General features: G+C 74.4%; 53 protein-coding genes (2 of these 53 cut by a window edge). 25 read left to right on the forward strand and 28 right to left on the reverse strand.

Translation table 11 applies throughout. The annotated features are described in order from the left end of the window. A protein-coding gene (locus tag LV78_RS34090; RefSeq protein ID WP_253850107.1) for a TetR/AcrR family transcriptional regulator crosses the window boundary here: on the forward strand, positions 1–108 show its 3' end. The gene continues 444 nt to the left of window position 1, outside the view; 108 of the gene's 552 nt are visible here — the last part of the coding sequence; the start codon falls outside the window, past its left edge; it ends in the stop codon at positions 106–108. A gap of 28 nt (positions 109–136) precedes the next feature. On the opposite strand, the gene LV78_RS34095 is transcribed toward LV78_RS34090, so the two are convergent. The 4 genes from LV78_RS34095 to LV78_RS34110 all read right to left on the reverse strand — a co-directional run bounded on the left by LV78_RS34095 (position 137) and on the right by LV78_RS34110 (position 4,677). Next, the gene (locus tag LV78_RS34095) at positions 137–1,369 is read right to left on the reverse strand and encodes a cytochrome P450 (RefSeq protein WP_253850108.1); all 1,233 of its coding nucleotides are present in this window, start codon (positions 1,367–1,369) and stop codon (positions 137–139) included. A gap of 80 nt (positions 1,370–1,449) precedes the next feature. Further along, a complete protein-coding gene (locus tag LV78_RS34100) occupies positions 1,450–2,349 on the reverse strand; it encodes a dihydrodipicolinate synthase family protein (RefSeq protein ID WP_253850109.1) in 900 nt (299 codons plus the stop codon). Then, positions 2,346–3,071: a B3/B4 domain-containing protein gene (locus LV78_RS34105; protein ID WP_253850110.1), complete on the reverse strand. Its 726-nt coding sequence runs from the start codon at positions 3,069–3,071 to the stop codon at positions 2,346–2,348. Before LV78_RS34105 ends, LV78_RS34100 begins: the two co-directional genes overlap by 4 nt. A 100-nt stretch (positions 3,072–3,171) precedes the next feature. Beyond that, entirely contained in the window at positions 3,172–4,677 is a 1,506-nt protein-coding gene (locus LV78_RS34110) for a SulP family inorganic anion transporter (protein WP_253850112.1), read from the reverse strand. Positions 4,678–5,192: 515 nt separating this feature from the next. Between LV78_RS34110 and LV78_RS34115 the strand changes: the two genes are divergently transcribed. Continuing rightward, the gene (locus LV78_RS34115) at positions 5,193–5,831 is read left to right on the forward strand and encodes a TetR family transcriptional regulator (RefSeq protein WP_253850113.1); all 639 of its coding nucleotides are present in this window, start codon (positions 5,193–5,195) and stop codon (positions 5,829–5,831) included. Next, positions 5,828–6,868 carry an NAD(P)-dependent alcohol dehydrogenase gene (locus LV78_RS34120; RefSeq protein ID WP_253850114.1) on the forward strand — a complete coding sequence of 347 codons (1,041 nt, stop codon included), beginning with the start codon at positions 5,828–5,830 and terminating at the stop codon, positions 6,866–6,868. The genes LV78_RS34115 and LV78_RS34120 overlap by 4 nt, the downstream gene beginning before the upstream one ends. 140 nt (positions 6,869–7,008) lie before the next feature. Here the strand turns inward: LV78_RS34120 and LV78_RS34125 are convergent, their stop codons facing one another. Further along, a complete protein-coding gene (locus LV78_RS34125) occupies positions 7,009–7,794 on the reverse strand; it encodes a beta/alpha barrel domain-containing protein (RefSeq protein WP_240438936.1) in 786 nt (261 codons plus the stop codon). 157 nt (positions 7,795–7,951) lie between these two features. Beyond that, positions 7,952–8,644 carry a TetR/AcrR family transcriptional regulator gene (locus LV78_RS34130; RefSeq protein ID WP_253850115.1) on the reverse strand — a complete coding sequence of 231 codons (693 nt, stop codon included), beginning with the start codon at positions 8,642–8,644 and terminating at the stop codon, positions 7,952–7,954. Between the two features lie 144 nt (positions 8,645–8,788). On the opposite strand from LV78_RS34130, the gene LV78_RS34135 reads away from it, so the two are divergent. After that, positions 8,789–9,523: an SDR family oxidoreductase gene (locus LV78_RS34135; protein WP_253850116.1), complete on the forward strand. Its 735-nt coding sequence runs from the start codon at positions 8,789–8,791 to the stop codon at positions 9,521–9,523. A 45-nt stretch (positions 9,524–9,568) separates the two neighbouring features. Here the strand turns inward: LV78_RS34135 and LV78_RS34140 are convergent, their stop codons facing one another. Beyond that, positions 9,569–10,078 carry a hypothetical protein gene (locus tag LV78_RS34140; protein ID WP_253850117.1) on the reverse strand — a complete coding sequence of 170 codons (510 nt, stop codon included), beginning with the start codon at positions 10,076–10,078 and terminating at the stop codon, positions 9,569–9,571. Positions 10,079–10,181: 103 nt separating this feature from the next. Here LV78_RS34140 and LV78_RS34145 point away from each other — a divergent pair, with 103 nt between their 5' ends. Then, a complete protein-coding gene (locus LV78_RS34145; protein WP_253850118.1) occupies positions 10,182–10,937 on the forward strand; it encodes a class I SAM-dependent methyltransferase in 756 nt (251 codons plus the stop codon). Positions 10,938–10,990: 53 nt separating this feature from the next. Further along, positions 10,991–11,356, forward strand: a complete 366-nt coding sequence (locus LV78_RS34150) for an MmcQ/YjbR family DNA-binding protein (protein WP_253850119.1) — start codon at positions 10,991–10,993, stop codon at positions 11,354–11,356. Between the two features lie 7 nt (positions 11,357–11,363). On the opposite strand, the gene LV78_RS34155 is transcribed toward LV78_RS34150, so the two are convergent. The 9 genes from LV78_RS34155 to LV78_RS34190 all read right to left on the reverse strand — a co-directional run bounded on the left by LV78_RS34155 (position 11,364) and on the right by LV78_RS34190 (position 20,505). Next, positions 11,364–12,221, reverse strand: a complete 858-nt coding sequence (locus LV78_RS34155; protein ID WP_253850120.1) for an NAD(P)-binding domain-containing protein — start codon at positions 12,219–12,221, stop codon at positions 11,364–11,366. A 12-nt stretch (positions 12,222–12,233) separates the two neighbouring features. Continuing rightward, a complete protein-coding gene (locus tag LV78_RS34160; protein ID WP_253850121.1) occupies positions 12,234–14,879 on the reverse strand; it encodes an aminotransferase class III-fold pyridoxal phosphate-dependent enzyme in 2,646 nt (881 codons plus the stop codon). After that, positions 14,876–15,919 (reverse strand): 3-oxoacyl-[acyl-carrier-protein] synthase III C-terminal domain-containing protein, encoded by a 1,044-nt coding sequence (locus tag LV78_RS34165; RefSeq protein WP_253850122.1) that lies wholly within the window; start codon positions 15,917–15,919, stop codon positions 14,876–14,878. The genes LV78_RS34160 and LV78_RS34165 overlap by 4 nt, the downstream gene beginning before the upstream one ends. Beyond that, positions 15,916–17,238, reverse strand: coding sequence for a cytochrome P450 (locus tag LV78_RS34170; protein ID WP_253850123.1), 1,323 nt, complete (start codon positions 17,236–17,238; stop codon positions 15,916–15,918). Before LV78_RS34170 ends, LV78_RS34165 begins: the two co-directional genes overlap by 4 nt. A gap of 27 nt (positions 17,239–17,265) precedes the next feature. Further along, positions 17,266–18,240, reverse strand: coding sequence for a ketoacyl-ACP synthase III (locus LV78_RS34175; RefSeq protein ID WP_253850124.1), 975 nt, complete (start codon positions 18,238–18,240; stop codon positions 17,266–17,268). After that, positions 18,237–18,497: an acyl carrier protein gene (locus tag LV78_RS34180; protein WP_253850125.1), complete on the reverse strand. Its 261-nt coding sequence runs from the start codon at positions 18,495–18,497 to the stop codon at positions 18,237–18,239. The genes LV78_RS34175 and LV78_RS34180 overlap by 4 nt, the downstream gene beginning before the upstream one ends. A 313-nt stretch (positions 18,498–18,810) precedes the next feature. Next, positions 18,811–18,942 (reverse strand): hypothetical protein, encoded by a 132-nt coding sequence (locus LV78_RS41245; RefSeq protein WP_301307862.1) that lies wholly within the window; start codon positions 18,940–18,942, stop codon positions 18,811–18,813. Between the two features lie 16 nt (positions 18,943–18,958). Beyond that, positions 18,959–19,627 carry a Rossmann-fold NAD(P)-binding domain-containing protein gene (locus tag LV78_RS34185; RefSeq protein ID WP_253850126.1) on the reverse strand — a complete coding sequence of 223 codons (669 nt, stop codon included), beginning with the start codon at positions 19,625–19,627 and terminating at the stop codon, positions 18,959–18,961. Continuing rightward, positions 19,624–20,505 (reverse strand): oxidoreductase, encoded by an 882-nt coding sequence (locus LV78_RS34190; RefSeq protein WP_253850127.1) that lies wholly within the window; start codon positions 20,503–20,505, stop codon positions 19,624–19,626. Before LV78_RS34190 ends, LV78_RS34185 begins: the two co-directional genes overlap by 4 nt. On the opposite strand from LV78_RS34190, the gene LV78_RS34195 reads away from it, so the two are divergent. Both LV78_RS34195 and LV78_RS34200 read left to right on the forward strand, forming a co-directional pair. Further along, positions 20,483–20,821, forward strand: a complete 339-nt coding sequence (locus LV78_RS34195) for a TetR/AcrR family transcriptional regulator (protein WP_253850128.1) — start codon at positions 20,483–20,485, stop codon at positions 20,819–20,821. The genes LV78_RS34190 and LV78_RS34195 overlap by 23 nt on opposite strands. Then, entirely contained in the window at positions 20,788–21,171 is a 384-nt protein-coding gene (locus LV78_RS34200) for a hypothetical protein (RefSeq protein ID WP_504923070.1), read from the forward strand. Before LV78_RS34195 ends, LV78_RS34200 begins: the two co-directional genes overlap by 34 nt. Here the strand turns inward: LV78_RS34200 and LV78_RS34205 are convergent. After that, positions 21,158–21,898 (reverse strand): siderophore-interacting protein, encoded by a 741-nt coding sequence (locus LV78_RS34205; protein ID WP_253850130.1) that lies wholly within the window; start codon positions 21,896–21,898, stop codon positions 21,158–21,160. The genes LV78_RS34200 and LV78_RS34205 overlap by 14 nt on opposite strands. An 84-nt stretch (positions 21,899–21,982) precedes the next feature. On the opposite strand from LV78_RS34205, the gene LV78_RS34210 reads away from it, so the two are divergent. After that, positions 21,983–22,873, forward strand: coding sequence for a LysR family transcriptional regulator (locus LV78_RS34210; RefSeq protein WP_253850131.1), 891 nt, complete (start codon positions 21,983–21,985; stop codon positions 22,871–22,873). Here the strand turns inward: LV78_RS34210 and LV78_RS34215 are convergent. Then, entirely contained in the window at positions 22,860–23,900 is a 1,041-nt protein-coding gene (locus LV78_RS34215; RefSeq protein WP_308208789.1) for an aldo/keto reductase family protein, read from the reverse strand. The genes LV78_RS34210 and LV78_RS34215 overlap by 14 nt on opposite strands. 14 nt (positions 23,901–23,914) lie before the next feature. On the opposite strand from LV78_RS34215, the gene LV78_RS34220 reads away from it, so the two are divergent. The 4 genes from LV78_RS34220 to LV78_RS34240 all read left to right on the forward strand — a co-directional run bounded on the left by LV78_RS34220 (position 23,915) and on the right by LV78_RS34240 (position 27,305). Continuing rightward, positions 23,915–24,757 carry a helix-turn-helix domain-containing protein gene (locus tag LV78_RS34220; RefSeq protein WP_253850133.1) on the forward strand — a complete coding sequence of 281 codons (843 nt, stop codon included), beginning with the start codon at positions 23,915–23,917 and terminating at the stop codon, positions 24,755–24,757. A 351-nt stretch (positions 24,758–25,108) separates the two neighbouring features. Beyond that, entirely contained in the window at positions 25,109–25,588 is a 480-nt protein-coding gene (locus LV78_RS34225) for a hypothetical protein (protein WP_253850134.1), read from the forward strand. Between the two features lie 729 nt (positions 25,589–26,317). Beyond that, positions 26,318–26,773 carry a hypothetical protein gene (locus LV78_RS34235; RefSeq protein WP_253850135.1) on the forward strand — a complete coding sequence of 152 codons (456 nt, stop codon included), beginning with the start codon at positions 26,318–26,320 and terminating at the stop codon, positions 26,771–26,773. A 91-nt stretch (positions 26,774–26,864) separates the two neighbouring features. Further along, complete coding sequence (locus LV78_RS34240; RefSeq protein WP_253850136.1) at positions 26,865–27,305, forward strand: hypothetical protein; 441 nt, start codon at positions 26,865–26,867, stop codon at positions 27,303–27,305. A 187-nt stretch (positions 27,306–27,492) separates the two neighbouring features. On the opposite strand, the gene LV78_RS34245 is transcribed toward LV78_RS34240, so the two are convergent. Together LV78_RS34245 and LV78_RS34250 are read right to left on the reverse strand one after the other, a co-directional pair. Then, positions 27,493–28,245 carry a class I SAM-dependent methyltransferase gene (locus tag LV78_RS34245; RefSeq protein WP_253850137.1) on the reverse strand — a complete coding sequence of 251 codons (753 nt, stop codon included), beginning with the start codon at positions 28,243–28,245 and terminating at the stop codon, positions 27,493–27,495. 30 nt (positions 28,246–28,275) lie between these two features. Next, complete coding sequence (locus LV78_RS34250) at positions 28,276–29,538, reverse strand: MFS transporter (protein WP_253850138.1); 1,263 nt, start codon at positions 29,536–29,538, stop codon at positions 28,276–28,278. A gap of 124 nt (positions 29,539–29,662) precedes the next feature. Between LV78_RS34250 and LV78_RS34255 the strand changes: the two genes are divergently transcribed. Genes LV78_RS34255 through LV78_RS34270 form a run of 4 tightly spaced genes read left to right on the forward strand, consistent with a single transcriptional unit; the run spans position 29,663 to position 34,403 of the window. Next, positions 29,663–31,198 (forward strand): ABC transporter substrate-binding protein, encoded by a 1,536-nt coding sequence (locus tag LV78_RS34255; RefSeq protein ID WP_253850139.1) that lies wholly within the window; start codon positions 29,663–29,665, stop codon positions 31,196–31,198. Continuing rightward, positions 31,199–32,149: an ABC transporter permease gene (locus LV78_RS34260; protein WP_253850140.1), complete on the forward strand. Its 951-nt coding sequence runs from the start codon at positions 31,199–31,201 to the stop codon at positions 32,147–32,149. After that, entirely contained in the window at positions 32,146–32,919 is a 774-nt protein-coding gene (locus LV78_RS34265; protein WP_253850141.1) for an ABC transporter permease, read from the forward strand. The genes LV78_RS34260 and LV78_RS34265 overlap by 4 nt, the downstream gene beginning before the upstream one ends. Then, on the forward strand, positions 32,892–34,403 hold the full coding sequence (locus LV78_RS34270) for an ABC transporter ATP-binding protein (RefSeq protein ID WP_253850142.1): 1,512 nt from the start codon (positions 32,892–32,894) through the stop codon (positions 34,401–34,403). Before LV78_RS34265 ends, LV78_RS34270 begins: the two co-directional genes overlap by 28 nt. Positions 34,404–34,437: 34 nt before the next feature. Here the strand turns inward: LV78_RS34270 and LV78_RS34275 are convergent, their stop codons facing one another. From LV78_RS34275 to LV78_RS34300, 6 genes are read right to left on the reverse strand one after another with little or no spacing between them, the layout of a single operon-like run. Continuing rightward, positions 34,438–35,868: a hypothetical protein gene (locus tag LV78_RS34275; protein WP_253850143.1), complete on the reverse strand. Its 1,431-nt coding sequence runs from the start codon at positions 35,866–35,868 to the stop codon at positions 34,438–34,440. Positions 35,869–35,878: 10 nt separating this feature from the next. Continuing rightward, positions 35,879–36,322: a hypothetical protein gene (locus tag LV78_RS34280; protein WP_253850144.1), complete on the reverse strand. Its 444-nt coding sequence runs from the start codon at positions 36,320–36,322 to the stop codon at positions 35,879–35,881. Continuing rightward, positions 36,319–39,936, reverse strand: coding sequence for a hypothetical protein (locus LV78_RS34285; protein WP_253850145.1), 3,618 nt, complete (start codon positions 39,934–39,936; stop codon positions 36,319–36,321). Before LV78_RS34285 ends, LV78_RS34280 begins: the two co-directional genes overlap by 4 nt. Beyond that, positions 39,933–42,116: a hypothetical protein gene (locus LV78_RS34290; RefSeq protein ID WP_253850146.1), complete on the reverse strand. Its 2,184-nt coding sequence runs from the start codon at positions 42,114–42,116 to the stop codon at positions 39,933–39,935. Before LV78_RS34290 ends, LV78_RS34285 begins: the two co-directional genes overlap by 4 nt. A 6-nt stretch (positions 42,117–42,122) precedes the next feature. Next, the gene (locus LV78_RS34295) at positions 42,123–46,385 is read right to left on the reverse strand and encodes a DUF6603 domain-containing protein (RefSeq protein WP_253850147.1); all 4,263 of its coding nucleotides are present in this window, start codon (positions 46,383–46,385) and stop codon (positions 42,123–42,125) included. Positions 46,386–46,419: 34 nt separating this feature from the next. Next, the gene (locus LV78_RS34300) at positions 46,420–48,159 is read right to left on the reverse strand and encodes a hypothetical protein (RefSeq protein ID WP_253850148.1); all 1,740 of its coding nucleotides are present in this window, start codon (positions 48,157–48,159) and stop codon (positions 46,420–46,422) included. Positions 48,160–48,499: 340 nt separating this feature from the next. Between LV78_RS34300 and LV78_RS34305 the strand changes: the two genes are divergently transcribed. After that, on the forward strand, positions 48,500–49,030 hold the full coding sequence (locus LV78_RS34305; RefSeq protein ID WP_253850149.1) for a hypothetical protein: 531 nt from the start codon (positions 48,500–48,502) through the stop codon (positions 49,028–49,030). Between the two features lie 49 nt (positions 49,031–49,079). Here the strand turns inward: LV78_RS34305 and LV78_RS34310 are convergent, their stop codons facing one another. Both LV78_RS34310 and LV78_RS34315 read right to left on the reverse strand, forming a co-directional pair. Then, entirely contained in the window at positions 49,080–49,538 is a 459-nt protein-coding gene (locus tag LV78_RS34310) for a hypothetical protein (protein ID WP_253850150.1), read from the reverse strand. Between the two features lie 48 nt (positions 49,539–49,586). Continuing rightward, positions 49,587–50,108, reverse strand: coding sequence for an SMI1/KNR4 family protein (locus tag LV78_RS34315; RefSeq protein ID WP_253850151.1), 522 nt, complete (start codon positions 50,106–50,108; stop codon positions 49,587–49,589). Between the two features lie 49 nt (positions 50,109–50,157). Between LV78_RS34315 and LV78_RS34320 the strand changes: the two genes are divergently transcribed. The 7 genes from LV78_RS34320 to LV78_RS41880 all read left to right on the forward strand — a co-directional run. Next, positions 50,158–50,808 carry a response regulator gene (locus tag LV78_RS34320; RefSeq protein WP_253850152.1) on the forward strand — a complete coding sequence of 217 codons (651 nt, stop codon included), beginning with the start codon at positions 50,158–50,160 and terminating at the stop codon, positions 50,806–50,808. Further along, positions 50,805–51,896: a sensor histidine kinase gene (locus tag LV78_RS34325; RefSeq protein WP_253850153.1), complete on the forward strand. Its 1,092-nt coding sequence runs from the start codon at positions 50,805–50,807 to the stop codon at positions 51,894–51,896. The genes LV78_RS34320 and LV78_RS34325 overlap by 4 nt, the downstream gene beginning before the upstream one ends. A 97-nt stretch (positions 51,897–51,993) precedes the next feature. Continuing rightward, positions 51,994–53,082 carry a heparan-alpha-glucosaminide N-acetyltransferase domain-containing protein gene (locus LV78_RS34330; RefSeq protein ID WP_301307865.1) on the forward strand — a complete coding sequence of 363 codons (1,089 nt, stop codon included), beginning with the start codon at positions 51,994–51,996 and terminating at the stop codon, positions 53,080–53,082. 32 nt (positions 53,083–53,114) lie between these two features. After that, entirely contained in the window at positions 53,115–53,864 is a 750-nt protein-coding gene (locus LV78_RS34335; protein WP_253850155.1) for a sporulation protein, read from the forward strand. Continuing rightward, positions 53,861–55,159: a cation:proton antiporter domain-containing protein gene (locus LV78_RS34340; RefSeq protein WP_253850156.1), complete on the forward strand. Its 1,299-nt coding sequence runs from the start codon at positions 53,861–53,863 to the stop codon at positions 55,157–55,159. The genes LV78_RS34335 and LV78_RS34340 overlap by 4 nt, the downstream gene beginning before the upstream one ends. Before the next feature lie 75 nt (positions 55,160–55,234). Continuing rightward, positions 55,235–56,527 carry an alpha/beta hydrolase gene (locus LV78_RS34345; protein WP_253850157.1) on the forward strand — a complete coding sequence of 431 codons (1,293 nt, stop codon included), beginning with the start codon at positions 55,235–55,237 and terminating at the stop codon, positions 56,525–56,527. Further along, on the forward strand, positions 56,524–57,671 hold the 5' end (the start) of the coding sequence (locus LV78_RS41880; protein ID WP_253850158.1) for a phosphatidylglycerol lysyltransferase domain-containing protein. 1,291 nt of this gene lie beyond the right edge of the window; 1,148 of the gene's 2,439 nt are visible here — the first part of the coding sequence; it begins with the start codon at positions 56,524–56,526; its stop codon lies off the right edge, out of view. Before LV78_RS34345 ends, LV78_RS41880 begins: the two co-directional genes overlap by 4 nt.

Below are 57,671 nucleotides of genomic sequence, written 5' to 3' on the forward strand. Positions count from 1 at the left end.
GGGTGGGCGGTGCTGGAGGCGCAGAACGCGTTCCAGTGGCCGGAGGAGCTGGACGAGAGCTACGAGCTGCTGGTGCGGATGGTGACGGGCGGGTTGCGGGAGGGGTGAGCGCCCCGCCGGGCGAGGCGCTCCCGCCTCACCCGGCCGTCGTCCCCCAGGTCACCGGCAGCGCGTGCACCCCGTAGACGTTCATGTCCGTCTTCAGCGGCACCTCCCCCGCCGGGACCGCCAGCGCCAGGTCCGGGAACCGCCGCAGCAGCCCCGCGAAGCTCGCCCGCATCTCCACCCGCGCCAGCTGCTGCCCCAGGCACTGGTGCACCCCGTGCCCGAACGCCACCAGCCCGCGCGCGTCGCGCCGCACGTCCAGCGCGCCCGCGTCCTCGAACGCCTCGGGGTCGTGGTTGGCCGCCAGCAGCGACAGCACCACCGTCGACCCGGCCGGGATCAGCTCGCCGTGCAGCTCCAGGTCCTCGGTGGCGTACCGGTAGAACAGGTCGCCCACGGACAGGTACCGGGTCAGCTCCTCCACCGCCCCGCCCAGCAGCCCCGGCTCGGCGCGCAGCGCGGCCAGCTGCTCGGGGTGCTCCAGCAGCGCGAACGTGCCCAGCGCGACCATGTTCGCGGTCGTCTCGTGCCCGGCGAGCAGCAGCAGGAACGCGCACCCGGTCAGCTCCTCGACGGTCAGGGCCTCGTGCCGCGCCAGGTCCGACAGCACGTCCTCGCCGGGCTCGGCGCGCTTGCTCGCGACCAGCCCGGCCAGGTACCCGGTGAGCGCCCCGTACGCCGCCGCCTTCTCCGCCAGCTCGACGTCCTTGACCATGAACCGCGCGGTGTTGGCCTGGAACACCTCCCGGTCCGCGTACGGCACGCCGAGCAGCTCGCAGATCACCAGCGACGGCACCGGCAGCGCGAACTCCCGCACCAGGTCGACCGGCGGGGTGAGCGCGGCCATCGCGGTCAGGCGCTCCTCCACGATCTGCGCGACGCGCTCCTCCAGCGCCCGCATCCGCTTGACCGTGAACGCCCCGGTCAGCTTGCGCCTGAGCCGGGTGTGGTCCGGCGGGTCCGTGGCCACGAACAGGCCAGGCACCTGCGGCGACGGCTCGGTCGCGGGCGGCATCCCCGGCGTCGGGTACGGCACGTGCAGCACGCCGAGGTCGAGCCGGGAGCTGAACCGGGTGTCGGCGAGCACCTGCCGGACGGCGGCGTGGCCGGTGACGAGCCAGCCGACGTGGCCGTCGGGGAACACCAGCGGGCACACCGGGCGGCGGGCGCGCAGGTCGGCGACGAACGTGGTCGGGGCGAACGGGCCCGCGTCGCGCTCCTGCGGGAGGCCGTCGGGGATCGGGACGGGCGAGGTTAAGTCCATGACGCCATCGTGGCACGAATCTGGCACCAATACGAGCCACTTTGGCTCAATTCAGGTGCCAGATCCGCGTCGAGGCCTGGTCAGCGGTCCAGGCCGAGGTCCGCCACGACACGGACCACCCGCGCCCGCTGCGCCTCGTCGAGCCCTCGCACCGGCAGCGGCAGGCAGTCGCGCGGCACGAGCCCGAGGTGCTCCGCGATCGCCGCGATCACGCGCACGCTCCCGCCGTGCTCGGCGAACAGCCCCCACAGCGGCGCCAACCGCTCCGACTCCGCCACCGCCTCCTCCGCGCGCCCGGCGAGCGCCGCGCGCGTCACCCGCAGCGCGGGGTCGGGCAGGGTGCCCGCGACGGCCGAGTACCAGGCGTCGCACCCCGCGTTCAGCCCGGCCGCCCCGAAGGCGTCGCCCGAGATCCCGATGGTGACGTGCTCGGGGATCGCGGCGCGGATCTCCCGGACGCGCGCCGGGTGGCCGGAACCGCCGGGGATCTTGATCGAGGCGATCCCCGGCAGTCCGGCGATCCGGCCGTAGAGCGCGGTGGTGAACGCGAAGTGCGTGGTGCCGGGGTTGTCGTAGACCACCACCGGCAGGTCCACCCCCTCGGTGACCAGCCGGAACAGCTCGAACACCTCGTCGTCACCGAGCGGCTGGTAGGTCATCGGGGCCAGCAGCACCCCGGCGGCCCCGGCGTCCTCGGCGGCGCGCGCGTTCGCCAGCGCCCGCGAGGCCCGCAGCGCGCCGACGCCGACGAGCACCGGCACGTCCCCCGCGTGCCGCACGGCCAGGCGCGCGACGCGGGCGCGCTCCTCGGCGGTGAGGTAGGCCCCGGACCCGGTGGAGCCGAGCGCGGTGATCGAGTCCACGCCGGACGCGGCCAGCCGCTCGACCAGGCCGCAGAACGCGCCCTCGTCCACGGCGTCGCCCGCGAACGGGGTCAGCGGGAACGCCCCGAGCCCGGTGAACGCGCTCCCCGGCGTCACGCCGCGCCCACGGTCCGGGTCGCCGAGGTCACGTCCGCGCCCAGCCCGCCGAGCGCCGTCGCGAGGTGGTCGACGGCGGCGTCCAGGGCCGCGTCGTCCACCGGCGCGAGCGCGTCCAGGATGAACAGCGCCGCCGTGGTGCCCCCGGTCAGCGCGGTGCGCCGCCCCTGCCGCCAGTTCCACCGCCTGCACGTCACCCCGGCGTCGTCGCGCCACACCACCTCGCCCGGCTCCGGGTGCTCGACGACCTCCACCCCGCCCGCGACCGCGTCGAACTCCTCCGCGCCGGTCGCCCTGACCAGCCGGGCGCTCCCCCGGTACCGGGTCAGGTCCTCGCCCCCGAGCGGGATCCGGTGCAGCACCGAGATCGCGTTGTAGACGTCGGTGAGCGCGTTCACCCTGGGCAGCCCGGCGTCACCGCCTGCGCGCCGCAGCAGCGCTTCGAGGCTGTTGCGGGTGCGCTGCGGCTTCGCGCCGAACCCCCGGTACGCCTCCCGCCACGCCGCGACGTGCGGCTCCTCCTCCACGGGCCCGGCGGCGAGCAGCTCGCGGGCGCTCGCCTCGGCCTCGGCCACCAGCGCGTCCCCGAGCGCGGTGCTCGCGGCGGGGTCGATCCCGTCCACGACGAGCAGCGCGGCCCGGTAGTCCGGGCGCAGCGCGAGCACCTCGGGGTCGATCCGGGCGTCGGCGAGGAACCGCTTGAGGTCGGGGGCGTCGGTCATTCGTGGTCTCCGTTCGACGGGCCGGTCGCGCGGGTTCGCGGTGACGTTGCGCAAGGTAGTGCACCGCCCCGCGCCACCCGCGCGACCGGCGGGCGGTCCCTCAGTGCCCGGCGCCGAGCGCGCCGCTGAGCCTGCCGTGCAGGTCGGCGCTGCGCGGGTTGAGCCCGGTGATCTCGACGGTCTTGCCGCGCTGGGCGTACTTGGTCTCGATCGCGTCCAGCGCGGCCACCGACGAGGCGTCCCACACGTGCGCGGCGCTCAGGTCGATGACCACCCGGTCGGGGTCGTTCGGGTAGTCGAACTGGCCGACGAGGTCGTTGGAGGAGGCGAAGAACAGCTCCCCGGTGACCCGGTAGACCACCGTCCCGCCGTCCGGGGCGAGGACCGCCTCGACCTCGGCCAGGTGCGCCACCCGCTTGGCGAAGATCACCATCGCGGTGATCGAGCCGACCACGACGCCGATCGCGAGGTTGTCGGTGGCCACCACGCAGACCACCGTCACGACCATGACGGTGATCTCCCCGAGCGGCATCCGGCGCAGCGTGGCCGGGGCGACGGAGTGCCAGTCGAAGGTCGCGAAGGACACCATCACCATGATCGCCACCAGCGCGGCCATCGGGATGTCGGAGACGACCGGCCCGAACACCACGCACAGCACCATCAGGAACGCCCCGGCCAGGAACGTGGACAGGCGGGTGCGGGCGCCGGAGACCTTCACGTTGATCATCGTCTGGCCGATCATGGCGCAGCCGCCCATGCCGCCGAACAGGCCGGTGACCACGTTGGCGACGCCCTGGCCCACCGCCTCGCGGGTCTTGTTCGAGCGGGTGTCGGTGATGTCGTCGACCAGCTTGGCGGTCATCAGCGACTCCATCAGCCCGACCAGCGCCATGGCGAAGGCGTACGGGGCGATGATCGTGAGCGTCTCGACGGTGAACGGCACGTCCGGCAGGCCGGGGGTCGGCAGCGCGGACGGCAGCGCGCCCTTGTCGCCCACGGTCGGCACCGCGAGGCCCGCGCCGACGGTGATCAGGGTGAGCACCACGATCGAGACCAGCGGCGCGGGCACGACGGTGGTCACCTTCGGCAGCAGCACCACCAGCACCAGCCCGCCGAGGAACAGCGGGTAGACGATCCACGGGACGTCGACCAGCTCGGGCACCTGGGCCAGGAAGATCAGGATCGCCAGCGAGTTGACGAACCCGACCATGACCGAGCGCGGGATGAACCGCATCAGCCTGGCCACGCCCAGCGCGCCGAGCGCGATCTGGAACACCCCGGCCAGGATGACCGCGGCGATCAGGTAGCCGAGGCCGTGCTCCTGGTTGAGCGGGGCGATGACCAGGGCGACCGCGCCGGTGGCCGCGGAGATCATGGCGCGCCGCCCGCCGACGACCGAGATCACCACGGCCATGGTGAACGAGGCGAACAGGCCGAGCGCGGGGTCGACCCCGGCGATGATCGAGAACGAGATGGCCTCGGGGATCAGCGCCAGCGCGACGACGAGACCGGCGAGGACCTCGGTGCGCCAGACCTTGGGGTCGCGCAGCCAGTCGGGGGCCAGCGCGCCGCGCAGGCGGGCGGGCAGGGCGGAGGGGGAGGACACGGAGGGGTTCACCTGTCGTGCTCGGGCACACCCCCGTGGAAGGGGGTGCGGCGGTGGGGACGGCGGCGCCGGAGTCGGCGCGCCGCGACGGCGGTCCAGCGCGGCGCGACTCGGGCGCGGGCGGGACCGGGCGGGGACGGGAGCGGCAGGGCCGTGCGACCTGGCCGTGCGACCGGGCCTCGGCCCGCGCCCTCCCGGACACCGGGGGTTACGGCGGGCAGGCCTCGGCGGTGGGCGTGATCCGCTCGCGCACGCTCGTCTCCTGCGGGGCTCGGCTCTCCGGCGGAGACCCTGGTCTGCCCCGGCACGACGGCGTGGCGGCCCACGGCCTGCCTCGCCGCGCTGATCCTACGTCCTCCGGCGACACACGCGACCCCAGGGCCGCTCCCCCACACGGCCGCCCGCGCACACCCACATGCCTGATCAACACCGTTTCCGCAAGTACCCATGCACTGATCCGCATGTCACACCGGGACAACTGTCCCACTGGGACATTCCAGCAGTACGCTTGTCCCGTGAGCGTTCGACCAGAGCCGGTCGTGGACGGCCGGAGGCAGCGGAAGACGCTGCGCACGCGTGAGGCGCTGGCCTCGGCGGCGGTGGAGCTCGTGGTGGCGCGCGGACTGCGCGCGGTCACCGTCGAGGAGATCGCCGACCGGGCCGACGTCACCCGGCGCACCTTCAGCCGCTACTTCGCAGGCAAGGAGACCGCCGTCCTCGACGGCGTCCGGGCCGACGGCGACCGGATCAACGCCGCCCTGCGGGCCCGCCCCGCCGACGAGGACCCGATGACGGCCTACCGGGCCGCCGTCCGGGACTGGCTCGACGACGAGGGCGAACCCGCCTGGCACCGCCGCCCCGGCGTCCGCGACCTGTTGCGGCTGACCGAGCGGGAACCCACGCTGTTCGGCGCGCACCACCACCTCCGGGCTCTCGCCGAGGCCGAGTCGGTGCGGGTGCTCGCGGAGCGGATGGGCGTGCCCGAGGACGACCTGCGGCCCGCCGTGGTGGTCGGCGCGGGCGCGGGCGCGCTGGTGGCGGCGACCCGCCTGTGGCTCTTCGGCGACGAGGAGCTGCCCGTGCTGGTGGACCGCGCGTTCGACGCCCTGGTCGGGGCGCTCGCCATACCTACAACGCAGTGGAGTGCGCCATGAAGGCTGTGCAGTACCGCGAGATCGGCAAGGCCCCCGAGGTCGTCACCGTCCCCGACCCCGAGGCCGGTCCCGGCCAGGTCGTGCTGGAGGTGGCCGCCGCGGGCGTGTGCCACTCGGACATCGCCGTGATGGAGTGGCCCGCCGAGGTCTACGGCTACGGCTTCCCCCTCACCCTGGGCCACGAGGGCGTCGGCAAGGTCGCCGCACTCGGCCAGGGCGTCACGGGCCTGAAGGTCGGCGAGATGGTCGCCGTCTACGGCCCGCAGGGCTGCGGCTCGTGCGCCAAGTGCGCCGAGGGCAAGGAGAACTACTGCCTGCGCGCCGCCGAGCTGGGCATCAACCCGCCCGGACTGGGCGCGCCCGGCGCGATGGCCGAGTACATGCTGATCGACAACGCCCGCCACCTGGTGCCGCTGGGCGACCTCGACCCGGTCTCGGCCGCCCCGCTCACCGACGCGGGCCTCACGCCGTACCACGCGATCAAGAAGTCGCTGCCCAAGCTGGTCCCCGGCAGCACCGCCGTGGTCATCGGCACCGGCGGCCTGGGCCACATGGCCATCCAGATCCTGCGCGCCACCACGGCCGCCCGCGTGATCGCGCTGGACGTGTCGAAGGAGAAGCTGGAGCTGGCGGCGGCGGTCGGCGCGCACGAGACCGTGCTGTCCGACGCGAACGCCACCAAGGCCGTGCGCGAGCTGACCGGCGGCCTGGGCGCCGAGGTCGTGCTCGACTTCGTGGGCGTCGGCCCGACGGTGGCCACGGCGGCGGGCGTCGTCGCGGTCGAGGGCGACCTGACCGTGGTCGGCATCGGCGGCGGCACCGTGCCGGTCGGCTTCGGCACGATCCCGTTCGACGTGTCGGTGTCCACCCCGTACTGGGGCAGCCGGGGCGAGCTGATCGAGGTGCTGGACCTGGCCCGCTCCGGCGCGCTGACCGTGCACACCGAGACCTTCGGCATCGACGAGGCGCCGCTGGCGTACGAGCGGCTGCACGCCGGTCAGGTTCGCGGGCGCGCGGTCGTCCTGCCGCGCGGCTGAGCGATGCGGTGGGCGCGCCGCCCCTCGGCGCGCCCGCCGGTCGGGAACGTGGAGCGGTCCGGTGGTGGCGACCACCGGACCGCTTCGCCGTGCCCACGACCTGGCCCCTCGGTCGGGTGATCCCCGACCGGGCGCGGGCCTCAGACCCCGTGCGGGCGGCTGCGGGCGGACGGGATGCCGCGCGGGGCGTCGGCGTGGACCACGTTCGCCAGCACGCGCGCCAGCGCCGCCGGGTCGCCCGAGTCCGCCACCGCCTGCCCGGCCGTGATGCCACCGGACCCGGCGGCCAGCGCGCGCCGCGCCTCGGCGACGGTCTCCGCGTCCGCCCGGTGGTGGGTGACCGCGATCAGCACCGGGATGGCGCACCCGGCGATCACGTCGGCCTGCGCCGCGTGGTCGGCCACCGGCGGCAGCTCCACCAGGTCCGCGCCCAGGTCGACGGCGAGCCCGGCGGCGCGGGCCAGCAGCTCCGGCGAGCCCTGCTCGGGGCCGCGCGGGTGCACCGAGGCCAGCAGCGGCACGTTCCACCGGTCGCACTCCTCGGCGACGGTGGCCAGGTCCGCGATCTGCCGGTTCTCGCCGTCCGAGCCGAAGTCGACGCTCACGCACACCGCGTCCGCGCCCAGCCGCACCGCCTCCTCCACGTGCGCGACCAGGTGGGTGGAGTCGGGGGCGTGCTTGGTGCTGGCGCTGAGGTTCACCACCAGCGAGGCGGAGGTGAACGACTCGGGGTGCACGTGCCGCAGCAGCCCCTTGTGCAGCACCACCGCGTCCGCGCCGCCGTCGATCACCTCGGCGACGGTCCGCGCCAGGCTGCCGCAGCCCGCGGCGGGCTGCTCCAGGGGGACGAGCAGCAGGCGGGGGCCGCCGTGCTGGTGCATCCGCCTGATGCGGAGCTGCCGGGCGAACGTGCGGAAGGGCGTCACCGCGTGCCTCCAGTGGTGCCGGGGCCGATGCGTAAATCGGGCAGGACTCAACCACACCGCCGATCGGCCTAGTGACGATTCCACCGGTCCGGGTGACACCGTTCGGGCCAACGGGTGACACCGGGGATTCCCCCGAGCGACCGACCCGCCCGGCAGTTCATCCCCGCGCGACGACCCGGTCCAGCCACTCGGCCAGCAGCGCCCGCTCCCCCGCGCTGAGCGCGGTCAGCTCCGGCGCGGCGGCCCGCAGCGCGATCGCCGCCCCGACCGGTCCGGTGGGCGCGCCGGTCGGCGCGGGCCCGGTGGTGACGGCGGCGATGACCGCCTCCCGCGCCGTGGTCGACAGCTCCGGGTCGCGCTCGTCCTCGGGCGTGGCGATCAGGGTGAACGTGAGCCCGCAGCCCGCCGAGTGCACCAGGTGCGCGGCCCGCTCCTCGGCGACCTTGAGCCGCCCGGCCTCGGCGATGCGGCGGACGGTGCCCGCGAGCACGTCGGCGGCCTGCCTGGCGGCGGGCGAGGAGACGCCGGTGCGGGCGTCGCCGTAGATCAGCGAGTAGAGGGCGGGGTTGGCGACGCCGAAGCCGACGTGCAGGTCCCAGCCCCGGCGCAGGTCGTCGACGGGGTCGGCGGAGTGGGCGAGGGAGGTCTTGTCGGCCAGGTAGGAGGCGAAGCCGTGGCTGGCGACGGCGTCGAGCAGGCCGTCCTTGTCGCCGAAGATGCGGTAGATCGTGGGCGACTGGACCCCGGACGCCGCGCACACCGCGCGCGTGGACACCGCCTCCCGGCCGCCTTGCAGGAGCAGGTCGTAGGCGGCGGCGACGATGCGGTCGCGGGTCAGGTCTCGCTTCACCCCGACACGATAACGGGCGCGACGGCGTTTGGTAGCGCCGTTAACACTGTCACGTTGCCGCCGAATAGCGCCGCTACCGTCGAGCTGTTACCGTTGACAACAACAGGTGCCGGGACCGGCGCCGCAGAGCGTGGGAGGAAGCACGTGGGCAGCACTGAGCGCGTCGCGATCGTCACCGGCGGGTCCAGGGGCATCGGCCGGGCCGTCGCCGAGCGGCTGGCGGCGGACGGGCAGGCCGTGGTGGTGAACTACGCGGGCAACGAGGAGGCGGCGCGCGAGACCGTCGAGGCGATCACCGCGCGCGGCGGGCGGGCCGTGGCGGTGCGCGGCGACGTCGGCGACGAGGCGGCCGTGAAGGCCCTGTTCGACGCGGCGGAGGAGCACTTCGGCGGCGTGGACGTGGTGGTGAACTCGGCCGGGATCATGGCGCTGAGCCCGGTGGCCCAGCTCGACCTGGCTGAGCTGGACCGCATCCACCGCACGAACGTGCGAGGCGCGTTCGCCGTCGCCCGCGAGGCCGCGAACCGGGTGCGGCAGGGCGGCGCGGTGGTGCTGTTCTCCACCACGGTCACCAAGACCAACCTGCCGACCTACGCGGCGTACGCGGCCAGCAAGGCGGCCGTGGAGACCCTGGTGCCGATCCTGGCCAAGGAGCTGGCGGGCAAGGACGTGACGGTGAACGCCGTCGCCCCCGGCCCGACCGCGACGGAGCTGTTCCTGAACGGCAAGAGCGACGAGCTGGTCGCGAAGCTGGCCGCGCAGAACCCGATGGGGCGGCTGGGCGCGCCGGAGGACATCGCCGAGGTGGTGTCGGTGCTGGCCGGTGGCGCGCGGTGGGTGAACGCGCAGACGGTGTTCGTCAACGGCGGCCTGGCCTGACACCCGGTGGCGGCGGCGCCCCGGTTCCCCGTGGCGCCGCCGCGCTCACCGCGCCCGCTTCCGCTTGACCCGCACGGGCACCGCGCCGACCCGCCCGGAGTCCCCGTCCAGGATCTCCAGGATGGCGCGGACCTGTCCGTCGAACTGGTGGCCCAGGTCCCGGTAGAGCAACCACAGCCCCTCGCGGGCGAGCGCGCGGCACTCGGCCCCGAGATCACCGCTGCCCCGCTCCACGGCCTCGGGATCGGTCTGACCGGCGACCAGCTGGAAGAGCAGCTCCAGCACCCACCCCTTGGCGGGCTCGCTCAGCGGACCGGCGAGCCCGGCCAGGAGCACGGGCACCGCGGCGGGCGCGGCCTCGAACAGGTAGCCGGACACGACGATCCGGTTCTCCAACTGCCAGTAGCACTTCTCGGCCTCCTCCTCGGAGAGCGCCGACAGCAGGCCAGCGAGGCTCACCGGCGTGTTCCGCCTCCACTCCTCCTTCGGCGAGATCACCGCCAACGAGGCCCAGTCGTGTCGGTCGAGCTCGAACTCGACCAGTGGGGTCGTCACCGCGCCACCTCCATGATCATGAACGAGCGTAGCGCCGCGCGGTCCCGCCGAGCCGGGAAAAACCGGGTGCGCCCTTCACCGCGCCCCCGTTAGCTTCGGACGCATGGACTTCGCAGCGCTGCGGCGGAACACGCCCGACGAGGACGGCTACTTCGGCGAGGCGGTCGCCGCCGACTACGACGCCCCCGGCCCACCCGGACCCGAGGTCGCCGCGGCCGTCGACGTGCTCGCCGAGCTCGCCGCAGGCGGCCGGGTGCTGGAGTTCGCGATCGGCACCGGCCGGATCGCGCTGCCGCTCGCCGAGCGCGGGGTCGAGGTGGCCGGGATCGAGCTGTCCAAGGCCATGCTCACCCGGTTGCGCGCCAAGCCCGGCGGGGACGCGCTGGAGTGCGCCGTCGGCGACTTCTCCACCACGCGCGTCGCGGGCGAGTTCTCGCTGGTGTTCCTCGTCTACAACACGATCCAGAACGTCACCACCCAGGACGCCCAGGTCGAGACCTTCCGCAACGCCGCCGCGCACCTGGCCCCCGGCGGCCGGTTCCTGGTCGAGAACGTCCTGCCGAACCTGCGCGAGCTGCCGCGCGGCCGGACCGACGTGCCCTTCGACAGCGGCCCCGACACCTGGGCGTTCTCCCGCTACGACATCGCCACCCAGTCCATGAGCAACAACCGCTTCACCGTCCGCGACGGCCGCGCCACCGTGAGCACGATCCCGTTCCGGTACGTCTGGCCCGCCGAGCTGGACCTCATGGCCCGCATCGCCGGACTGCGCCTGGAGCACCGCTGGACCGACTGGGACCGCTCGCCGTTCCACCACGAGAGCCGAAAGCACGTCTCGGTGTGGCGCAAGGAGGACTGACTGTCGGTGCCCCCTCCTACACTTGCCGCCGACACAGGGAGCAGGGGGTCGTGGTGGCGGTGAGTTCGGAGGGGTTCTTCTCCCTCGTGCGGCGGTTGGCCGAGGTCAAGCGGCTCGACCGGCGGGAGTACAGCGCGTTCGAGGTCAAGGGGGTGAAGTTCGCCTACCACTGGCCGCGCACGGAGACGGTCGGGCTCAAGCAGCTGCTGAGCGAGCAGTTGGCGCTCGTGGCCGAGCGGCCGGACGTGTTCGAGCCGCAGTACGCCATCGCCGGGTTCGGGTGGGTCGTGGTGCACCTGGACGGGGTGGAGGCGGACGAGCTGGCCGAGCTGCTGTACGAGGCGTGGCGGTTGTCGGCGCCCGAGCAGCTGGTGGAGGAGGAGCCGGACTGGGCGTTGGCCCCGCCCGTGCTGGGGTAGGGGGCGGTCAGCGGGGAGGCAGGCCCAGGGCTGAGACGCCCAGGCCGCCCCTGCCCTCGGCGACGGCGGCGTCCAGGCGGTGCACGGCGGCGGTCAGCAGGTGGGCCGGGCTTCCGGTGGCGCGCAGCGCGGTCAGCGCGGCGCGGGCGCCCTCGGCGAAGGTGGTGATCGTGGCCTGGTCGGTGGTGTGCTCGCCGGTCGCGAGCGCCGTGACGACCTCGTCCGCCGCGCGCCGCAGGACGTCGAGCGCGACGGCGGTCAGCGCGCGCAGCACGTCCGGGGGCGTCCCCCGGTCCAGCAGGTGCCCGGCGGCCTCCGCGTGCGCCACGAGCGCGCTGACGTAGAACGCTCCGGTCATCCCGGCGTCCAGCAGCTTGGCCGTCCCGACCTCCTCGGCGACGTGCCGCGACGCGCCCGCGAGCGCGCCCAGCACCGGGCCGTGCGCGGCCCACGTCCCGGACGGGCCCGCGTAGAGGATCACCGCGTCAGGTGAGCCGATCTCCTGCGGGTAGCACAGGATCACCCCGTCCAGGTGCTCCCCGCCCCGGTCGACGACCCAGTCGCGCGCGGCCTCGGCGTCGCCCGGCGTGCCGCTGGACAGGGTGACCAGCGTGCGTCCCCGCCAGTCCCGCACCGGGTCCAGCGCCTCCAGCGCGGCCTGGCAGGTCGACGTGCAGGCCACCACGAGCGGCGCCGCCGCCCCGGCCACGTCCGGCGCCGCCGCCACCCGCTCCCCCACGAGCGCGAGCGCCCGCTCGGGGGTCCGGTTCCACGCCGCCACCGAACGCCCCGCGCCCGCGAACGCCCGCACCAGCGCGGACCCCATCAGCCCGCACCCGACGACCACCACGTCGCACCCGGCCACGACAACCACCCCTCACGCGGTGAAGAACCCGTCCACGGTCATCTCGTCCAAGCTCTTGGCGAACGCGTCGGCCACCAGCTCCAGGTCCTCGGCGGTGTGCGCGGCGCTGATCTGGAACGCGTGCAGCTCCGGCAGGTGCACCCCGTGCCTGCGCATGTAGTACGCCAGCGCGATCGTGGCCTTGAAGTCGCTGCCGGTCAGCCGGTCCCGGTACAGCCGGGCCGGGCGGTGGCTGAAGGTCAGCGAGAAGATGGAACCGCGCGCCGAGACCCGGCAGGCGATCCCGCGCTGCCCGGCCGCCTCGCGCAGCGCCCCGGCGAGCCGCTCGGTCCCGGCCTCCAGCCGCGCGTAGACGCCGGGGTCGGCGCGCAGCCGCCGCAGCACGGCCACCCCGGCGGCGCAGCTGAGCGAGTTGCCGCTGAGCGTGCCGCCCGCGAAGACCTTGCGCTCGTAGTCCTGGAACGGGTCGCGGGTGCTCCTGGCGACGTCGACCAGCGCGGCCCGCCCGACCACCGCCCCGCACGGCAGCCCGCCGCCGATCACCTTGCCCAGGCAGGTCAGGTCCGGCCGCACGCCCACCACCGACTGCACCCCGCCGTAGGCGACCCGGAACCCGCTGACCACCTCGTCGAACACCAGCGGAACGCCGATCTCGTCGCACACCCGGCGCAGCGCGGCCAGGAACGGCACGTCGAGCGCGACCACCGACGTGGGCATCGGCTCCAGCAGCACGCAGGCCAGCTCGTCCGCGTGCTCGCGCAGCCGCTCAAGGCCGGGGACGTCGCCGTACTGGAGCACCAGGGTGCCCGCGACGGCGGCGGGGTCGGCGCCGTGCGAGCCCGCGACCGGTTCGGGCCGGTCGCGCTCGCCCGCGAAGCGGAACCACGAGCTGACCAGGCCCTGGTCGGAGAGCCCGTGGTAGTGGCCCTCGAACTTGGCGACCTTGGCGCGCCCGCCGCGCGCGCCCCGGCACATCCGGATCGCCAGCAGCACCGCCTCGGACCCGGAGTTGCACAGCACCGCGCGCTCCGCGCCGGGCAGCGCCGCCACCAGCAGCTCGGCCAGCTCCACCTCGGGCAGGTTGCCGATGCCGTTGACGTGCCCGCGCCGCACGCCCTCGGTGACCGCCGCGACCACGTCCGGGTGCGCGTACCCCAGCAGGTGGGGCCCGTAGCCGCCGCACAGGTCGACGTACTCGTTGCCGTCGAAGTCCCGCACCCGCCCGCCCGACGCCTCCCGCACGAACACCGGGAACGCGCTGGGGAAGAAGTACCGGTCCACGTGGGTGGGGGCGACCAGCGTGGAGCGGGCGCGCTCGCGCAGCCGCAGCGAGGTGGGGGCGCGCACCGCGAAGTCCTCGGCGAACCGCTCCTCCACCTCGGCGCTCATGTAGGGCGAGTAGCGGTCGGTGAACCTGCGGGCGTTGGCCCAGATGTCGATGTCCGGGTCGATCTGGCCCGCGAAGCCCTCGCAGGACAGGAACACCAGCTCGACCTTGGTGAACGTGGTGGTGTACCGGCAGCCGTGCGCGCGCAGCACCTCGTTGACGTCGGCGAAGTACGCGACGGTGGACCACCGGTCGGCGCTGGTGTCGAAGTGGTGGCGCAGCACCTCGGCCATCCGCCGCTCGTACCGGGCGCGCCGGGCCGCGAGGCCGGGGCCGACGTGCACGAAGTGCCGGGTGAAGCGGTCGACGGCGAGCGCCCACTCCTTGCGGGTGCAGGCGTAGTAGAACGAGGACAGGCCCCACTTCTCGTCCTCGGTCAGCTCGGCGGTGACGCCGTAGTCGAGCAGCACCAGCTCGCCGGACGGGGTGAACAGCACGTTGCCGGGGTGCGGGTCGCCGTGGCTCAGGCCGTGCATGTAGAGCATGGTGTAGACGGCGTCCTGCAACCGCCGGGCGAGCTGGGCGCGCGGCAGGTCGACCAGGTGCGCGTCGCGGCCGGGGATGCCGTCGACGTGCTCCATCACGAGCACCCGCGCGGTCACCAGCTCCGGCACCACCTCGGGCACGCGCACGTGCGGGTGCCCGGCGAAGTCGGCGCGCACCCGCTGCTGCTGGTGGGCCTCGCGGCGCATGTCGGCCTGCGGCAGCAGCAGGCGGGCGACCTCGTCGAAGCGGTGCGGCAGGTCCAGGTGGCGCAGGCGCGGCACGAGCAGGTGGGCGGCGCGCACGAGCGAGCCGAGCGCGCGCAGGCTGCGCCGGATCTCCTCGGGCACCCCGTCCTTGACCAGCTTCACGGCGACCTTGCGGCCGTCGTGCAGGTGCGCGACGTGCACCTGGGCGACGGAGGCGCTGGCGATCGGGCGCAGGTCGAGGTCCCGGAACACCTCGCCCAGCGGGCCGCCCAGCTCGCGCTCCAGCGCGCGGCGGGTGGGGCCGGGCGGCATGTGCGGGGCGCGGTCCTGCAGGGCGCGCAGGGTGTCGGTCCACTCCGGGGGCAGCAGGTCGGAGCGGGTGGCGGCGATCTGGCCGAGCTTGATGTAGATCGGCCCCATGCGCACCAGGAACGCCAGCGCGGCCCGCGCCCTGCGCCGCTGCCTGCCGCTCTCCCGACTGCCGCGCGGTGCGGGCACGAGCAGGTGGCGGGCGGCCTCCAGCGCGAGGGCCGCGACCGCTCTGGCGAGGTGTCCGAGCACAACGGCCTCCGATCTCACAGCACGAACGTGAAGGCGCCGAAGGACATCCCGGCGCTGCCGACCCAGCCGACCGCGCGCTGCCCCGGTTTCAGCAGCCCCGCCTCGATCCCCGACGCCATCGCGGTGGGCACCGAGGCGGACACGACGTTGCCGGTGCGCGGGTAGACGTGGTGCACCACCGCCCCGAGGCCGACCGCGTCCGCCATGCCCTGCCAGTAGCTGCTGCTTGAGGCGTGCGTGAACAGCGCGTCCACCCGCTCGTGCGGCACGTCCAGCGCGGCGAGCGCGGCCAGCGCCTCCTCCCGGCCGCGCGCGTGCATCTCCAGCCCGAAGGAGGTGAAGACGCCGACCCCGTTGTGCGCCTCCTTGCCGGTGGGGTCGCAGAAGTCCCGGTAGTTGTCCAGGGTGACGTTGCACAGCGGCGCGAGGTCGGGGCGCGAGCGGAAGCTGAACCGCCACGGCTCGCCGTCCTCTGCGGTGAGCACGGTCGCGGTGGCGGCCTCGCCGAGGGTGCAGGCGGCGAACGTGGACGCCAGCGCCTTCGCCTCAGGCAGCCGGAACGCGCCGGGCACCACGGCCCCGCCGGGTCTCATGCTGAACTCGGCGTTGACGACCAGCGCCGTCCGGTGGCGCCCCGCCAGGAACAGCGACTCGACCACCTGGACGGCCCTGGTCCAGCTCATGCACGCGTCGAGCAGGTCGAAGCAGTGCGCGCGGTCCGCGCCGAGGGCGGCGGCGGCGTGGTAGGCGCCCGCCGGTTCCAGGAAGCCCCGGCCGACGCCGGTGTACACCAGCAGGTCGACCTGGCCCGGTTCCAGCCCGGCCCGGCGCAGCGCGGTGCGGGCTGCGGCGCGCAGCAGGTCGACGGGCCGCTCGCCGGTGTCGAGCCAGCGGCGGGTGCGGGAGCCGGTGTGCCGCAGGTAGACGTCGACCCGGCGCAGCAGGGCGTCCAGGTCCCCGGTGAAGGAGTCCGCGCTGTGCTCGGCGATCAGGTCGACGACGTCGGCGTTGCCGACCTCGCGCGAGGGCAGTTCGGCGGCGACCGCCCGCAGCCTCACCGCGCGCCCCCGCCGGTCGGGGTGAGGACGATCCTGGCGCCGCGCGCGGGCGCGCTGGTGACCAGCCGGGAGGCGGGGCGCTCGGGGCGGCGCCGGTCGGCGGTCAGCGAGTGGCGGGCGAGCACGACCCGGAGCACCTCCACCGCCTCCAGCACCGCCAGGTTCGCCCCCACGCAGCGCCGGACGCCGTTGCCGAACGGCATCCAGGTGTGCGCGGGCACCGCCCCCTGCTCCAGGAACCGCTCGGGCCGGAACGCGCGCGGGTCGCGGTGGTGCGCGGGGTCGTTGTGCACCACGCCGATGACCGGCATGAGCGTGGCGCCCCTGGCCAGCCGGTACCCGGCCAGCTCGACGTCCTCGGTGAGCGTCCACGGCAGCTCGGAGATCGGGGGGTGCCGCCGCAGCGTCTCCTTGACCACCGCCTCCAGGTAGTCGGTGTCGCCGGACGCGGCGGTGCGGGCCGCGGCGGGGTGGCGGGCCAGCTCGTGCAGCGCCCAGGCCAGGGTGCTGGCGGTGGTCTCGTAGCCCGCGATGACGAGGGTGACGACGTGGTCGCGCAGCTCCGGCGGGCTCAGCGCCCCCGGCCCGGCCGCGACGAGCAGCCGGGAGAGCAGGTCGGTCCGCTCGGCCAGCCGGGGGTCGGTGCGGCGGTCGGCGGTGATGGCGTGGACGAGCGCGTCGAGGCGGTCCAGGGTCAGCGCGGCCCGGCGCCACCGCCCCCAGCAGCGCAGGACCGGGCTGGGCAGCCCGAGCAGGACGGGGATGTCGACGGCGGGGAGCACGTCGAACAGCTCGCGCAGCAGGGGCAGGCGCGGGTCGTCTTCCGCGCCGAGCACCACGCGCGAGATCACCCGCAGGGCGAGGCGGCGCACCCTCGGGTAGCTGGGGAACGGCGAGCCGACGGGCCAGGTGGCGATCTCGTGCTCGGCGAGCTCGCGGACGGCGTCCCGGTAGCCGCGCACGGCGGGCTTGGTGAACAGCGGCGACAGCAGTGCCCGCGCCCGCCGGTGCTCGTCGCCGTCGACGCTGAGCAGCGAGTGCTCGCCCATGACGGGCTTGAGCGGCAGGTTGCCCTCGCCGCCGTGGAAGCGGGACGGCGGGGAGCCGGTCATGGCCTGGACGTGGGCGGGGTCGTAGAGGAAGACCACGGCACGCCACGGCCAGATGTCGAGCGCGACGACGTCGCCGTACTTGGCGCGCAGGCGGCGGGCCCAGCGGTCGCGGCGGGTGTAGAGGGCGGTCTGCACCGGCCACGGCAGGCGTGGTCCCGGCGGTGGCGCGCCGCGCGGGGCGTGCGCGTCGATCCCGGTCATGGTCATCGCTGCGGTCCTTCCCAGGGGGCGGGGTCAGCCGGGGACGCGGACGGCTTGGCCCGCGTAGGCCAGGCCGGCGCCGAAGCCGATCAGCACGGCCCAGTCGCCCGCCCGGACCCGCCCGTCGGCGACGAGCCGGTGCAGGGCCAGCGGCACGGACGCGGCGCTGGTGTTGCCGGTGGTGCGCACGTCATCGGCGACCACGACGTGCGCGGGCGGGTCGAGCCGGGCGGTGACGCGCTCGATGAGCTTCCAGTTGGCCTGGTGCGGCACGAGCGCGCCGACGTCGTCCCAGCCGAGACCGGTGGCGGCGAGGATGCGGCGCACCGCGTCGGGCACGGTGGCGCAGGCCCAGCGGATGACCGCGAGCCCGTCCATGCGCAGCGCGGGCCTGGTGGTCCCGGCCGGTTCGCCGAGCAGCGCGGGCCGCACCTCCAGCGCCACCGCCCGGTCGCCCTCCGAGCCCCACACCACCGGTCCCACCCCCGGCGGGCCGTCCGTCGCGGTGATCAGCACCGCGCCCGCCCCGTCCGCGAACACCGGGGCGGTGCCGGGGTCGTCGGGGTCGACGATGTCGAGCATCCGGTCGGCGCCGACCACCAGCGCCGTCGCGCAGTCCCCGGACGCGATGAGGGAGCGGGCCAGGTTCAGGGCGTAGCAGAACCCGGCGCAGGCCACGTTGACGTCGAACGCGGGCACCCGCAGCCCGAGCGCGGCGGCCACCTTCGGCGCGACCGCCGGGCAGGGCCGGGGGTTGGTGGAGGTGGCGACGACGAGCACGTCCACCGCGCTCGCGGGCGTGCTCGCGGCGGCGAGCGCGTCGGTCGCGGCGAGCACGGCCATGGTCTCGACCGACTCGCGCGCCGAGGCCACGCACCGCGCCTCGATCCCGGTGCGCTCCACGACCCACTCGCGGGGGCGCCCGAGCCGGGCGGCGACCTCGCCGGAGTCGACGGGCGCGGGCCGGTGCGCGCCGGTGGCCACGACCCGGCAGGCCACCGCGCTCACGGCCCGCCCGGTGTGGCGTGGGCGGAGACGAACTCCAGCACGGCGCGCGGGGTGTCGAGCGCGGCGGCCTGCTCGTCGCTGATGTCGATGCGGTAGGTGTCGCCGAGGACGGCGACCATCTCGGCCCTGGACAGGGAGTCGACGTCCAGGTCGTCGAGCGGGGTGTCCAGGCTCTCGGGCGGGAGCAGCACCCGGCGGTGGGGGTCGTCGGGGTGGACGAGGCGGGTCAGGATCTCTTCGAGTTCCGCTGGCGACATGGGGGCTCTCCGTTCCGCCGGGTTCCCGCGCCGCCGGTCGGGAGGGCTGGTGGGGCGGCGGCTGAGCGGAAGTGTTGGGGCGCGCGCCGGGCCGCCGGAAGCCCGGTGGCGCGCGAACAGCCGGACGTACGAGCGCCGCCATCCCGATGGCCCAGACCCGTGCTGCTCCGGGTGCCCCGCAGGTCTTCCGATCCCACCCGACCAGGTGAGGCCGGTGGTGCGAGGATGCGCGCCCGTGCGAGACCGCGTTCCCGACCGGTGCGGACCCGTCGGCGCAGCGCGCGCCGCCCTCGGTGGCCCACCGCGCAGCCGCTCACCGGGCGCGCAGGTCGGCGTGGGTGACAGCGAGCCCGACGAGCAGCACCCCCCACACCGGGGCGGCGACGGCGGCGTGGACGGCGTCCAGGACCGCAGGTCGGGCGCGGGCGGCCGGAGCGCCTCCCACGCCGCGTCCACGTCCGTCACCCCGCCCCGCCCAGAGCAACGATGTCCCGGTTCTCCAGCACCCGCTCGGGGTAGCCGCGCCGGGCCAGGTTCAGCGCGGCGCGGCCGAGCTGCGCGGTGTCGGTGAGCAGCAGCGGCCCGAGTCCGGCCAGGCGCAGCACGGGGGCGAGCGGGGTGACGGCTCGCGCGGCCCAGCGGTAGGCGGGGGTGGCGGAGCGCCTGCCGTGCGCGGAGAGCACGAACCCCGGCCGCAGCGCGTACCCGCGCGCGAAGGCCCCGATCACCAGGTCCTCGGTGCGCCCCTCGACCCGCGCCCACCGGCTGCGCCCGTCGCGGTCGGTCCCGCCGCCGGAGACGTACGCGAACGCCGCGCCGGGGCTGACCTCGGCGAGCACCCGCACGGCCGCCGCCGTGAAGTCGTGGGTGACGCGCTCGTAGTCCCGCGCGCTCACCCGCCCTGCGGAGACGCCGAGGCCCCACAGGCAGGCGGCGACGCCGGTGAACTCCGCGCGCAGCGCGCCGAAGTCGAGGAAGTCCGCGTGCACGACGTGCCGCAGCCTCGGGTGGTCGAGCCCGAGCGGGGCGCGCCCGACGCTGACGACCTCGGTGACGTCACCGGCCCGCAGCGCCTCCCGGACGAACCCGTCCCCGATCAGCCCGCTGCCGCCGAACACCAGGACCTTCACGCCGACACCCCGGTCAGCTCCTCGGCCAGCGCCCACAACCTGCGCGCGGCGTCCGCGTCGGTCGCCGCACGTGGCAGCTCCACCGGCACCGCCCGCCCGACCACGCCCCACCGGGGCCCGTAGTACCCGCCCTGCGCCGCGTCGGGGTCGGTGGCCGCACGCAGCAGCGGGGCCGCGCCGTCCGCCGCGCTGTGGGCGGGCACGACGCGCAGGGCGAGCCGCAGCGCCAGCGGCGGGCGACCGCCGAGCGTGGGGCCGTTGACGAACAGGTCGGTGCGCGAGTTGCCGGGGTGCGCGGCCGTGGACAGCAGCGGCCAGCCCTTCTCGCGGGCCAGGGTCGCCAGGTGCCCGGTCATCAGCAGGTCGGCGAGCTTGGACTGCCCGTAGGCGGGGACGGCCCGGTACTCGCGCTTCCAGTTCAGGTCGTCGAACCGGATGGTCGCGCCGTTGGCCTGCCCGCTGCTCATGGTGGCGACGCGGGGCGCGGGGGCGCGCAGCAGCAGGGGCAGCAGGCGCGCGGTGAGGGCGAACGGCCCGAGGAAGTTGCTGCCGATCTGGAGCTCGAACCCGTCGGCGGTCTCGTGCCGCACCGGCGGCATCATCACGCCCGCGTTGTTGAGCAGCAGGTCCAGCGGCCGTCCGTCCGCGCTCAGCCGGTCGGCGAACTCGCGCACCGACCCCAGGTCGGCGAGGTCGAGCCGCCGCACCTCCACCGTCGCGCCGGGGTGCGCCGCGAGGATCTCCCCTCGGGCCCGCTCCCCCTTGGCGACGGTGCGCACCGCCAGCACGACGTCCGCCCCCGCTGCCGCGAGCCCGGCGGCGGCGGCCTCCTTGCCGGTGCCGCTGTTGGCGCCGGTGACCTTCCAGCGCGCCCGCAACGAGGAACAGCGCACCCAGCGCAGGCAGCAGATCCTGGAGGCGACGGCGGCGATGCTGGCCGAGACGCCGGTCGCGCGGCTGAGCCTGAACGAGCTGAGCCGCAGGGTGGGCCTGGCCAAGCCGAACGTGCTGCGCTACTTCGACTCCCGCGAGACGATCCTGTTGCACCTGCTCGACGCCGAGGCGCGGAACTGGGCCACCGCCCTCCCCACCGAGCACCCCCCGCTCCCCGGCCCCCACACGAACGCGCCACCCGCCTGGCCGACGCCCTGGCCACGTCCCTGGCGAACCGCCCCGTGCTGTGCGACCTGCTGAGCGCGCAGGTGGCCGTCCTGGAGCACAACATCTCCACCGAGGCCGCGATCGAGCACAAGCACGCCGCCCGGTCCGCGATGCGCGACCTGGCCGGGACGACCAGGCGCCACCTCCCCGAACTCACCGACGAGGCCGCGACGACCCTCGTGGGCGCCACCCTGTTCACCGCGATCGCCGCTTGGCCGTGCGAGCACCCGGCGGAGTCGATGCTGGCGGCCTACGCCTCCGATCCGGTCCTGGCCGCGATGCGCCCGGACTTCACCACCCAGGTCCGCAGGACCACCCAGCTGACCGCGTACGGCCTGCTGGCCGAGCTCGCCCAGCGCCCGAGCTCGCCTAGCGCCCCTTGAGCCCCTTCTTTCCGGGGGCCCAGTAGGGAACGCCGCTGATCCGCCGCCCCTGGACGCCAGCGCCCCGGAGCGCCCGGTGCAGGCGCTGGACCGACGACGCCTTGCCGGTCAGCACGGGCGCGACGTCCACCCCGCCCCCCTGGGCGGCCAGCACCGCCCGCTCGACCTCGGCCAGGTGGGCGTCACCCGGCTCCCTGGCCACGAGCACGACGTCGACCAGACCGAACCAGCCGCCGAGCACGGCACGCGACTCCTCGACCGACTCCACCTCCAGGACGACCCGCGCGTCACGCGCCCGGTGAACCGCGACGGCCGTGCTGAACGACGTCTCGTCCCCGAAGAGGACCAGCGCCCCGTGCGACGCGGGCAACCGGACACCCCGACGCGGCCCCACCACCCTGCAGGGCGTGCCCTCCACCGCCGACGCCGCCCAGTCCGAACCGGGCCCGTTGCCGTGGACGTGCCACAGGATCTGCGCCGTCCCCGTCGCCGGGTCGAGCGCCAGCGGCGTGTAGGAGCGGATCTCCCACGGCCCGAGCAGCGCCTCCCCCACGACGATGACCTGCACCACGTCCCCCGGCTCCCAGGCCGCCGCCCGCAGCCCGTCACCCGCGATCGAGACCAACCTCAATCCGGCCCCCACCTCCTCGACGCGGGTGACCTCGGCCTCGTGCGTCGCGAGGTCGAGGAGCAGCGACGTGAAGCGCCCGTGGGCCGTGGTCGTCATAGGACCGACGCTATGAGCCCCGAATTGATCTGTCCAAGACATAGAATGCGCCCCTATGAGACCTCCGAAGCATCGATCATCCCCGTGGAACTGAGGCACCTGCGCTACTTCGTGACGATCGCCGAGGAGCAGAACTTCCGCAGGGCCGCCGAACGGCTGCACGTCTCCCAGTCCCCGCTGAGCCGCCAGATGAAGGACCTCCAAGAGGAACTGGGCGTGGCGCTGTTCGAGCAGGCCGGACGCGGGATCCGCCTCACCGCCGCCGGAAAGGCCTTCGCGGACCGGGCGCGCGGGGTGCTGACGGACGTCGACGCGGCCGTAGAGGAGGCCAGGGATGTCGCGCAGGGCAGGCGGGGCACCGTGACCATCGGCTTCGAGCAGGGCGCCACCTTCACCGGAGCGCTGGCCTCGCTCATGGCCGCGTTCCGCAGGCGCGCCCCGCGCGTCGCCCTCCAGCTCGTGCCGATGGGCAGCACCGAGCAGTGGACCGCCCTGCGCGACGGGACGATCGCCTTCGCCTGCGGATCGCACCCGCCCACCGACCCCGACCTGTCCTCCCTGGAGCTCACCAGCGACCACCTGGGCCTGCTGGTCGCACTAGACCACCCCCTCGCCTCACGCGCGGAAGTACACCTGCACGACCTGACCGGTGAACGGATCGTCCTGGGCCCACGCGAGGTGAACCCCCGCCTGCACGCCCAGCTAGCCGCGGCCACGCGGACCGTCCCGCTGGGCGCGATCACCGAGGTGGCCGACCTGGAGGTGCTCCTGGCCCTGGTGGCGATCGGCGACGGCGTCACGTTCCTCGCGCGCCGAACGGCCGCCCTGGTCACCCCGGTCACCTCGCTGGTGTGGCTCCCGATCGGCGACCTGGACGTCCGACTGTCCGACGTGGCCGTCTGGCGCACGCGGGACTCGACCCTGCCCGTGGTGCGCACCTTGGTCGAGTGCGCCCAGGAGGTCAGGCGTTGTTGACCGGGTCCCCGGTCCGCCAAGCCACCCCAGCCCCCCGGTCCAGCCCGGCGATGACCCGCATGTCGTCCTCGTCCAACTCGAACGAGAACACCTCCGCGTTCTCCCGGATCCGCGCCGGGTCGGTGCTCTTGGGCAGCACCGGGTACCCGCTCTGCACCCCCCACCGCAACAACACCTGAGCCTCGCTGACCCCGTGCTTGGCGGCCATCGCCTTGAACGGCGAGTCCCCGCTCTCCCCGTCCGCCCGCATCTCGTCGGTCTTGCCGCTGGCGTGCCCGGGCGCGGCCCGCCACGTGGAGAGCGGAACCAGGCTGCTGTACGCGATCGGCACGATCCCGTTGCCCTCCAGGAACCGCACGATCTCCGGCTTCTGCGACCACGGGTGCAGTTCGATCTGGTTGGCGTGCGGCAACGGCAGCCCGGCGGCCACCAACTCCTCGATGTGCCGAACGTTGAAGTTGGACACCCCCACAGCCCGAGCCCGCCCGCTCTCGTGCAACCCGACCACCGCACCCCACTGCTCAAGCCGCTGCTCGGGCGTGAACGGCGCGTGGATCAGATACAGGTCGACGTGCTCCAGCCCGAGCGCGCTCAAACTGGCCTCGAAAGCCGTTTCCACCTCCCGAGCCGACTTGAACACACCGCCCATCCCTGGGAACAACTTGGTGGTCACGAAAATCTCGTCCCGCCCAATCCCCACAGCCGCGAGCCCACGCCGAATCCCCTCCCCGACACCACGCTCGTTGCCGTAGGCCTCAGCCGTGTCGATGTGCCGATATCCAGCACGAATCGCAGCCTCAACCGCATCAGCAGCCTGCTCGTCCGGGATGAGGTAAGTCCCGAACCCCAGAAGCGGAATCTCAACGCCAACAGCAAGCGCCCGGTAGTGCCCAGCCACAATTTCCTCCCGCACAACGCCGTTCAGGCGGCCTCCCCGCCCACCCCCACCCAACCAGCGCACCCCACATCCCGCCTGGCCCACCGGACACAGGTACTGCCAGACCCTGCCAAGCCGCTCCCCGCACACCTACCCTCGAACTGGTGGACACGCGCAGTGAGATCCGGGCCTTCCTCTCAACCCGCCGAGCCCGCCTCACCCCCGCGGCAGCGGGTCTGCCCACCTTCAAGGACAAGCGCCGAGTCCCAGGCCTGCGCCGCGAGGAGGTGGCCCTCCTGGCAGGTGTGAGCGCCGACTACTACACCCGCCTGGAACGCGGCAACCTGTCAGGCGCGTCCGACGGCGTCCTGGAATCCCTGTCAAGGGCGCTGCACCTGAACGACTCCGAACGCACCCACCTGTTCAACCTGGCCCGCGCCACCACCAAGCGCCCACACCCCTCGCCCCACGTGCGCCAGGGTGTGCTGCACCTCCTGTCCACGATCACCGCCCCGGCCTGGGTCCGCAACGCCCGCCAGGACTACCTGGCAGGAAACCCGGCAGCCGAAACCCTGCTGTCCCCCATGCTCACCTCTCCACAAACCGCTTCCGCCAACAAAGCCACATTCGTCTTCCTGAACCCAACCGCCCCAGATTTCTTCACCAACTGGCACCAGGTGGCAACGGGAACCGTGGCACTACTCCGCGCAGAAGCAGCCCGAACCCCAACCGACCGTTCCCTGACCGATCTGATCACCGAACTGTCCACCCACAGCTCTTCCTTCCGCAGGTACTGGTCAGACCACGACGTCACCCAGCACTGCAACGCGATCACCACGTTCCACCACCCCGTGGCGGGTCCGCTGGAACTGGGCACCGAACTCCTGGAACTCCCCCGAGACCCCGGCCTGACCTTGGTGGTCTACACCGCAGAACCCCACTCCCCGAACGCCGAGGCCCTGTCTATGCTCGCCAGCTGGACGGCTGCCGAGGCAGGCATCCTCTGACCGCCACACCGGCAGGTCGATCACCAGGCGAACGGGGTTCGAGCAGCAGTCCCCATCACGAAGTGCCTTCCCCGCGCGAGCGGGGGTGGTCCCACGTTGCCGGACCCGTCATCCGGTCACGGTCGTGCGACCTTGGCGGTGCTGCTGTGGGCGTTGGAAATCAGGTGGCTGTACAGCTGATCGATGTGTGACGATCTGGCGAGGCCGACAACGGCGTTCAGGGACGTCTGAGGCTCAGTGCGCCGAACCAGTGGGAGTAAGGCCGGTGCGAGGCACGCGGTCCGCGTCCTGAATAGTCCCCCACTGGTCCTGGCGCACTGCGACCACATCAGCGAAGAGGTTGAACAGCGGATGAAACACGTCAGGGTGCAAGCGACCGAAACCGGCAACTTCCTCGATCCTGATGCATACCTTGGCCTGCTGCCCACGCTGGTCGGCGCTCTCCCTCCTGGCGCGCGGTCGTTCGCCGCCGATCCGGATCACTACAACTTCTTCAGCAGGCGGTGCGTCAAGGACCTGACGCCGGACACGCTGCTGCGCGGAGCAACCGCCGGCGAAGACTGGCTGCAACTCGGCTTCCGCCACAACTGCTGGAAACACGAAGAAGACCTGAGCATTCGCTACGTCGGCGTCAACGGTCTCAGCCTCGACGCGGTCACCCAGTCCGACTGGGCCGGCTTCGGTGCGGTCACGCTGGATGAGATCCTGCCCCACGAACACGGATGCAGCCATGAGATCGGCTTCCTCGACGGATCGCTCACCATCGTCAGTCGTGACTTGATCGCCACCTGGACCAAAGCCGACTGCCCGGACGAACCGTCGAGCAGCTGACCGATTGGCGCGACGCCGGGTCTCGTCACGCTTGGCCCGCAGGAAGTCAGGGTCATGCAGGGGCGCCCGCAGGAGCCGAGTTCGACCTTGCGCTTGTCATAGTGCTCGTCGAACTCGGCCCATTCCCCACTGGTAGCGTTCCGGTATTCCTCGACGGGACGCAGTTCGCGCCGGAGGTCGAGGAAGGCAACGTGGTAGCCGGTGTCGGCCCACGCGAGACGGAAGCGGTCCCCCACCCGGTCGTAGGACGACGGTCGGGGCGGCACGCGGCGAAGCGCTGGCAAACGGTGTTCCAAGGCGGGAAACCGCAGGCAGGGCGCGCCACTTGATGCCGTCATCGACCGCGTACAGGATCGCGTCCACGACCAGGCGGTTGCAGTGCTTCTCCGGTGTCCTATGGGCCAGGACGGCGCTGACCGGGCTTCAGGTCGCCGATCTTGACGAACTCGCCCTGCGCGTCCACCCGCACCGGGTGCCACGAGGCCGCGTCAACCGTCCCAACCGCACCGGACGGAGCTGTGCAGCGCACAACTGCCGTCGCACTCACGACGACGAGGAGGAGGAGGAGGAAGAGCTCGGTTCCTTTCCGGGCCAAGGGGATCGTGAGTTCTACGTTGACGAGGCCCCCGCGCTCGCCTGTCTGCGCCAGAACAGGCGGTATCGCGCACTTCGTGCTGGACTCGGCCGAGCGAGTGCTGAGGCAGGGCCGGAACACGACCGGGGAGAGACGTGAAGGAGTACGCCCTCGAAGTAGGGGATCTGGATTGGGAGATGGTTCCGCCCGGCGCGAAGTGGCGGCTCTCCCGAGCGAGGAAGAAGCAGCGGACCGGGATACTCCTGTACGTCGTGAGCAGGGCGAAGAACGTGGACACCGTGTCGAGCAACTGGAGGATCGCCATCCTTTCCAGGGAGGGGAGAACCCTGTGCGGCATCAGCACTCAGTCCCCGTTCACGAAGTTCGTCCCCCTCCCCTCCGGGCTCCACAGGATCAGGTTCGACTCCGCAGGGAACTACGGAGCCGTCGACTTCTTCCGGAACGTCCTGCTCGGGGAGCGGGACGTGCTGGTGGCGCGCTGCCAACCCGGCTACTCGTGGAAGCCCTTCGACCGGAACCGCCCACCGGAGCGGTGGCACCTGGGTGTGCTGCTGGACGGCGAGCAGGACTTCTCCCCGGTGACCCGCTAGGACGTGCCCTCCGGACCACCCGGTGGCCGTCACGATGCTCCGCCCCCTCACCCCCGAACTCGGCGAACTGGCGGCGGGCTAGGGTGCCCCGGTGAGTCTCCTCGACGACGTGGCCGAACGCGACGGCTGGCGCTGCTGGGTGTGCGACGAGCCGGTCGACCCCGACATGTCCGTGAACGACTCCAGAGTTCCCAGCGTCGACAGCCGGACCGCCGACCGGAAGGCCAAGCTCACCGAGCGGCTGGCGCACCGGGGCTGCAACACCCGCAAGGGCGCGGTCAAGGTCGTCATCGCCTGGCCCGAGCGCCTGCACGTGGCCGACCCCGCACCGCTGATCACCGTCGCCGGGCGGCTGGAGCGCAAGGGCGGGCGCGAGGTGGTGGCCCGCTGCCCCACCCGGCAGGACGCCCAGGAGGCGGCCGACTGGCTGGCCGACCGGTTCTCCCGGCTCACCCCCGACCTGCCGGTGACCGCGACCGTCGAAGCAGGCGGCGGCCAGTTCCTCGTCGTCCTGTCCACCGGACGCCGCTGATCCGACACGCCCCAGCGCCTGCACGGCCCTGAGGGAGCCCTTGAGACGCAGCGCCACCGACCCCGCTGTCGGTTCGGTGGCGCTCGGCGGTCTCGGCGAGCGGGGCGTAGCCGTCACGCGGGCATCGTGCGCGTCCACGCCGCCGAGGTGGGCGCAGCCCGCCAGCCGCCGCGCACACCGCGACGACTCAGCGGACCGCCACCAGGACGTGGTCGTCGCCGTGCTGCCACACCGTCCCGACCTCGCTGAACCCGGCCGCCCGCAACAGCTCCCCGTGCTGCCGCGCGCTCAGCCCGTTGCCGTGGCCGCTGCCCTTGGCCGCCATCTCCTCCTCGGTGAACACCGTCGTCAGACGCTCGTCGGCACGCGCGGCCTCCCACCAGGCCCGCCAGTCCTCGTTCCCGACCACCCCGGCCCTGCGGGCGCGCTCGTCGCGCACGTGCTCGGCCAGCGTCCGCAGTGCGGGCTGCTCCTCACGCAGGTGGTCGCCGTTGACCAGCACCCCACCGGGCCGGAGCCTGGACGCCACGGCGCGGTACACCTCGGCCAGCCGCTCGGGGGCGATCCAGTGCAGCGCCGTGGTCGACACGGCCGCGTCCCACGAGCCCCCCACGAGGTCGAGCCACCCCGACCCGGTCAGGTCCGCGTGCTCGTACTCCCCCTCGGGGTCGGCGGCCTTCGCCAGGCCCAGCAGGAACGGGTCGGCGTCGAGGCCGACCACCCGGCCGCCGACCCGGCCGCGCAGCCGGGTGGTGAGCGAGCCGGGACCGCAGCCCAGGTCCGCCACGAGCGGCGCGGTGACATCGCGGCACACGTGGGCGACCACGTCGCCGATCACCCGGAAGCGCTCCTCCCGGTCCGCGATGTACCGCTCCTGCTGCGCGTCCCACCTGCGCACCCACTCCAGCGCCACGTCGTGGTCGAGCGTCGATCCGGTCATCTCGTTCCTCCCAGCGGGGTCGGTCAGAAGTCAGGGTGCGGGGGTCGCCGCGCGCTCGCCGAGCAGGCCGCGCCGCAGCATCACCGCCACCAGCGCCGCCGCCGCGCCCGCGACGGCGGCCAGCAGCAGCGGCGGGGCCCAGCGGCTCGTGGCACCGCCCAGGTCGAGCAGGGCGCCGACGGCGGCGCTCAGACCGGCAGCCACCAGCGCGGACACCAGGTAGAACGCGCCGTAGTAGGTGCCGACCAGCTCCTCCTCGCCCACCACCGGCAGCAGTTCCATCATGAACGGGTTGGTGATCGCGATCCCGGCGCTGAACACCGCCGTGCCCGCGAGCACCGGCAGGCCACGGCCGACCGCCTCGGTGATCGCCAGGCCGCCGTCCGCGTCCGGCAGCAGCGGGGAGGCCAACGCCAGGGGCAGGAAGCCCGCGCCGGTCAGCGCCAGGCCCACCGCCATCGAGCGGCCCGCCGACCAGTGCCGCTTGCACCAGCGGGTCAACCGGACGCCAAACGCGATGCCCACGACGGTGGAGACGGCGAACACGCCGGTGACCGCCCCGGCCCAGCCGGTGATCCGCTCCGCCTCCAGCGGCAGCAGCAGGTACAGCTGGTTGAACAGGGCGAAGTACGCCGAGCCCGCGAGGGTGAACACCAGGAAGCGGCGGTTCGCCAGCACCCTGCCCCAGTTGCCCAGCACGCGGGTGCCCGCCGCCGTGGCGGGGCGGTGCGGCAGCACCAGCGCCTGAGCGGCGGTGAGGACGGCGAACACGGCGCACGCCACCAGGCTCACCAGCGAGAAGTCCACGGCCAGCAGGACGGCGCCGAGGACCGGGCCGATGAGCGCGCCCGCGTTCGCGACCGCCTCGAACACCGCGAACGCCTCGGCGCGGCGACCGGCGGACTCGTGGGTGAGGTAGGTGCGCACGGCCGGGTTGAACAGGGCCCCGGCGACGCCGGTCAGCGCCACGCCGAGCAGGACTCCGGGCAGGGAGGCGGTGAAGGCCAGCAGGCCGAAGCCGACCACGCGCAGCCCGCACCCGGCGATGATCATCGCCCTGGGGCCGAGGAGGTCGGCCGCCGTGCCGCCGACGAGGTAGAGGCCCTGCTGGCTCAGCGTGCGCACGCCCAGCACCACGCCCACGAGGGCCGCGCTGAAGCCCAGGCCGTCGCGCAGGTGGGTGGCCAGGAACGGCAGCACCGCGTAGAAGCCCAGGTTGATGCCGAACTGGTTGACCACCAGCAGCCTGGCCGCCGGGGACATCTCCCGGACCGCGCTCTTGATTCCGCTCATCGCGGGGGAGAACGTAACGGGCGGGCTTGTCGCCAACAACGTGCAGTAGCGTCCATCACATTGTGGAACTGATAATCACTACCGCTCGACTAGGTTCCACGAGCACCCACCACCGGAGGTCCCGTTGCGCCCCACCCTGTCCCGACGCGGTTTCCTCGCACTGGCCGCGACAGCGGGCGCGGCGGTGGCCTGCTCCCCCGGCGCCGAACCGGTCGCCTCGGACAAGCCGGTGCGCGGCGGGCGGCTGCGGGCGCTGTTCCCCGGCGGTGGCGCGAAGGAGACCCTGGACCCGCACTCCCCTCCCCTGTTCCTGGACCAGGCCCGGCACAAGGCCCTGTTCGACAAGCTCGTCGAGCTGGGCGACGACCTGCGCCCGGTGCCGAAGCTCGCGAAGAGCTGGGAGTCCAACGTGGACGCCACGGTGTGGCGGTTCTCCTTGCGGGAGGCGGTCTTCCACGACGGCCGCAGGCTCACCCCGGACGACGTGCTCGCCAGCCTGGCCCGCATGACCGACCCGGCAGCGACCGGCCGCAACGCCCGCACCCTGCTGACCGCGCTCGACCTCGCGAACAGCCGCGCCGTCGACGCGAGCACGGTCGAGCTGGCGCTGAAGTCCCCGACCGCCGAGCTTCCCGCGCTGCTGTCGGGCACCGGCACCGCGATCGTGCCCGCCGACTACGGCGACCCCGCCGGGGCGATCGGCACCGGTCCGTTCTCGCTGGTGTCGTTCGAGGCGGGCCGGGGCATGACGGCCAAGCGGTTCGACGACCACTGGAACGGGCAGGCGCACCTGGACGAGCTGCACCTGCTGTCGGCCGGTGACGAGGCCGCGCGCGGCAACGCGCTGCTGGCCGGTGAGGCCGAGTACGTGCACGACCTGAGCGTCACGTTCGCCCGCATCTACGAGAACGACCCCGCCGTGACGCTGCTGTCCGCGCCGGGCAGCGTCATGCAGGGCTTCGCGATGCGCACCGACCAGGCCCCGTTCGACGACCCCGACGTGCGGCTGGCGTTCCTGCTGCTGGTGGACCGGAACCGGCTCGTGGACGTGGTGCTGTCCGGGCGCGGGGTGGTGGGCAACGACCTGTTCGGCAAGGGCTTCCAGCACTACGCCGACGACCTCCCGCAGCGCGAGCGCGACGTCGCGAGGGCGCGCGAGCTGCTGCGCGGGGCGGGCGTGGAGAACCTGTCGGTCACCCTGCACACCGCCGACGCCGCGGCGGGCATGGTCGACGCCGCCACGCTCTACGCCGAGCAGCTGCGCGAGGCCGGGATCACCGTCACGGTGGACAACCGGGCGAAGGAGACCTACTTCGCCGACATCCTGACCGGCTCCGGCATCTGGAGCTACCGGGCGGGCACCGCCACGATCCCGCAGAACCTCGCGCTGCGCATGGTCTCCGACGCCAAGCAGAACGTCACCGCCTGGCGCGATCCGGAGTTCGACGCGGCGTTCGCACGCGCCCAGTCCACTGTGGACGAGACCGCGCGCGGCGAGGTGTACCGGGACATGCAGCGCACCCTGCACGAGCGCGGCGGGATGCTGGTGTGGGGCCACAGCGACTGGCTGGTGGCCGCCTCGCCCCGGCTGCGCGGCGCGGTGGCCGCGCGGCCCAACACCGACGACTGGGCGCGCTTCGACAAGGTCTGGCTGGCCTAGGTGGGGCGCGGGTACGTCCTGCAGCGGGTCCTGGTCGCCGTCGTCCAGGTGCTCCTGCTGGCGGTGCTGGTGTTCCTGCTGACCGAGGCGCTGCCCGGCGACGCCGCCACCGTGCGCTTCGGCGAGCAGACCACCCTGGAGGAGGTCGAGCGGCTGCGCGAGCGGCTGGAGCTGGACCGGCCCGCGTGGGAGCGCTTCGCCGACTGGCTCGGCGGGGTGCTCACCGGCGACCTGGGCACCTCGCTGGTCAGCGGCGGCCCGGTGGGCGACGCGCTCGCCAGGGCGTTCCCGGTGACCCTCGTGCTCACCGCCGTGACGCTGGTCCTCGTGGTGCCGCTGGCGGTGCTGCTGGGCGTGGTGGCCGGGCTGCGCGAGGGCGGCAGGCTCGACCGGGCGCTGACGTCGATCACCCTGGCGCTGCAGTCGATCCCGGACTTCGTGCTGGCCACGCTGCTGGTGGCGCTGCTGGCCGTGCGGTTGCGGCTGCTGCCCGCCACCGCGATCGGCGCGGACGCGGCCGACCTGCTGTCCCGGCCGGAGCTGCTGGTGCTGCCCGTGGTGGTGCTGCTGGCCCGGGTGACCGGCCTGCTCAGCCGCCAGGTCCGCGCGGGCGTGGTCGACGCGGCCCGCTCGGAGTACGTCGCGCAGGCGCGCAGGCTCGGGCTGCCCCGGCGCACCGTGGTGCTGCGGCACGTGCTGCCCAACGCGGCCGTGCCCGCCGTGCAGGAGCTGGCCAGGGTCGGCGACGGGCTGCTGGGCGGGGTGCTGGTGGTGGAGGCGGTGTTCGCGGTGCCCGGCGTGGCCACCGAGGTGGTCGAGGCGGTGCAGGCGCGCGACGTGCCGGTGGTGCAGTCGTTCGTGCTGCTGCTGGGCGCGCTGGCGCTGGTGGTCAACCTGGGCGCCGACCTGCTGGCGAACCGGCTGGTGCCGCGCGCGGAGGTGCTCCGGTGAAGTGGCTGAGAACGGCCGTCCCGCTCGTGCTGCTGGGCGTGCCGCTGGCCGCCGCCGTGCTCGGCCCGTGGGTCGCCGTCCTGCTGGCGGTCCCGACCGGGCGGCCCTACGCCACCGGGTCGCCCCACGCGCTGGGCACCGACGGGCTGGGCCGGGACGTGCTGTCCCAGCTGCTGCGCGGGGGCGGGACGACCCTGCTGGGCTCGGTCGCCGGGGCCTACCTCGTCGGCGGCGCGGTCGGCCTGGTCGCGGCCTCGGCGCGGCGGCGCTGGGTGGACGAGGCGCTGCTGCGGCCAGCGGACGTGCTGCTGGCGGTGCCGTCGCTGCTGCTGGTGAGCGTGGTCGCGGTGTGGTGGCGGGCGGAGGTGTGGGCGGTGGCGGCCGTGGTCGCGGCGGTCAACGCGCCCGCCGTGGCCCGCCTGGTGCGCGCCGCCGCGCTGGACGCGGCGAGCAGCCCGGTGGCCGAAGCCCTCGCCCTGCAAGGACAGCCGTGGTGGCGGGTGCAGCTCGGGCACGTCGGACGCGCGGTGCTGCGCCCGGTCGCCGCCGACGTGGGCACCCGGATCACCGCCGCCGTGTACCTGATCGCCGCCGTGAACTTCCTCGGGCTGGGCCTGGACCCGACCTCGGCGGACTGGGCGGTCGCGGTGGCGCGCAACCGGTCCGCGCTCGCGCTCCAGCCGTGGGCCGCGCTGGCCCCGGCCGCCATGATCGTCTCCTTCACCGTGGGGGTGAACCTCCTGTGGGACAGCAGGTTGAGCCGTCGGTGACGGTGGTGGACCTGACCGCCGCCGTCGGCGACCGGCTGCTGCTCGACGCCGTGTCGTTCCAGCTCCGGCCGGGCCGGGTGACCGCGCTGGTCGGCCCGTCCGGGAGCGGCAAGACCACCGCCGCCCTGGCGCTGCTCGGCGAGCACCGCGCGGGCGTGGCGCTGCGCGGCGAGGTCACCGTGACCGGGCACGTGGTGGTCGACGGGTCCGGGGTGCGCCCCGACGCGCACCTGGTGCGCGGCAAGCGGATCGCGTACCTGCCGCAGCACCCCGGCGGCGCGCTGAACCCGGCGCGTCGGGTGGGGTCCGCGCTGGAGGAGATCGCGTCCGTCCACAGGGGACGGTCGGGGCGCGGCGAGGCGGCCGTGGAGGCGTTGCGCGCGGCCGGTCTGCCGGGCGACCGGGCGGTGCGGCGGCGCTTCCCGCACCGGTTCTCCGGCGGGCAGCGGCAGCGGGTGGCGCTGGCGCAGGCGCTGGTGTGCGGGCCGGACGTGCTGGTGCTGGACGAGCCGACCACCGGGCTGGACCCGGTGGCCAAGCGGCACGTCGTCGCCGAGCTGGCCGAACTGGCGCGCGGTGGCCTGGCCGTGCTGCTGCTCACCCACGACCTGCCGGTGGTGGAGGCGCTGGCCCACGAGGTGGTCCACCTGGACGCGGGCCGCGTCGTCCTCGGCGAGACGCCAGCCCCGGCGGCCCCGGTGTTCGCCGAGCCCGCGCCCGACGCGCCCCCGGTGCTGCGGGTGCGGGGCCTGGGCGCCCACCACCGCGCGGCGGGGCGGGCCGTTCCCGTGCTGCACGGCGTGGACCTGGACCTGCCGCGCGGCTGGTGCGTCGGCCTGGTCGGCGCGTCCGGCAGCGGCAAGACCACCCTGGCCCGCTGCCTGGCCGGGCTGCACGAGCGGATGACCGGCCGGGTGCTGCTGGACGACGAGCCGCTGCCGGTGCTGCGGCGGCGCGCGGTGGGGCAGAGGCGGCGGGTGCAGTACGTGTGGCAGGAGGTGCGCGGCTCGTTCGAGGAGCACGTGCCGGTGCTCGACGGCGTCGCCCGCACGGCGGTGCGGCTGCGCGGGCTGGGATGGGCCGAGGCGCGCGCGGAGGCGGCGGCGCTGCTGGCCCGGTTGGGCGTCGCGGAGGAGACCGCCTCCCGCCTCCCGACCGCGCTCTCCGGCGGGGAGCTGCAACGCGCGGCGGTGGTGCGGGCGGTGCTGGCGGAGCCGGACGTGCTGGTGTGCGACGAGGTCACCACCGCGCTGCACGCCGACGCGGCCACGGCCGTGCTGGACCTGCTGGACGAGCTGCGCCGCGAGCGCGGCACGGCGGTGCTGCTGATCAGCCACGACGCGCGGGTCGTGCGCGCCCGCGCCCAGCACGCGCACGTCCTGCACGAGGGACGGATCGTGGACAGCGGCCCCCCGGCCCGGCTGGTCGCCGAGCCGGGGACGGAGGTCACGGCGGCGCTGCTGGCGCCCGGTGGGGAGTGGTGAAGGACCGGGCGGCGGGCACGGGGCGCCGGTCGGCTCAGTCGGACGGCTCGGCCTCCACCGCGTCGTGCTCGCCCACCGCCGCCGACGCGGCGTCAAGCTCGATCCTCTCCCCCTTGCCGAACGGAACCCACATCAACCAGGCGCGGTTGCGATCGTCCCCACTAACACCGTCCGAGTCCTCGAACTTGACGCTGCACACGGCCCCCTTCTTCACCGGCAGCACGGTGGTCGAGTAGGCGCTGCTCCCGTTGGTCAGCGGCGCGGTCGCCTCGAACGACTTCATGGCGACCGCGAGCTTGATCAGTGGGCTGCCCGTTCCGCTCGTGTTGCGCACGATCCCGATCGCGACCCCCGAGGTGGGCGCCGTGAACTTCCGATCGCTGTTCCGGTCCAGCTCAATGGACTGCGGGGAGTCGACCAGGCTGGTCTCGCCCTCGACGGTGAAGGAGCCTTCCGAGGTGACCGTGACCGCGTCGGACATGAACACCTTCGTCAGCGTCGTCGTCCCGCTCGCCGACAGGTTCCCGTTCGCCTGCACCCCTCCCGTGCCGGTGATGAGCGACGAGGTGGTGCTCTCCTGATCGAGGGTGTTGCCGACCTTGATCACGGACCCGTCGGTGCCGCGCAGGGTGCTGGCCCTGAGCGTCTTGTCCTTGGCCACTGTCAGGTCGCTCACCACGTGGTCGGCCACCCCGAGCGTGTTGACCCGCAGGTCCGGCTCCGCGACCCACACGTGCGTGGTCTGGTAGAGGTCCTTGTCCCCCAGCGTGGCCTTGAGGGTGAAGTTCGTGGCCTCGACCAGCGCGGGTGAGGTCCAGGTGCCGCCGGGGTTGGGCAGCGGCGTCGCCCGGTCCTCCCCGTCCTTGTCCCGGAAGTACACCGTGTACTCCGCGTTCGAGGAGCCCTCCCAGTTCAGCTGCACCGTCCCGTTCCGCTCGATGACGTTCTTGGTGGGCCGCAGCGAGTGGAAGGAGAACGCGTCGTCGCGCTTGACCACCTCCACGTGCCCCGTGCGCTCGGTGAACTCCCCGCCGGAGGTCTTCGTCTTCTCGGTCAGCCCCAGCGTCACCGGGCCGATCGCGCCGTTGACCTCGATGCCGGACAGCTCCACGTTCAGCTGCCACGTGCCGTCGAACGTCGCGTCGTCGTCCGGGACGAGGGTGTAGTCGGTGCGGTTCGGGTCGGTGGAGTCCTTGGCGATGGACCACTTCTTGCCGTTGCCCGCCGTGATGATGCCGGTGGACGGGTTGATCCGCTGCGGATCGCCGGTCAGCGCGGTGGCCTGCCGCCCGGTCGGGATGGAGATCACCAGCTTCGAGCACTCGATCGGCCAGCTCGCGCCCGCAGCCTTCTCCTTGCCGTACGCCAGGGTCAGCGTGGCGTAGGAGGGCTCGGCGAACGTGCTCACCATCAGCGGGTCCGGGTCCGTCCCGAGGACGGGCTTGATCAGGTTGTCGTCCGACAAGGTGGTGCTCCTAAACCGGCGTGATCGGGACGTGCGCGGTGCGCGTGGACAGGGCGGAGGCGCCTGCGGCGGCGCGTTCGCTGATCCGCGCCACCTCCGAGCCGACGGGGGCGGCGAGGTCGATCTCGAACTCCACCGACCAGGCGCCGTCGAAGGTGGCGGGCTCGTCCGGCACGCACTCCAGGCGCAGCACCGCCGGGTCCGTCCGGTCGGCGGTGATCCACCAGTGCCGTCCCCTGCCGCGACCGCGCACCGGGGCGCCGCGCAGGTGCGGGGCCTGGCGCGTCGCCGGGTCGACGGGCAGCGACAGGGTGAACCCGGAGCACAGCACGGCCGTCTCGGACGGTCCGCCGACGACCAGTCGCAGGCGGGTGCCCGGTTCCTCCAGGTCGGTGGCGGCGCGTGAACCGGCGCGGCTCTCCAGCCGGTAGGGCAGCAGCAGGTCCTCGCTCACGCCTTCCCCTCCCCGGTCACGGCCGCCGGGCGCAGCAGCAGGTAGCCCGCGCGGGCGGTGGGCACGGGATCGTCGACGCGGGCGCGGTCGTCGGAGGCTGCGATCGGCAGCTCGACCCAGTCGGGCAGCGGCGCGGCGTCCACCGCCACGGGCTCGGCCCAGGTCCAGTCGCCGTGCCAGCAGGCGGGCCTGGGCATGACCACTCCGGGCTGGTCGTCGTCCTCCAGCGCCAAGGCGGGCTCGCCGCGCTCGACCGCGAGCAGCGGGGTGAGTCGGAACGCGCCCCTGATCCGCCGCAGCGCCGTGCCGACGACCTCGGTGTCCAGGCGCAGCGCGGCCACGGGCAGGACGTCGGTGGTGGCGGTGACGGCGCTGTGCGGGCACATCAGCAGGGTCAGCTCCAGCGGTTCCTGGTCGTCGGAGAGCCTGGCCCGCACCCGCACGCCCGACCCGGTGCCGACCGGTTCGACGTAGCCGCCCGTCCCCTCCGGGATGACCGCGCGCAGCACGTCGTAGTCGACGGGCTCACCGGGCTCGGGGGCCTGGTAGTAGCCGATGAGCCCGTCCCTGAGCAGGTCGGCGTCGCCGAGCCGGGCGGTCCACCGCCAGTCCGGGTACGGCTCGCGCGGCGGGTCGAGCACCCGGTCCCAGGCCGGGTCGGTCAGCTGCGGGCCGCGCAGCTCCAGGCCCAGCCCGGCGCGCACGAGGGCGACCGGGCGGCCCAGGAGCCGCAGCGGGGAGGTGTCCTCGCTCGGGGCGGCGTCGGTGATCCGCTCCAGACCGGCGTTGATGGTGTCCACGAGCGCGTCGAACGCGTCGGGGCCACGCCCGCGCAGCCCGAGGGCGAAGGCCGCCGCGTGCGGGTGGGTGGCCCGGAAGTCCTCGTCCGCCGGGTCGCGCACGGGCGCGTGCGGCAGCGGCGTCCAGGCGATCTCCCGCGCGCCGGACGCGCGCTGGACCACCCGCAGCTCCCCGAGCGGCCCACCGTCGGGCGCGTGCACGAGCACGGTGCGGTCGAGGTGGTTGACCAGCAGCCAGCAGGCCACGGGCGGGTCGGCGCCCTCGCTCAGCGCCTCGAAGCGGACCCTGGTCTCGTGCAGCAGCCTCGGCGGGAGCTGGAGGTAGCGCTGCGGGCCGGGCGCGTCGGGGAAGATCGGGTGGTCGGGGCGGACGCCTGCGGCGCGGATCGGGGCGAACTGGCTGGGCTGGTTGCCCTGGGCGGCGACCTTGCGCAGGGTCTGGCCGAAGCGGTCGATCACGTGCAGCTCGCGGAAGTAGAACTGGCCGCCGCGCACGGGTTGGAACCGCTGGTCGCGGCGGTCGCCCGCGCCGTCGGGCACGAAGTCGCTCTCGCCGATCAGCTCGGCCAGCTCCGGGTCGTCCACGGCCGACTCCGTGGTGAGCTGACCGCGCCCGTCGCGCTGGAGCAGCCACTCGCCGAAGCCGTCGAGGCGCTGCGAGAGCACCCGCAGCTCCGACAGGTCGGCGTGCAGCTCGCGCAGCGCCGCGACCCGCCCGGACGGGGCGCTCGCCAGCTGCCGCTCGACCTGTCCGCGCAGGGTGTGGGCGAACGAGGGCGTCAGGAACGCCCGTCCGGTGAAGTCGGTCCACCGCAGGCCGCCGTGCTGCTCGGGGTCCTCGGAGCCGGACGGGTCGGGTTCGGCGCCGGTGCCGAGCCAGCGGTAGCGCTCGCCGTCGAACTCCCAGTGCTCCTCGCCGTCGGCCGAGGCGTACGGGGTGGCGCAGTGCACGATCCGCCACTGGAGGTACATCGGCAGCCACGGCTGCGACCACACGGCCAGGTGCTCCGGCCACGGGCCCCGCGAGCGGCCCCCCGGATCGGCGACGATCGCGTGCAGCGCGGTCCCCTCGCCCTCGGCGGTGGTGGCCGCGCGCTCCAGCAGCTCGAACTCCGCCGCCAGCGCCGCGCACACCGGCGGCAGCCCCTCGGCGTTGGGCGGCAGCGCCGCGTCGGGGTCGGGCTCGGCCCACCCGTCGCCGATCACGACGCCGGTGAGCAGCGCGGACGGCGTCCGGCACGGCAGCGGGTCGTCGGCGGCGCGGGTGAGCGGGTCGACCGGGCCGCAGTCGCTGAGCAGCACCACCGGGTCGGCGGGCCGGTGGAACACCCCGAGGGGGCGCCTGCGCAGCTCGTACTCCGATCCGAGGCCCTTGCGGGCGGCGAAGTCGGCGATGGCGGCGGGCAGGTCGTCGGGGTCGTCGGCGTGCGGGACCAGCGCGCGGGCGGCGGTGACGGCGGCCAGCTCGGTCTCGACGTCGGCGCGGGCAGCCGCGACGCGCGCGTCCCACTCGACGGGGTCGACGTCGTAGTCGGGCGGCCGGTGGCCCTTCTCGGGCAGGTTCCGCAGCCACCACAGGCTCCACAGCCGCCACCGGGCGGCCTCCAGGCGCGGGACGATCGCGTCGTGGGCGGCCTGGTCGGCGTTGAGGGCGGCCACCCACTCGGGTTGCTCGGGCGAGGGCGGGGAGCTGCCGTCGTCCTGCGGGCGGCAGGCGACCTCCCAGCACTGGCCGCCGTCGCGGGCGGCGAACCAGGAGGCGTGGGTCAGCTCGGCCAGGTCCTGCTCCCCGTCGGCGGTGTCCAGGGCGTCCGGGTCGCCGTGGTGCAGGGCGCCGACCAGGTCGCCCGTGCGCGCCGACCGGGTCTGGTGCGCGGCCAGCGCGGCGGCGGCGTCGGCGGTGGAGTGGCCGATGGCGACCTTCACCGACTCGGGAGCCGGCTTGCTCGACGGCGGCTGGTAGCCGCGCTTGCGCCACGGCACGCCCAGCGCGGTCCCGGCGTAGCGGGTGCGCCGCACCGTCGTGGGCAGCTCGTCGGGGACGGCCCAGCCCAGGGCCTCGGCGACGGCGCGCACGTCCTCGGGGTCGGTGTCCGGCGGCAGCAGGTCGGGGACGTCGGCGGCGCGGCGCAGCAGGTCGGCGTCGTCGTGGCTGTACCAGCCAACGACCTGGTAGCTCAGCGTGGCGTCGGGTGGGTGGTCGGCGTTCGGCGGGGTCAGGTCGGCGAGGGTGTCGTGGAACAGGAACACGTTCTCGTGGTACGGCGCGAACGCGGCGAACGCGGGCAGGCCGGGGCCGATCGCGGTCAGGAACAGCGGGCGCGCGGGCGGCTCCTCCCACGGGCCGTCCGCCAGCGGGTGGGCGCGGCCGATGTAGTCGCGGCGCGGCTGCCCGGCGGGCGCGAACGGGTCCAGGTACTGGGTGAACGCCTCCACGCCCAGGTCGTCGTGCTTCTCCAGGTAGTCGCTCTGCACCAGCCACCCGGCGACCTTCCGCTCCCCGCCCACCCGCGCGCGGCGCACGACCAGCCAGCGGTTGGGCACCAGCGGGAACACCATCTCCCCGGTGGCCTGGTCCAGGTGGCCCGCGGTGAGCGCCTCGGGGAGCTGCCACTGCACGTGGACGCCCTCGGAGTCGGGCACGTCGAACAGGTCGCCGTCCTCGTACGGGCCGGGCTCGGCGCTGAGCTTGTACTCCGGGTCCAGCGTCATCCGGAAGCGCGGCTGCCAGCGCAGGAAGTCCTGGGCGCGCACGTCCTGGTTGACCAGGAGCGCGTGCACCCGCACGGGCACGATCAGGTCGGTGTCGCTCACGCGCTCTCCTCGGGTGCGGCGGCCCTGATCCGGACCTCGACGGGGGCGTTGACCAGTTGCAGCGCGAACTGGGCCGGGGTGAGGTCGGCGCGGCCGAACGCCCCGGCCAGGGCGGGCGCGAACCCGCGCACGTCCAGCACGTCCGGGACGCCCTCGGCCGGGCGCAGGTGGTCGTCGAAGACGGAGCCCTCGGTCGGGAACCTCTGCCCCAGCGAGTAGCCCAACTTGGGTCCGGGGGTCAGGCCGCGCAGCGAGACCACGCCGCCGTGGTCGACGCCGAAGTGGATGCCCTGGCCGGGTTCGCGGATGACGACCTCGTCGGGGACCTCGCCGAACAGGCACAGCAGCACGTCCGGCGCGAGGTGGTCGCGGCGCAGCTCGGCGACCGGCTCGCCCGAGGCGGTGGCCAGCAGCTCGAACACCGGCCAGGCGCGCACCAGCGCGGAGCGGATCAGCACCCCGGCGCGGGCGCGCCGTCCCGCGCGGGCGGTGTCGACCTCGGCGGTGAGGGCGGCGTCGGCGGCCACGTCCACGGCGGTGTGCACGCCGACGTCGCGGGCCCCGGCGAGCAGCGCCTCGACCCACTGCCCGTCGACCACGAAGAACCGCAGCGACTCCGGCGGCAGCAGGTCGGGGTGCGGGACGAGGTGGCGGAACGGGACGCCGCGCAGCAGCGCGAGCCCGTCGAGCCAGCGGGGCATGTCCCCGGAGCGCTCGGCCGCCACGCGGCGGAGCCGGGTCTGCGCGCCCGCGCTCGCGAGGGCGGCGACGCCGGGCCTGGTGCGGCGGGCGCGCACGGCCGGGGTGGCGGGCACGTCGGCCTCCGGGCGCTGCGGGGCGGCGAGCGCGTCGACCAGGGCGCGGCCGAGGCCCTCGGTGGCGAGGCCTGCGGGGCGCTCCCCCAGCGCGCTCAGGCGCGGGTCCCCGGCCACCGCCAGCTCCTCCACCGCCCGGTTGGCGAGCACCCGGCGGGCGCGGGCCAGCTCGGCGGCGTAGTCGGGGTCGCTCAGGGCGAGCGCGCGGCCGAGCGTCCACGCGGCGGCGTAGGACAGGTCGAACAGGCCGTTCTCCGGCTCGAACACCAGCGCGTGGTCGGCGGTGGTGTGCGGGGTCTCCCGGCCCACGACCGGGACGGGTGGCGCGGCGGCGGGCGCGCAGGGACCCCGGTACCAGCCGAAGGTCAGCTCGCCGGAGGACACCCGGTGCGGCACCGGCGCGTACCCCAGCCACAGCCGCCGGGCGACGTAGTCGGCCGCCTCACCGCCCCCACCGCCCTCGGGACGCAGGCGCGGGGCCAGGTTCTCGGCGTCGGCGCGACCGGGTTCGGCCAGGGCGTCGAGCAGGCTGCGAGCGTCGAGCGCGGCCTCGGGGTCGGACCGGAACGACCAGGAGCGCAGCGAGCACAGCCGCACCGCCCGGTACTCCTCGGGCACCCCGTCCTGGCCGAGGCACTTCTTCCAGCCCTCCAGGGACACCAGGTGCACGGCGTGCGCGCCGGTGGTGCGGGCGAACCGGTTGGCGGCGATCACCGCGTAGCGGCCCTCGGTGAGGATCTCGCCGTCGTCGAGCAGGGTGGGCGCGGTGGCCACGTCGCGCACGTGGGCGAGGTGGCGCAGCTCGTCCAGGCGCGGCACGACCGCCTCGAACACCGCCCTGGGCACGTCGATCGTGGTGGTGCGGGACGCGGAGACGGCGTCGTCGACCTCCTCGTCGGCGAGCTCGGGGCCGAGCACGGCCTCGTCGCTCGGGTGGCGCAGCTCCTCGACGGTCCTGCCGACGGTCTCGCCGCGCGCTTCCGGGTCGTCCGGCAGCTCGCCCTCGCGGAACACCAGCAGCGCCAGCCACGGCTCGCGCGCGGGCACGTCCAGGGCGTGCCCGTCGGTCTCGCGCTCCCACGGCAGGACCGCCCGGTCCAGGGTGATGTGCGGCAGGGTCAGCCGGTAGTCGCCCTCGGCGCCCTGGGCTGGGTAGAGGGCGTGCACCGAGGACTCGTCCAGGACGAACCGGACGGCCCTGATCTCGAACTTCCGCACCGGTTCGGGCAGCTCGTGCCCGGCCGTGGGCACCGGGTCCCCACCTTGCTCGAGCAGGTGGCGGCTCTCGACGGTGTAGACGCCCGCGAGGGCGCGGGGCTGGTAGTGGTCGTGGAAGCTGATGCGCAGGTCGGACTGGGTGGGCACCGCGTGTCACCTCGGGGCGGTCGTGGTCAGCGGGCTGTCGGTGAAGGCGGTGTCCGCCAGCTCGGCGTACCGGGTCAGCGGGCCGTCGGCGTGCGGGGACAGGCCGAGGGCGGTCAGCGCGTCGTGCACGGCGGTGCGCCGGTCGGCCGTGCCCGCGATCCGGGTGATCGCGGTGATGGCCTCGGGGTCCTCCACCGGGGCGGGGCCGCGCGGGGCGCGGTCCTGGCCGGGCAGGCGGGCGGGCGTCAGCGCGTCCGCGTCGAACGCCTCGGCGTCGATCGGCCCGAGCGGCGAGGCCAGGTCCGGCGGCGGCACGGTGAACCGCAGTCCGGTCAGGCAGTCCGGCACCTGCGGGTCCTCGGTGAGCGCGTCACCGGGCCTGGCCAGCGGGGCGCCCCACATCGCGCGCGGCAGGCCCTGGACGACCTCGTCGACCTCCCAGCCGTGCTCGACCGGGTCGAACGGCTGGTCGCCGAGCCGGAGGGTGACGTGGTGCTCGCTGGTGAGCCCGGTCAGCCCCATCGGCCGGATGTCCACGGTCGTGGCGTCGGCGCGGGCGAACTCCTCCTCGTTGAGGACGATCCTGGTGGCGGGCAGGGTGGTGAGCGCGGCGAAGGCGAACCCGTCCGAGGAGACCAGCGCGGTCTCCACTTCCTCCCGCGCCGCCGCACGCGCCGCGCGCAGCGCCTTCTCCTCCTCGTCCACGTCGGCGAGCAGCCCGGCCTCGGGCACGATCGCGAGCGGGGCGGGGAGCTGGGTGCTGAACTCGGCCCAGTCGATCGCGGGCGCGCCGCCGCGCGAGGAGCCGATCCCGATGGTGAAGGAGATGAACCAGACCTTCACGCGCACGCTGCCGCCGATGGGCGGTCCCCACAGGGACAGCTGGACGCCGACCTCCACCGAGACCCGCACGCGCACGAACAGGACCTTCACCGTGGCCGCGACGCCGACCGAGAGCCCCATGTCCAGGTCGAAGTAGAACGGCTTCCACCGCACCAGCACGTCCAGCCACGCGGTGAACCAGGCCTCCAGGCGGATGCCGTGGCCCCGGTCGTAGCGGGCCTCCAGCCTGCCGCCCGCCATGAACGCGCCGTCGGTGATCGCCGCGTACACCTGGCCCCGGATCGACACGTCACCGCGCTTCCACTCCCAGCCGATCCGGGGCGGGTCGGGCGGGTAGTGGGCGGGTGGGTCGAAGTCCTTGTGGTAGCCGCCCAGGGTGAGCACGAAGCCCCGGCCGCCGCCGACCGCCGTGGTGTCGGAGCCCCAGATGTACAGCGACAGGCCGCCGGTCAACCGCGCCTCGGGGTCGAGCACGTAGGAGCCGGGCGCGATCAGGACGTCCATGTGGAACAGGTTGTGGGCCGCCCGGTAGCCCAGGGCCACGTCCACCACGACCCTGGCGAGCGGCGTGCCGCCGGAGCGGTTCTTCGGCAGGTCGACGGTGGCGCGCGCCAGGAGCAGGACGTTCCACTCCGCGCCGCCCTCCACGAGCAGCAGCGCGCGGACGTCCAGGAAGCGGAACGAGGTGAACTCCACCCCGCCCGCGCCCCAGTACTGGCCCGCCTTGGGCGTGACCCACCCGCCGGGGCCGACCAGGCGCTCCAGCGCGTCGGCCGGGTCGCCGTCCTCGGTGAGGCGCTGCACCAGGGGGAACTCGGGGACCTGGTCGATGGTCGGGATGCGGACGGTGGAGTTCACGCCGAAGCCGAGCGCGACGGAGGTGACGGTGAAGGCGGGCACGCCGAACAGCCCGGTGCCGTTCGTGCTGCCGATCTCGCCGAACAGGAACAGGGAGGTGCGGCCGTCGCTGGCGCGCGAGTAGTCGCCGACCGCCTCCAGGGCGAAGAACCCGGTCTCGACGCTGAGCCTGCCGGTGAACCACTCCGCGCGGTCGGGGTCCTCGCGGCGCTCCAGCAGGCCGGAGAGCTTGAGCGGCGGCTTGTCCATCAGCACGCCCGCGCCGCGCAGGAGCACCCGCGTGCCGAACGAGGCGTCGACGCCGACGCCCAGTCCCATCAGGACGAACCGGACCGGGCCGAGGGCGAGTTCCGCGTCGAGGGCGACGTGGGCGGCGCCCGCCGAGTAGGACAGGGAGACGCGGTGGAAGGTGGCCGGGCCGAGGGCCAGGTCGAGCCGCCGGGTGGTCGGGGCGGTCGCGGCGAGTGCGCCGGAGCCGGTGGTGATCGGCAGGGTCAGCGGGTCCTGGACCACGCCGCCGATGCTGTGGTCGACGGTCAGCGCCAGGCCCGCGGGCAGTCCGTCGACGGGCAGCGCGGGCGCCCCGGCGGGGCCGAGCAGGGCCCCGGCGGGGGCGAGGGCGGCGGTGACGGCGGCGACCTGCTCGGGCGTCCACGCCGAGGACGCGTGCCGGAAGCCGAGGCCGGTGAGCACGAGGTCGTGGTCGGCGGGCACGGCGCCGCCGACCACCGGCAGGTCCGAGACCCGCGCGTCGAGCGCGCCGCGCACCACGACCGCGCGGGCCTTGGCCGTCCCGGCGCCGGTGACCGCGCCGAGCACCCCGATCCGCTCCCCCGCGACGGCGAGGGCGAACGTGCCGGTGGTGGGCGCGCAGGCGATCGTCACGGCGTCGACGGTCGGCCAGTGCAGCGCGGCCAGGTGCTCGCGGACGTCCTGCGTGCCGGGCACGAGGGCCCCGAGCAGGTCGAGCACGTCGACGCCCTGACCGGCCTCGGTCCGCCAGGACGCGGTGAGCACCGCGCCGCTCGGGTCCTTGTCGAAGGTGAGCCGGTAGTCCATCCACGTCGGCTCGTCGCCGGTCCCGCCGGAGGGCAGGGTCAGCTCGCCCTCGACGCTCACCGCCCACCCGACGTCGTCCGGGACGACCCGCGCCCGCACGCGCAGGGCCCCGGTGAGGTCGCCGACGGGGAACTCGCCGTCCAGCGCGACCGCGACCTCGCGCGTCTCGGGGTCGAAGGTGACGGACGCGCCGCTGAGCAGGAGCCCGGCCAGCGCGGCGGGCAGCAGGACGTTCCAGGTGTCGGTGAGCCAGTCGGCCAGTTCGGCGAAGTCGAGCTCGCTGCCCCCGTCCGCGTTCATCGTCCAGCCGCCCGCGTCCGTTCGCCGCGCCTCCAGCCGCAGCGGCAGGTTCCCCACCGACAGGGCCGCGCCGACCACGACGTCGTCCGGCGCGCCGCCCCGGCCGGTCAGCTCCAGGGTGAGCGCGTCGGCGCTGAGCCCGTCGAAGAAGGCCCACTCGGTGTCGAGCCCGCAGGTGAGCTGGTAGTCCAGGTCGCGCAGCCGCACGGTGGCGGACAGGTGCGAGACGTGCGCGCCGGGGATGCCGCTGCCCGCGAGGCGGTCGCCGACCAGGTCGTCGGTCTCGGTCGGGTCCTCCAGCTCGGCGGTGAGCACCAGGCTCGGCAGGTGGACGGTCGCGGTCATCCGGTTGCCCAGGACGGTCGTGGTGGCGCCCAGCTCGGCGGTGACCACGTACCCGGCGGACACCCCCTCGCCGAGCCCCGGTTCGTCGTGGCCGACCCCGAACTCGGCCCACAGGCGGTCGAGGGTCACCACGCCGGGGATCAGCTCGGCATCCACGCCCACCAGGGAGGCGCGCGCCCAGGCCCAGCGGACGCCGTCCGCGCCGACCCGCAGCAGCACCTCCAGCCCGGCGATCGAGCCCTCGCCGGGGACCTCCTCCGGCAGCGCCAGCTCCCCTGGGTCGACCGGGCCAAAGCCGGGGACGGCGACGAGGTCGGCGGGGCTCGACAGGGCCAGCTCGGGCCCGAACTCGCCGAACAGCTCGACGCCGCCGTCCACCTCCCGGACCACCAGGCACACGGCCTGGCCCGCCAGGGGGAAGACCGCTCCGGCCGCCGCCCACGAGGACCGCTGCTGCTCGCCGGGGGCGACGCCGACGCCGAGCAGCACCACCGCCGAGCCGAAGCCGTGCTCCCGCAGGAACCCCAGGTCCACCGACAGGAACGGCACGTCCACCGACCACCCGGTCAGCGGCGCGGCCACCTGGAGGCCGGTGACCTCCTCGTCCTCGGCCAGGAACGTGACGCGCACGTCGGCGAGCACGCCGAGGTCGCCCAGCGGGACGTCGCCGGTGAGGGTCAGCGCGTCCTCGTCGAAGGCGAACCCGGCCTCCACGACCAGCGCCGCGCCGCCGAGGTAGGTGTCGAAGAACTCCTGGGCGTGCTCCAGCCCCAGCAGGTCGGACGAGAGCGCGAACGGGCCGTCGGCCTCCTGGGCCTCCGCGATCTCGTCCAGCAGGTCGGGCAGGGGAAGGGGGGTGGGCATCGGGCGCTCTCCCAGGCGGTCGTCGGGCAGCCGGTCAGCTCGTGGGCGCGGGTGGCAGCGGCGCGGCGGTGGCGCGGCGCAGGTGCTCGTTGCCCCGGTCGTCCACGGACATGCCGGGGTGGTCGGTGACGTCGCGGTCGAGCTCGTCCGCCCACTCGCGCGCCTGCTGCGGCACCGCGCCCTGGTCGACGGTGGCGGTCGCGATCGGCTTCCCGGTCACGCAGCCGGTGAGCGGGGTGTCACCGGGTTTCCAGCCGCTCGCGGCGGCGGGCGCGGGGTTCCCGGCCTCCCAGGCGGTGAGCGCCGCGACGTACTCGTCGAGCTGGGTGGCGGGGTTCGGGAACCCCGGTTCCGGGGTGACCTTCGCGAGCGCGCTCCTCAAGGCGGTGTGCGGGGCCTCCTCGCTGAAGGCCGCGTCGGGCAGGGCCGCGCGCGGGACCGACAGGCGCAGCGGGCGGTCCAGGTGCACCACGACCCCACCGGATTCCTGCTTGGACAGCGTGGGCGCGTAGGCCGTCCGCGTGGGCAGGCCCAGCTGCCGGGCGAGCAGGACCTCGGTGACGTCGCGGACGCCCAGCCGCAGCTTCCTGACCAGCCTGGCCGAGGCGAGCGCGGCGAGCTCGGCGGACTTGGGCCTGCCCGACTTGGCGTTCAGGATTCGCTCCAGGCGCTGGACCTCGCCGGTCGCCGCGCTGTCGCTGTCGAGCTCGGCGGAGGTCGGGCGGATGCGGCGCAGGTCGACCACCGCGTGGACGCCGTGGAACCAGGCCGAGGTCAGGTCGGAGCCGTGGGTCTTGGCCTCCTCCAGGTCGACGACGGGCTTCTGGAAGACCACACCGCCGGTCGGCTTCTCCCGCACCGGCATGACCGGGGAGAACGCCCGGCGGGCCAGGCCGAGGAGCTCGGTGTGCAGCGCGTCCATGTCCTTGATCCGGCTCTGCTGGCCTGCGGTGAGCTTCGCGAAGGCGGCCTCGTTGGCCCGATCGAGCCAGGCGGTGAACTGGCGCGCGTTCCGCCCGGTCTCCGCCGTGAACAGGGCCGAGGCGAGCCCTTCCGGGCTCCGGGTGTCGGCCTTGTGCACTGACGGGCCCCTGCTCATGCACCCCGACACCACGTGGGCGGCGTGCACCAGCTCGTGGCCGAGCACGAGTTCGGGGGCGAGGACGACGCGGTCGATCAGCAGCACGTCGCGCGGTCCGAACACGACGGTCGGCGCCGCGCCGAGCCCGGCGCACGCGCCCGCCAGCCCGGTGGGGAGGACGTGGCACTCGTCGACGAGCTCCTCGCTCTGCAGGATCACCACGGTGATCGCGACCCGTTCCTGCGGCTCGGCGGTGGAGACCGCTTTCCAGCGACGGGGGTTGATCCCGAACGTCGGGTCGTCCTGCCCGTGGTCGCCCTCCAGGGTCTTGCCGCGCCGGTCCGGCAGCGGGCGGGCGGACGCGAAGAACCCCACGAGCCTGCGGCCCGCGTCGGTGCCCTCCAGGCGGCGGAGCAGGTGATCGACCTCGTCGACGTACCGGGCGGGGTCGAGCGCGGGCAGCGGGGTGGTGGGGCTGCGCCCCAGCTCCTTCAACCGCCGCGCGGTCACCGCGATGTCACCGCAGACCGCGATGCCGGGCCGGACCTCGACGGCGGGCAGCTGGACGCCGTGGTCCCAGTCGACCAGGACGTCACGGCGGCAGAAGGGGATCTTCATCTTGCTGCCGCCACCACCCAGGACCGTGGCGCCGTCGCCGACGACCGGGCCGTTGCCTCCTGTCGGCACCAGCACACCGGGCTCCTTCCGCTGCGGGGACGGCGGCCGGGGTTCGGCGCGCGGTCCGGGGAGGAGTCTTGCGGTTTGAAGGATGCTCACAATCCCTGGAGCGGACGTTCACCCAGCCGTGCAAGGGTTTTCGGTGATCCGGTCCACCACCCCCACAGCCGGTGATCACTCCCGTTCCCCGACCGGGTGGCCCTCGCACGCTGCGGCGCCATGGCCAGGTCCACGCCGACGGGCGTGATCCACACATGCTCAATCTATGCACATCAACACTTTCAGCCCCTTCCACCACCTCCGCCCCCGTTGCCATGCTCCTGCGCAGCCCTCCCCCGACCCCGCAGGAGCGCCCATGACCAGACTGCGCAAGTCCTTGGCCGCCACCGCTCTCGCACTGGCCGCCCTCCCCACCCCGCAGGCGACCGCGACCTCCTCGCTGCCCGAGCTGACCTGCGAGGTGGCCGTCCAGCTGAACTTCGCCCCACCCCTCACCGCCACCAGCACCACCGCGCACGTCACGGGCGTGGCAACCCTGGTCAACTGCCTGTCCCCCTCCGGCGACCACACCCACCTGAAGGGCGGCGCGGTCAGCGACGCCACGGGCACCGCCACCAGCCTCGCGGGTGTGCCGTGCAGCCTGCTCATCACCATCACGGGCCGCGCCACCATCGTCTGGTCCCCTGCGGCAGGCCAGACCACGTTCGACTTCACCGTGAACACCAACCCGCTCGCCGGGAGCGTGCAGCTGACCACCACCCAGACCAGCGGCCCCCTGACCGGAACCACCTCGCAGACCGTCGGCGTTCCCGTCCCGAACCCGACCTGCGCGCTCACCGGCCTGTCGGGCCTGGCCGTCCCGGTGGGGCAGACCACGTTCCTGTGAGGGGGGCGAACGCACTGCCGCGACCGGCGAAGGCCGCGCCGGGCCGGAGTCAGCCGTCAGCGCCCAGGAGTGCGGGCCGCGTCGGTTCCACGCCGAACTTCTCGATCATGAAACGCCAGAAGAGCGGCACCGCCTCGTCGCTGGTGCGGAAGATCCGGTCGTCGTGGCCGGTGATCGAGCGGTGCTCGACGACCACACCGCCCGCGCCCACGTGGCCCGAGGAGGGCGAGTGGACGACGACGACCGCGATCGGCGAGGACGCCGGGACCGGCCGGGCCGTGACCACCAGGTCGTGCATCGAGGTGAGCCCCGCCAGCCGCTGCCCGCCCCCGCACGCCAGAACGCTGTCGACGACGTCCGCCATGTGCCGGAAGACGGGGTGTTCGGCAGCCGTCGCGTGGAACTGGGCGGCGATCTCGTCCCAGGGGACCTCGTCGAAGTGGCCGGTCCACGCCCGCGAGTTCATGCGCACGCGCTCAGCGTCCCAGCCGCGGAGCAGCCCCGTCACGGGGCGAGCCCGCGCACCTCCTCGACAACGCAACCGGCTCGGGCGCGGTCACCCGGTCCAGTCCAGGCCCCACGGCTCGATCACCGGCTTCCACACCGGATCGTCACCGTGCAGCGCGTTCGCGGTCCCCTCCAGCATCGCCGCGATCGAGGGCCACGCGCCGGGTCCGTCGAACCGGAGGCCGGACTCGGGGTCGAGCACGCCCACGGCGCCGTGGTGGACCCCCTCCCGCAGCTCCACGACGAGGTGGCCCCCGCTGCCGTTCGCCGCGATGGGCAACCAGGCCGGGTTCCAGCCCCAGAAGGCGTCCTCCTCGCCCTCCGACCAGTCCTCGTCGTCCTCGTCCTCGATCCGGGCGGCCTGCCTGGCGGCCAGGTTCTCGGTGCTGTCCCGCCAGTCGCCGACCACGGCGTCGAGCGGCAGCAGCGTCCAGCACGACGGCACCAGGGAGAGCGGCGCGCCGTCGTGGCGGAGCAGGGACTCCTGCCCCGTTCGGGACGGCGCCCCCGCCACCCGGCTGCCCGCACCCCCGCCGACCGGCTGGAGCCGCCACCCGCCCCCGACCACCACGGGGTTGATCGACTCGGGTGACGAGCCCGTCCGGCCTACTGTCCCAGGGGTGATCAGAGTGGTCGTGGTGGACGACGAGGCGCTGGTGCGGTCCGGGTTCGAGTTGATCCTGCGGGCCGCCGGGGACATCGACGTGGTGGCCACCGCGTCCGGCGGGCGGGCGGTTCGGGAGGTCGAGGCGCACCGGCCCGACGTGGTGCTGCTGGACATCCGGATGCCCGACGTGGACGGGCTCGCGGTGCTGCGGCGGGTGGTCGCCATGCCTCAGGCGCCGGTCGTGGCCATGTTGACCACGTTCGACTCGGACGAGTACATCGCGGAGGCGCTGCGGTGCGGCGCGGCCGGGTTCATCCTCAAGGACACCGAGCCGGTGCAGCTCGCGCAGCTGGTGCGGGCGCTCGCGGGCGGCGGGGTGGTGCTCTCGCCGAAGGTCACCCGGTCGGTGGTGGACGGGTACCTCGGGCGGGCGGGCTCGCCTGCGGACGTGGCGCTGGTGGCGACGTTGACCGCGCGTGAGCGGGAGGTGCTCGTGCTGGTGTCCGAGGGGCTGTCGAACATCGAGGTCGGGGCGCGGATGCACCTGAGCGTGGGCACGATCAAGGACCACGTCAGCGCGATCCTGACCAAGCTGGACGTGGGCAGCCGGGTGCAGGCCGCGCTGCTGGCCCAGCGCGCCGGGCTGCTGGGCGAGGACCGGTGAGGCGCGAGCGGCTGTTCGACGTCGGCGCGGTCGCGCTCGCGGCGCTGGACGTGTGGATCACCACCGACTGGGACGGCCCCGACGGGACCGTGCTCGCGTGCGTGGCGGTGCTCGGCCTGCTCGCCAGGCACCGGCGCCCGGTCCTGGTGCTCGTGCTGACCCTGCCCGCCCTGTTCGCGTCGAACTCGATCATCGCCACCCTGATCGCGCTCTACACCGTCGCCCGGCAGGAGGAGGACCGCCGCCTGCTCGCCGGGTACGTGCTGGCCGTCGCGGTCGGCTACAGCTTCCCCGACCCGTACGGCCTGTTCGTCGAGGCCGACCTGAGCGCGGCGCTGCTCAGCGCCGTGTACGGCACGATGACCGCCCTCGCGCCCGCGTTCCTCGGGCAGCTCGTGCGGGCGCGGCACGACCTGTCGCTGCGGCTGTCGGAGATCGAGCGGGCGCGCGAGCACGAGCGGCTGCTGGTGGCCGAGCAGGTGCTGGCCAGGGAGCGGGCGCAGCTGGCCCGCGAGATGCACGACGTGGTCTCGCACCAGGTCAGCCTGATCGCGGTGCGCGCGGGCGCGTTGCAGGTCAGCACGTCCGACCCGGACGCGCGGGAGGCGGCGGGCACCATCCGGGGGCTGAGCGTGGACACGCTCGACGAGCTGCGGCACATGGTCGCGCTGCTGCGCGCCTCCGGCTCGCCCTCGACCGAGCTGGCCCCGCAGCCCACCCTCGGCGACCTGGAGCGGTTGCTGGCGGGCAGCGGGATCGACGTCTCGCTGGAGGGCGAGCTGCCCGCCGACGCCGCGCCGGTGGTGCAGCGGGCCATCTACCGCACCGTCCAGGAGGAGCTGACGAACGTGCGCAAGCACGCACCGGGCGCCACCACGTCGGTGCGGATCGAGCGGGACGGGCCGGACGTTCTGGTCACCGTGGCGAACACACACGCCACGCGCGTCTCGGTGCCGCTGCCCAGCGCGCGGCACGGCCTGGTCGGGCTGCGGGAGCGGGCCGAGCTGATCGGCGGCAGCGTCCACAGTGGACCGACCACCGACGGGGGTTACGAGATCCGGCTCCGGCTGCCCTTCACCCGCTCCTGACCCCCGCCGGGTGGGGGAGGCGGTTCCGGCCGGGTGGCGGCGTTCCCCGGCGTCCCGGCCGATGCGGGCGGGCCGCTCCGGTCGGCAGGCTGGGCCCATGCGGTCGGCGGAACCCACCGGGGGTGGGCGGTTGGCGGGCGTCGACCTGGCGCGCGGTGCGGCCGTCCTCGGCGTGTTCGCCGCGCACGTGGGACCCGACGGCGGCGTGGCAGGCTGGGTGGCGCAGCTCGCGCACGGCCGCGCGTCGGCGCTTTTCGCCACCCTGGCCGGGGTCTCGCTCGCGCTCGTCTCCGGCGGGCGCGAACCGGCGCGCGACGATCAGGCCGCGACGAGGATCGCGCTCCGCGCGGTGATCCTGCTGCTGTTCGGCACCGCGCTGACCGCCTCCGGGACCGCCGCGTCGGTGGTCCTGGCCTACTACGGGGTGTACTTCCTGCTGGCGCTGCCGTTCCTGCGCCTGCGGGCGCCCGCGCTGGCGGTGGCCGCGGTGGTCGTGGCGCTCGTCGGCCCGGTGCTGTCGCTTGCGGTGCGCGGCTCGCTCGACACGACCGGCCGGGACCAGCTCGTCACGTCCGGCGACCCGGTGGAGGTGCTCGGCGGCGAGGGCGTGCTGCGGCTGGTGCTCACCGGGGCGTGCCCGGCCGCGACCTGGATGCCGTTCGTGCTCGCGGGCATGGCGCTGGGCCGCCTGGACCTGACGACCCCCGCGATCCGGACCAGGCTGGCGTTCGCGGGGCCCGCGCTGGTGGTGGCGGGCTACGGCGGGTCGTGGCTGGCGCTGGGCGCGGTCGGCGGCGCGGAAGCCTTGGCGGGCGACGGTCCGGTCGACGGGGACGCGGCGGTCTGGCTGCTCGTGGCCTTCCCGCACAGCGGCACCACGTTCGAGATCACCGGGGCGCTGGGCGTGGCCGTCACGACGCTGGTGGCGGCGCTGGTCGTCGCCGAGCGGTGGCCGCGCTGGGCGCGTCCGGTCACCACCGCCGGGACGATGCCGCTGACGCTCTGCGTCCTGCACGTGGCCGCCATCGACGTGACCGGCCTCGCTGCCCGACCCGGTCCCCCGCTGCTCGTGCTGCCGGCATTCGCCGCCGGGGCCTGCGGGTTCGCGCTGCTGTGGTGCCGCTTCTCCCGGCGCGGCCCGCTGGAGCACCTGCTCCACGCGGCCACGACACGTCCGAAGCCCTGACCGCCCACGTCCGTCCACAGAGGAGAGACACCATGTTCAAGCGGATGCTCAGCGCCTGGGGCGTCGGCGGCCCGACCGCCGAGACCACGCTCACCTCCCCGCACACCACCCCCGGCCAGGTGCTCTCCGGCGAGGTGCGCCTGCGGGGCGGGGTCTTCGACGCCGAGGTCGCCCAGCTCGTGCTGTCGCTGGTCGTCGCCACCGGGAACGAGGACGTGGAACTGGTCCGCGTCATCGCCCGGCAGGGGCTCGCGGTGCCCGCCGGGAGCGTGCTGCCGGTCCACTTCCAGCTCAGGACACCCTGGGAGACACCGATCACCGCCCTCGGCGGCGCACCGCTGCCGGGCGTCTCGGTGGGCGTGCGCACCGAGGTCGTGCTGGACGGCCCACCCGGCAGGGTCGACCGCCGCGTGGTGCTCACCGGCCCCGCGCCATCGCAGGAGAGGGTCCTGGACGCGTTCGACTACCTGGGCTTCCGCTTCCAGGGCACCGGCGTCGGGCAGGCGCCGGGCGCGCTGCGGGAACCGGCGCTCCGGGACCCCGCGCTGCACCAGGAGTTCCGGTTCCTCCCGCCCTCGCGGTTCGCGGGCGTGGTCGACGAGATCGCCCTCACCCTCGTCGCGGACGCGGACGGCCTGCTCGTGCTCATCGGAGCGGACCAGCGGCGCACCGGGCGCTTCCGGGTCTCCCCCGAGGCCGCCGGGACGACCGACTGGAACTCCCTGGTGGAGCTGTGGGCGGCGCAGGCCGTGCCGAGCGGTCGCGGTGCGGGCCCGAGGTGAACTCCTTCCTGCTCGCCGCCGCGATCGCGATGCTCGTCCGGTCGCTGGCGGCCTCCCGGCTGGACCGCTGGAACCTCGGCGCCCCGGTCGTGCTGGTGCTGGCCGGTGTCGCGGTCGGTCTGCTCAGCGACACCTCCATCGACGCCGCGCTCAACACCGAGGCGGTGCAGCACGCGGCCGAGATCGTCCTCGCCGTGCTGCTCTTCGTCGACGCCACGGAGGTGCGCGCGGGCCGGTTGTGGGGCGCCTACCCCGGTCCGGTCGCCAGGGTGCTGCTCGTCGCGATGCCGCTGAGCCTGGCGCTGGCCGCCGGGTTGGGCTGGCTGCTGTTCCCCGGCCTGCCGTGGTCGGTGCTGCTGCTGATCGCGTGCGTGACCGTGCCGACCGACTTCGCCCCGGCCGAGCGGCTGGTGCGCGACCCGGCGCTGTCGGCGCGGGTGCGCGGCGTGCTGAACGTGGAGAGCGGCTACAACGACGGGATCATCTCCCCGCTGTTCCTGTTCGGCCTGATCATGGCCGGGGACCACACCCAGCGGCAGTCCCCGCTCGACGCGCTGGCCACGGCGCTGCCGTTCGCGGTCAAGGCGGTCCTCGCGGGCATCGCGCTCGGCTCCCTGCTGGCGTGGCTGCTCGACCTGGCGCACCAGGCCGGGTGGCTGACGGCCCGCTCCGGGCGGGTGGCGGTGCTGCTGGTGCCCCTGCTGGCGTACACGGCGACCGTCGCGGTCGACGGCAACGGGTTCGTGGCGTCCTTCGTCTGCGGCATCGCCTTCCGCTACGTGCACCGGCTGCGCAAGGCCCGCCGGGTCCGCGACGGGCTCGCCGACCACGCCGAGATCCGGCAGGACGCGCTGTCCAGGGACCTGGGCCTGCTGGAGGAGGTCACCGCGCTGCTGACCATGTCGATGTGGTTCGTGGTCGGCATCACGGCCGTGTTCGTGTTCTCGTTCGGCGTGCCCTGGCGGGCGATCCTGCTCTGCGCGGCGGTGCTGACGGTGGTCCGCCTCGTCCCGGTGCTGATCTCCTTGCTGGGCACCGGGTTGTCCGTGCGCGAGCGGGTGCTCGTGGGCGCGCTGGGGCCGCGCGGGACGACGACGGTCGTGTTCGGGCTGCTGGCGTTCAACCGGCTGCCGGACGGGGAGGTCGCGGGCAGCGTCATGACCGTCATGGTGACCTGCGTGCTCGGGAGCGTGCTGCTGCACGGGATGGGCGGCGGACCGCTGGTGCGGGCGCTGACCGGAGCGGGGCGGCGGGGGCCGGAGCAGCCGGTCAGCGGGGCGCTGCCAGCCGGGTGACGGGCTCCCGCCGCGCCCCGCGCGCGGCAGGATCGTCCGGGCGGTCCGACCAGGGACCGGATCTGGATGGTGCGCGTGCTCAACCCGTTGGACCTGTCCCTGTTGACCGGACCGATCCCCGTCACGGCAACGGCCGCCGCCGTGCTCGCGCTCGCGCGCCTGGCGTTCCGGCGGGAGCGGACGTGGTGGACCAGGGCGCTGCCCATCGTGGTCGTCGCGTGCGCGGCGCTGGTGCTGGGCGCGGTCCACGCAATCGACCACGTGTGGCGGCCGTGGCCGGAACCGCTGCCGGGCGTCGTGGTGGCGTGGGTGGGCGCGGCCCTGCTCGCCGTGGGCTTGACGACAGCGCGGTGGCGCGCCTCGCGAGGGCGCGCGGTCGACGTGGCGCTGGTGCTGGTGGTGCTGCTGGGCGCGGGCCTGGGGGTGAACGGGCACTTCGGCTTCTACCCCACCACTCGCGCGGTCCTGGAGGTGCTCGTGAACGACCGGGTCGACCTGGCCGAGGCCGCCACGCCGACGACGAGCGTGCTGGAGGTCCCCGAGGGCGCCCGGCTCGCGGACGTCTGGCGCAGGCCCGAGAACCTGCCCGAGCGCGGCACGGTGTCCGAGGCGGTGATCCCCGGCGGGTTCGCGGCCAGGCCCGCGTGGATCTACCTGCCGCCCGCCTACGCCGCGTCCCCGCGCCCGAGGCTCCCGGTCGTGGTGCTGCTCGCGGGACAACCGGGCTCGCCGCGCGACTGGTTCGACGCGGGCAGGCTCACCGAGCACCTGGACGCGTTCGCGCGGGCGCACGACGGGCTGGCGCCGGTCGTGGTGGTGGCCGACCAGCTCGGCGCGCGGACGGCGAACCCGCTGTGCCTGGACTCGCGGCTGGGGCGGTCGGAGACGTACCTGGCGCGCGAGGTGCCCGCGTGGGTCAAGCAGCGGTTGACCGTGGACGAGCGGCGCGAGGCGTGGACGATCGCGGGCGCGTCCCAGGGCGGCACGTGCGCGCTCCAGCTCGCGGTGCGCGCGCCGGAGGTGTACGGGAGCTTCGTCGACCTCGCCGGGCAGCGCGAGCCCACGCTCGGCTCCCGCGCCGAGACGGTCGAGGCCGCGTTCGGCGGCGACGAGGCGGCGTTCACCCGCGTCAACCCGCTGGACGTCCTCGCACGGCAACGGTTCCCGGACACGGCGGGCGTGCTCGTCGTCGGCCGCGAGGACAGCGCTTACCGGCAGGCCAGCGCCGACGTGCTCGCGGCCTGCCGCGCGGCCGGGATGGACGTGCGGCGGGAGGAGCGGCCGGGCGGGCACGACTGGAACGTCTGGCGCTCCGGCCTGCGCGACTCGCTGCCGTGGCTGGCCGCGCGGACGGGACTGGTCCGGTGAGCGCGCGGCGGCTCCTCCGCTTCGTGCAGGCCGCTCCGGTGACGTGCGTCTTCCTGGTGGCGCTCTGGACGCTCGGGGCGCTGACCGGCGCGACGCACGGCCCGGACGAGAACCTCCTGGCCCGCTTCGGCTTCAGCACCACCAGTCCACTGTGGACCTCGGTCACCTCCGCGCTGTGGGCGGGCGACCTGACCGGGTACCTGGCGTCCACGGTGCTGCTGCTGGTGTTCGGCTCGCTGGCCGAGCGCGAGCTGGGCGGGCTGCGCACGGCCGGGATCTTCCTCGGCTCGCACGTGCTCGGCGTGCTGCTGACCAGGCAGCTGCTGCTGCTCGAACTGGGCGTGGAGTGGTCCTGGTTCGACTCGCTCACCGAGGAGTTCGCGGCCACCCCCTCGATCGGCGGCGTCGGTCTGGCGCTGGCGCTGACGTTCCGGATGCCCCGGCTGTGGCGTCGGCGGGTGCGGTTGTCCACGCTGGTGTCGGTGGCGGTGCTGGCCCTGTACTCCGGGTGGCTGGAGGACCTGCTGCGGGTGAGCGGGGCCTTGGCGGGGCTGCTGATCGGGGCGCTGTGCCTGCGGGAACGGGCCGCCGGGCAAGCGGCCCGCACGCGCGCGGAGACTCGGGTCCTCGTGGCGCTGCTGGTGGCCGCCTCCGCGCTGGGGCCGGTGGTGGCGCTGCTCTCGCCGTTCCCCCACGGACCGCTGTCCTGGTACTCCGACGTCGTGGCGCTCGCGCAGCCGACCCCGGACGAGGTCGTGGCGGCGTGCGCCTGGGACGGCGAGCAGGCCTGCCGGACGGCGCGCGTCCAGCTGTCGTACGGGCGGTTCCCCGCGCTGGTGATGTCGCTGCTGCCCGCGTTGCTGCTGCTGGTGCTCGCGGAGGGCTTGCGGCGCGGGCGGCGGTTCGCGTGGCGGGCGGCGCTGGTGTGCGAGTCGGCGCACGCGGCGATCATCGGCTGGCACGTGCTGGACGACGCGCGCGTCCCGGAGGTGGACCGGTTCGAGCTGGTCTTCTCCTACGGCGTCCCGGTTCTGGGGCCGGTGGCGGTCGTGCTGGTGCTGCTCGCGACCCGGACGTGCTTCACCGCGCGGCTGCCCGATCGCGCGGCGCGCGGGCTGCGGCGGGCGGTGCTGGGCAGCGGGAT

The organism is Actinosynnema pretiosum (assembly GCF_024171695.1).
GTDB lineage: Bacteria > Actinomycetota > Actinomycetes > Mycobacteriales > Pseudonocardiaceae > Actinosynnema > Actinosynnema pretiosum.

Coding starts and splice junctions, on each gene's coding strand:
- LV78_RS34105 (WP_253850110.1), bottom strand. CDS start 3,071: ATGACCGACGCCCCCGACCTCAAGCGGTTCCTCGCCGACGCCCGGATC.
- LV78_RS34250 (WP_253850138.1), bottom strand. CDS start 29,538: ATGAGCGGAATCAAGAGCGCGGTCCGGGAGATGTCCCCGGCGGCCAGG.
- LV78_RS34335 (WP_253850155.1), top strand. CDS start 53,115: ATGTTCAAGCGGATGCTCAGCGCCTGGGGCGTCGGCGGCCCGACCGCC.
- LV78_RS34145 (WP_253850118.1), top strand. CDS start 10,182: ATGGACTTCGCAGCGCTGCGGCGGAACACGCCCGACGAGGACGGCTAC.
- LV78_RS34205 (WP_253850130.1), bottom strand. CDS start 21,898: ATGACGACCACGGCCCACGGGCGCTTCACGTCGCTGCTCCTCGACCTC.
- LV78_RS34330 (WP_301307865.1), top strand. CDS start 51,994: ATGCGGTCGGCGGAACCCACCGGGGGTGGGCGGTTGGCGGGCGTCGAC.
- LV78_RS34225 (WP_253850134.1), top strand. CDS start 25,109: ATGAAACACGTCAGGGTGCAAGCGACCGAAACCGGCAACTTCCTCGAT.
- LV78_RS34305 (WP_253850149.1), top strand. CDS start 48,500: ATGACCAGACTGCGCAAGTCCTTGGCCGCCACCGCTCTCGCACTGGCC.
- LV78_RS34095 (WP_253850108.1), bottom strand. CDS start 1,369: ATGGACTTAACCTCGCCCGTCCCGATCCCCGACGGCCTCCCGCAGGAG.
- LV78_RS34180 (WP_253850125.1), bottom strand. CDS start 18,497: ATGTCGCCAGCGGAACTCGAAGAGATCCTGACCCGCCTCGTCCACCCC.
- LV78_RS34120 (WP_253850114.1), top strand. CDS start 5,828: ATGAAGGCTGTGCAGTACCGCGAGATCGGCAAGGCCCCCGAGGTCGTC.
- LV78_RS34170 (WP_253850123.1), bottom strand. CDS start 17,238: ATGACCATGACCGGGATCGACGCGCACGCCCCGCGCGGCGCGCCACCG.
- LV78_RS34295 (WP_253850147.1), bottom strand. CDS start 46,385: ATGCCCACCCCCCTTCCCCTGCCCGACCTGCTGGACGAGATCGCGGAG.
- LV78_RS34245 (WP_253850137.1), bottom strand. CDS start 28,245: ATGACCGGATCGACGCTCGACCACGACGTGGCGCTGGAGTGGGTGCGC.